Raw genomic sequence first — 57,292 nt, 5'->3', positions numbered from 1 at the left:
TGCCACCCACGCTCATGCCGACCTCCGGCGGCTGCCTGTTGTACGCCTGTGGTGAGTCCTGGGACGCCATCCGCGTGCCTCGCAGTGTCGGGCTCACGGCGGTGGGCAATCTCGGACCTCGGTGCGGAGCCGTGGCCGAGGATCCGGCCGGCCTGGTCGTGTACTTCTTCACCCGCTGCGGCACCGCACTGACCTGGTGCGTCGAGAACACGCGAGGGCTCGGGCCGGGTGCGACCGTGACCATCCCTCCTCGGAGACGGACGAGTGGTCCTGGGCCGCACTGGAGGATCTGTCCCGGTGACGCGGGCTGGCTCACAGACGCTGACGCCCTTCATGCGGCTCTCTTGGACGCCTTCGGAAAGCCGTCCGAGATCGGCCTGACTACCGCCCCGCTGGCAGAGCCCGCCATCACGAGCTGACGAACCACAGGCTTCACGGCCGAGCCCGCCTCCTGCGGGCGGAGGCCGGGAGGACCGATGACGCAGGCAAGGCGGAGCTGCTGCCGAGTCCGGCGCCGTCGGTAAGCACAAGTTCCCAACCCACCGATCACCACGGGAGTGGACATGACGCGTTCCTTCGAACCCGGCACGACGCAGGTGCACGACCAGAGCACGTCCGACGGCTTCGACCTGGACGTCGCGCTGCTGGAGGTCTCCGACCCCGCCGGCCTGACGAACCTGACCGACGACGGGTGCGGCTCGACCTGCGGCGCCTGCACCACCAACGTCGCCTGACGGCTGCCGTCTCCGTGTCCCGGGCTGGTGCCGGCGCCGTGCTTCGTCGCGCGGCGGCGGCACCAGCCTCCTGGTCCGTTTCATCCCTTGGGAGGTTCCGGTGGCTGCGTCGCCGTTGGTGTTCCGTGCCGGATCGTCTGCACTCGTGCGTGCCGTCGCCCGACCGTCGCTCCCGGTGCCGGTCCTGCCGGATCTGGAGGACGCCTCACCCCGTGGAACGGCGGAGCGGTTGGCCTGGTTGAGGCGTGTCTGGCGAGACGAGGACATCGCCGAGGCCCTCGATCACGCCAGCCCGGTGCTTGCGGCACAGGTACGCACTCTCGTCTCCACGCAAGGCGCCTCGGAACGAGACGTCCGGCGCGCTGCGCTGTCGGTGGCCCGTTACCTGTTACGTGCCCAGCACCGGCCGACGCCGTTCGGGCTGTTCGCCGGTGTAGCCGCGGCCAGGTTCGGGTCACCGGCTGCGGACGAGTGGCGTGACGGTGGAACGGTCGTCGCGAGGGCCGGCGCCGAGTGGCTGGCTGCAGTGATCCGGGAACTGGAGGTGAACACCGACCTCCTGGCCCTGCTGCCGGTGGTCGCGAACAACACGATGACGGTCCGCGGGGACCGGCTGATCGTGCCCTTCCAGGCCGGTGGTTCCCAGGAAGCGCAGGCTGTCGAGACTTCCCTCGCCTGGTCAAGTCCGCTGCGGACGGTCATCGACGCTGCTCAGGCCCCGATCACCGTGAGTGCGCTCGCGGAGAAGCTGCAGGCGGAGTATCCGGAGGTAGCGCCCGAGCGGATGTGGCAGATGGTTCAGGAGCTGGTCCGCCGACGAGTACTGCTCACAAGTCTTGCCGCGCCGAGCACTGAGCCGGACGCCCTTGGTCACCTCATCCACCAGTTGGCTGCCGTCAAGGTGGACGAGGTATCGGCCCTGGCCTCCGCCCTGCGGGAACTGCGGGAGGTCAAGGCTGAGCTGGACGCCTGCGGTACCCGGGACGGCCGGAGGCGTCTGGCGGCGCGGATGCGCGGCCTGGTGCCGGGTCTGCGGAAGCACCCGTTGGCTCTCGATCTCCGGCTGGACGCGCGTCCGAGCTTGCCGTCTGCCGTGGCCTTGGAGGCCGAACGGGCTGCCCTGGTGCTGGCCCGTGTGTGCGCGTGGCCGTTCGGAACGCCGGCCTGGGGTGCGTTCCACCAGCGGTTCTACGAGCGGTACGGGATCGGCAGCCTGGTGCCGGTACAGGAGGTCGTGGGGGACAGCGGCACCGGTTACCCGGAGGGTTACCCGGGCGCTGCGTCCGGACCGAACCGGCCGCGGTTGTCGGAACGGGACGACGTGCTGGTGAGACTCGCGCAGACGGCGGCCTTGGAGGGGCGCGACGAGGTGATCCTCACCGACAAGCTCGTTGAGGAGCTGGATCGCGGTCCGGAAGAGCCCCGTCTGCCGCCGCACTTGGAGGTTGGCGTGCGCGTCTACGCCGCTGACCGCGAAGAGTTGTGGCGGGGACGGTTCCGCCTGGAGGTCGTGAGCGTGTCCCGGGGCGCCGGGGTGATGACGGGCCGGTTCCTGAGCGTGCTGACTCCCGAGGACCGGTACGCCCTGCTGACAGACCTCGCCGATTCACCGACGGCCGACGAACACACCGTGCCTGCGCAGGTGTCGTTCCCTCCCCTGCTGCCGGAGAGCGCCCATGTCACGCGGGCGCCCCAAGTGCTGCCCACAGTGATCAGCGTGCAGGAGCACCGCACACAGGCCACCGACGTCCTGATGCCGAAGGACCTGGCCGTGGGGTGTGACGGCCGCCGCCTCTACCTGGCCTCCCCGGAACGTGGTCACCGGGTTGAGGCGGTCGGCATGCACGCGCTGAACCTGCAGGCCCACACCCCGCCCCTGGTCCGCTTCATGACAGAGCTGTCCCGTGCCCAGTGCGCGCAGGTCACCGCCTTCGACTGGGGTGCGGCAAGCTCCATGCCCTTCCTTCCACGCGTCCGATACGGGCGGACCGTGCTCTCCCCCGCCCGGTGGCGGCTGAACGCCGACGACCTGGCAGGTCGCGCCAGGCCCCGCATCGAGTGGGAGTCCTGGTTTCAGGCGCTGCGGCTCCAGCGTCGGATTCCTGAGCGGGTGCAGTTGGTCGAAGGCGACCAACTGCTGTTTCTCGACCTGGGGCACGTCGGCCACCGTGCGCTGCTTCGGCGGCATCTCGACCGTGCGGGGGCTGCGGTGCTGGTCGAGGCTCCACCGGAGGACGCATTCGGATGGTGCCAGGGGCGTGCGCATGAAGTGGTTGTGCCGCTGAAGGCAAGCCGTCCCCCGGCATGGCCGGCAGTTCCCCGACCGACTCCGGCCCGGGCCTTCTCACCTGCGCAGACCCAGACACCGGGTGTGTCCGATGTCGTGCTGGCCGCCCTGTATGGGGACATCCGCCGCCAGGACGAGCTGCTCACCCGGCACCTGCCGGTCCTTCTGGCGCGGCTTGGCGGTCCGGAGTGGTGGTTCATCCGATTCCGTGACCCCGACCCGCATCTGAGGCTGCGGATCGCGCTCCCTGCAGCAGAGGCGTTCGGCGAGGTCGTGAGAGCCATCAGTGCCTGGGCCGACGAGCTGCGGTGGGCGGGGCTGGTTTCTGATCTGCGGTACCCGACCTCCTTCCGCGAAATGGGACGCTGGGGCTCCGGTGCCGCGTGGGAGGCTGCGGAGAAGGTCTTCAAGGCCGACTCCCGCGCCGTTCTCGCACAGCTCTCACAGACGAAACAGCCCCGACGGCGCTCGCTGGTCGCGGCGCACATCATCGCGATCGCCAGCGCGTTCCTCGGCGACACGAGGGCCGCCATGCAGTGGCTGATCGAACACATTCCGGCGGGCGCTCCCACACCAGTGCCTCGGCCGGAGTTCACCGAGGCTGTCCGGCTCGCCGACCCGTCCCATGGCTGGGCTGCCCTGCATGCGACCCCCGGTGGCACGTCGGCCATCGCGGCCTGGGCCGAGCGGAACGCCGCCCTGGCGGCCTACCGCACCCTTCTGCCCGGGCCAGAGACGCAAGGCGTGAACGTCGATGACGTGCTGACCTCGCTCCTGCACGTTCACTTCGTACGCCACGTCGCGGTGAACTTTCCGGAGGAAGAGATCTGCCTGTACCTCACCCGTGCCGCAGCCCTCGCCTGGACGGCCCAGCACTCCGGAGGCCGCCAGTGATCCAGCACCCGGTACTCGACCTGACGGACGCCATCGCTGCCCGGCTGGCTCGCCCCGATGACTTCCCTGATCTCCAAGTGGCGGGCCTCCATTGGCAGTCGCTCGCCTACGGCGCTCCTGGCATCGCACTGCTTCACATCGAGCGTGCGGCGGTCGGTCGTGGGCCGTGGGAGCGTGCGCACGCGTGGTTGGCCGCGGCCGCCCAGCAGCCCTTCACCAGCGGGCCGGACAGCCATCCTTTCCACGGTGCGCCGGCATTCGGACACGCCTTGGCCTGCGCGACCAGGCACCTCCCGGGCTCGTACCGGCGGGCGCTGAAGGTCCTGGACGAGCAGATCGATGCCGATGTCACCCGTCGTCTGGGCGCGGCACACCACCGCATCGACGCCGGGCAACTCCCCCAGTTGCGCGAGTTCGACACCCTTCGCGGACTCACGGGCTACGGCGCCTACATCCTGCACCGCGACCCGGCCAGTCCCACCTTGCGGGCCGTTCTCGAGTACCTGGTCCGCCTGGTGCAGCCGATCGTCCAGGACGAGCAGGAACTGCCGGGTTGGTGGACTCCCACCGGCCCTTCCGGGCGTCTCGACAACCGGTTCCCCGGTGGCCACGCCAATCACGGCGTGGCACACGGCATCGGAGGTGTTCTCGCCCTGCTCGCACTGGCCGCCCACGAAGGCACAACGGTTCCCGGCCAGTACGAAGCCCTGCGGGCGATTCTCTCGTGGCTGGACAGTTGGCGACACGACAGCGGCACCAGCGCCAGCCCCGTGTGGCCGTACTGGGTGACCCTCAGCGACGTGCGCGAGCCCGGCGCTCTTCGTGTCGGCCCGCAGCGGCCTTCCTGGTGTTATGGCACTGCGGGTCTGGCGCGTGCCCAGCAGCTCGCCGCCCTCGTTCTCCAGGATGTCGAGCGGCAGATCGCGGTGGAGGAGGCTCTCATCGGGTCCCTCACCGATCCGTCGCAGCTCGCGGCCACCCGCGATCCGGCGCTCTGCCACGGCTTTGCCGGTCTGGCGCACGTCGCCGCGCGCGTCGCCGAGGACGCTCACCCTTCCACCGTCGGAAGACTTCGTGCGGTGATCCCGGCGCTCCTCGCCGCCGTCCATCCGCCCGACGCCGATCCGGTCATGGCTGTCGATCACCTGCTGGCGGATCCCGACTGCGGGCCCGGCCTGCTGGAGGGTGCCGCCGGCATCGCGCTCGCCCTCCTCGCACCAGTAACGGGTGCACCGCCCGCCACGCACTGGGACTCATGCCTACTGCTCGTCTGACCCCCGACCGACCGGAGGACGCCCCGACCATGCCACCGGACCACTGGCACCAGCACAACATCGACTTCGCCGACCACGAGACGCGCCAGCACGTACTCCGTGAACGGCTCGGCCCTGCCCTGCGATCCGCCGAGGAGAACGGAGAGCTCACCGACTGGTGGTTCATGAACAAGAAGCCACTTCCCCTGCGTTACCGCGCTGCTCACCCCGCTCCCTCGGTCGAGAGACTGCTGAGCGACCTGGTCGGTGAGGGGCTCGTGGTCTCGTGGCTGCCCGCCGTCTACGAACCTGAGACGGAAGCCTTCGGCGGTCCGCACGCCATGGAGATAGCCCATCGGCTGTTCCACGCCGACAGCCAGCACCTCGTCACCTACCGGCCAGGACCCGGACGCCTGCGCAGCAGGGAATGCAGCGTGCTGCTGCTCAGCGCCATGCTCCGATCCGCAGGCCTTGACTGGTTCGAGCAGGGTGACGTGTGGGCCAAGGCAGCTGCGCTCCGCCCCACTGGCGCTGCCCTTCCGCCCAGTCGGACGTCATCGCTGCTCACGGCCATGCAGAAGCTGCTGACGACCGAGACGCGAGGCCTGTGCCGACCGGGCCAGCCGTTGGAAGGCCAGCTTCCCTGGGTCGCCTCCTTCCAGTCAGCAGGGGCAAGCCTTGCTCATCTCGCCGCCCATGGCGGTCTCACCCGTGGTCTGCGCGCCGTGCTGGCCCACCACGTGATCTTCCACGCCAACCGCGCCGGCCTTCCCTGGAACGACCAGCGCCACCTGTTCCACATCGCACGAGAGGTAGTCATGGGTACGACCGACAACACCGCAACTCCGGCCCCGCACTCCGAGGACGAGTCCACCTCCGCAGAAGCCACCCAGCTCCGAAACGCCCTGGTCGATCGACTCCAAGAAGCTGGCAGCGTCTCCACAGCCCGCGTGGAGCAGGCTCTCCGCTCCACGCCCCGCCACCTCTTCGTGCCCGACGCGCCTCTCAGCGAGGCCTACGCCGACTCCCCCGTCAACATCAAGTACGACACCGACGGCGCCGCGATCTCCTGCGCCTCGCAGCCCGGCGTCGTCGCCATGATGCTCAACCAGCTCGACGTCCGCCCCGGGCAGCGCGTCCTCGAAATCGGTGCCGGCACCGGCTACAACGCCGCCCTCCTCGCCCACCTCACTGGCGATCAGGGCCACGTCACCACGATCGATGTCGACGACGACCTGGTCGAAGGCGCCCGCGCACATCTCGCCTCGGCGGGCATCACCAATGTCGACGTGCTCCTGCGGGACGGAGCCGTCGGCCACGCCGAGGGCGGCTCCTACGACCGGATCATCGCCACCGTCGGTGCCCACGGCATCCCACACGCCTGGATGCAACAGCTCGCGCTCGGAGGCCGGCTCCTCGTGCCCCAGCGACTGAAGGGTAGCGTCTCCCGGTCCATCGCCTACGAGCAGCACGAGGGCCGATGGGTCTCGTTGAACAGCCGGATGAACACCTTCATGCCGCTGCGCCGCGGCATCGCCGACGACGAGCGCAGCATCGTCCCGCTCAGCGCCGACGGCACCGTGCGCCTGCAGACGCACGCTGGCCAAGACATCGACGCCGCAGCCCTGGCCGGTGTCCTCGACCAGCCGCGGACCGAGGAATGGACCGGCATGACCGTCCAGGCCATGGAGTCCCCGGAATGGATGGAACTCTTCGTGGCCTGCTCCCTACCCACCGGCCTCAATCGGATGCTCTTCCCCGCCACAGCCAAGGGGGAGCTCCTGACGGAGGACCCCTACCCCTCCTCGACCGCCGCCGTGGAGAAGGGCGCCCTGACCTACCTGGCCCGCCGCCGGCTGGAGCGCACCACTCCTGAGGGCGGCAGCCTGTGGGAGTTCGGCGTCATCGGCCACGGGCCCGGAAGCGACGAACTCGCCGCGAAGGTCGCCGACGCGATCCGCACCTGGGACCGCGAATACCGCGATCGCCAAGCCACGTTCGAGATCCAGCCCCTCGACGCACCGGCCGTGGAGCCGCTCCCTGGGCTCTTCACGATCGAGACCCCCCTCAACCGGATCATCGTCGACTGGCAGTAACCCCCGCACAGCACCGGTGCTCGCCCACCTGGCCCCCGACAGGCGGGCGAGCACCGGCACTCCCTCGGCACTGCACGACTTCGGCCTGGAGGCAGTTCATGAATCCCGCACTGCGCCGCTTCCCACTCGTCGCCCGCTTCCGTCCCGCCTGCCTCCCACTCCCCCAGCGCGTCCAGGCGCTCACCGATCTGGCCGAGACCGCCCGCGCCTCCTCGGACCAGGGCACCGCCTCGGCCGTGTTCAACCAGGCCGCCCTCATCGCCTCGGACGTCGGCCTCCCGCGCCTTGCCGCCGCCTGGTGCCACCAGCACGCTCACGGATACCTGCACGCCTGCCCGCTACCTGGCATGACTGCCATCCGTGCTCTGGAGCCGGTCGTCAACCTCGCCCGCCTGCAGATCCGGGCAGGTCTCCCCGACAGCGGCCGACAGCGCCTCCTTGCCCTGTACAAAGTCGTCGACACAGGCACCGACGGCCACTTCGACGACATCACTGTCCCGGCCCATCTCACGTCCAGCCCGGAAGACCGACGGGAGGTGCGGGCCTGGCTGTGGCGCGTGCTTCTCGCCGACGGCACCCGAACCCTCACCGCCTCCGGTCGCTGGGCCGAGGCACTCGCCCACATCGAGACTCACCGCGGCATCGGCCGGCACATGCTCGACGGCCGCCAGGTCGCCGTCCTGGCCTCCATCGCGTCCGGCGAAACCGAACGCGTCCAACAGCTCCTCGCAGAAACCGAGCCCGGAGACCCGTGGGAGCAACTCGTCACCGCCTGCCTCGCCGAGCTGGCCCGTCGCGGCCTGGGCCAAACCATCCCGCCGCCCATGACAGATCTCGCGACCGCCTACCTCGAGCACCCGGACGGACATGGCCTGACAGTCTTCGACATCCGTATGGGGCTAACAGCCCTCGACATCATCGGCACCAGGTCGGCCGCCGCGCGGCGGATCGTTCACGACCTGCACCGGCGCACCGCGGAGGCTTGGGACGGCTACGCCGCCCGGGAGATACTCGCGCACCCGGTCTTCACCGCGCTCGCTTCCGACCAGCAATTGCAGGACTGCCACTCCCTCGTGGCCGAATGCGGGCTCGAAGCAGGCCGCCTCCCTAACGACCTTCGCCGGCAACTGATATCCGCTCTGGTGGTCAGCGACGGAGTGATTCGCGACAGTCTTCAACGGGCTGCGACGTAGTACGCCCGGCCGGGAAAGAGCCCATCCACTTGCCACGTCAGCCTCATGAGAGCGCCTTCCGTTCAACCCGCTCCACCCACCCCGGTCCTGCGCCACACCGCTGCGTAGCAAGGAGGCAATTCAGACGGCGAGAAGCATCCGAACCTCGACGTAAATCCTGGCGAATCCACACAAGGCCGCCTTGTCCTGCTGGATCATGCACTCACTCGTCGGAGCTGACCGTCTCTCCCTTCACGTGGCCACGGCCGTGCGGCCACCAGACCCCGTTGGAGGTCCTCGTGGATCCTTCCCCCGCCTCCGCCCATGGCAGAAAGCAACACAGGGAGCCGACCCACGCCTCGGCCTTGATCTACAACGGCCACGGCGAGTACCTGCTGCACCTGCGGGACGACATCCCCGGCATCCGTGAGCCCGGCTGCTGGTCGCTGCTCGGTGGCGGACGGGAGCCGGGAGATCCCTGTCTGGAGGACACCGTTCGACGGGAACTACGGGAGGAGGCCGGCCTGCGTCTGCCGTTCCTGGAGCCCTTCGTCGTCGCAGACGCATCCGAGGCCGACGGCTCCCTTCTGCCGGTCCAGATCTATGCGGGCCGCTGGGACGGCGACCCTGCACAGCTCCCGCTCGCCGAGGGAGTGATGCTCCACTGGTTCCGCCCGGACGACATGACCCGTCTGCGCATACTCCCCTCCACCCTCGACCTGGTGCGCCGGCACGCGGCCACCCGGCAGCCGCCCCCGACGACTCCGGTCCGCCATGGTGCCGGAACCGTCCCCAACGTCATCGGCGTGCACCTCTACCTCGAGGACCCTGGCGGTCGCATCCTGCTCGGCCTGCGGCACCCCGACGCCGCCTACGCGCCGAACACCTGGCACTTCCTCGCCGGCCATTGCGAGCAGGAGAGCGCCGTCACCTGCCTGCTCCGGGAAGCCGAGGAGGAAGCGGGTCTCCGGATCCGTGCGGAGGATGTCGAGTTCGCGCACGCGGTGCATCAGTTCCCCGGCCCGGGCCGGCGGCCACGACTTCAGCTGGTCTTCCGGGCCCGGGCCTGGGCCGGAGAGCCGGAGGTGCGCGAGCCGGACAAGTGCCTCGCATGGCAGTGGTGGGAGCCGGACGCTCTGCCGGACCGACTCGTCCCGTACACACGGGAGGCCATCGCTCATATCCGTGCCGGACACGCCTACTCGGAAACGGGGTGGGCATGACTGTCGAGCACCGGCCGCCAGCTCGCTGAACCCACCAGCTCCCACTGAAGCGCGAGACCTCCTGCGCCAACTACCGCCGACCGACCGTACGGAGACCGCATGAGCGGAACCTGGCTCCCGCCCGAGGAGTACATCGCCACCCTGCCCAAGGCCACCGTCTACGCCTGCTTCTACGTGACCGACCTGGACGACCGGCCCCTCCAGCTCCGCGCGACCCGCGACCCGTCCCTCTGGCAGTGGCCCGGAGGGAACATGGATCCGGGCGAAACACCCTGGCAGTGCGCGGTCCGCGAGTGCGTGGAGGAGACGGGCCTGCGCCTCGGTGACCGTCCGCGTCTGCTGGCCATGCACTTCATGCCGCCCACGGGCACGTGGACGACCAACAAGGTGGGCTTCGTCTTCGACGGCGGACGGCTCGCCCAGGACCAGATCGACGCCATCGTCCTGGACCCGGACGAGCACACCGAGCTCTCCGTCCGCTCCCTCGAGGAGTGGCAGAAGGACCTGTCCGCCGCCGCCTTCCACCGTCTCGCCGCCGTCGCCCAGGCCCGGAGCGCCAGCACGGTGTGCTACCTCGAGCACTGACTCCCGGCGCGCCGCACTCGTAGCGCGCGTCCACGCGCCCCTTTTCCTCCCTACCCGTCCCCGCCGTCCGGCCGTGAGGCCGCTGTGCGGCCGGCACGCCCACTTCGACCGGAGGAGCACGATGTCCCCGCTGCACGACGACGCCGCTCCCGGCAAGCTGCCGCCTCACGCCGGTGGTGTGTCCGCGGCCGAGCAGGAACTGTTCGGCGGACGCCTGCGCTACAACCAGGCCTACGTCCACCACGAGGGCGCGCTGACGCGGATGACGTTCGGTCGGATGGCCTCGGCGCTGCCCCGGATGGTCGCCGTGGTGCTGCGGGCCGGGTGGGCCGTGGACCGCCGCGCCCTGTCCGGACTGGTGATCTCCCAGGTCGGGCAGGGGGTGACGGCGGCGTGGGGGCTGGTGGCGGTCAACCGGGTGCTGACCGAACTGTTCGCGGACGGCCCGACCGCGGACAAGCTGCGCCAGTCGCTGCCCGCCCTGGTCGTCCTCGCGGTGGTCTCGGTCGGCACGGCGCTGCTCGCCGCCTCGACGACGGCCATGTCCGGGCGGCTGGAGCCGCAGGTCGAGCGGGCCGTCGCCCCCGACTACTACCGCGCCGTCACCGGTGTCGAGGTCGCTGCCACCGAACAGCCCGAGGTCCAACGCATCCTGGAGGCGGGAAAGTTCGGCACGGACTCGGCGCGGCGCATGCTGGGGCTGTCGGTGAGTGTGGCGGGCGTGCTGATCAGCATGGTGGCCTCGGCGGTCGTGCTGGCCTCGCTGCACTGGGCGTTGCTGCCGATGCTGCTGGCGATCGCGCTGCCCAAGGGATGGGGCGCGGTGCGCTCCGCCCGGCGCGAGTACCTCTCGCGCCGTCACTGGATCGACCACCGGCGGGCGGTCGCCACCCTCCTGCAGTACCTGACGCTCCCCCACGCGGCGGGCGAGATCCGCGCCCGTTCGGCCGGCACGCTGCTGCTGCGCGGCTACGAGGAGATGTCCTCCCTGATGGAGACCGAGCAGCGCCGGCTGGCCCGCGCCCAGGCCCACACCGACCTCGTCGCCGGCGCGTTCTCCGGCATCGCGTCCCTCGGCTGCTACGGGGTGCTGTGGTGGCTGCTGACCAGCGGTGGCCTGCCCCTCGCGGTGGGCGGCACCGCCGTGGTCGCCATCCAGACCTCCACCGCCCGTCTGCGCTCCCTCGTCCAGCAGGTCAACCGCATGTACGAGGAGATGCTGCACCTCGGCGACACCGAGGAAGCCACCCAGCTCGCCGCCCGGCACGCCATCCCCGCCACCGGCACGCCCCTGCCCGAGCCCGTCCGGGCGGTCGCCGTCGAGAAGGTGTCCTTCACCTACCCCGGCGCCACCGCCCCGTCCCTCCACCACGTGAGCCTGCGGGTGGAGCGCGGGCAGGTGACGGCACTCGTCGGCGCGAACGGCTCCGGCAAGACCACCCTCGCCAAGACCTCGCCGGCCTCCTCCTGCCCACCGACGGCAACGTCTGGTGGGAAGGCCCCGACGGCGAACGCGTCGAGGCCCGCGAGGCCGACCGGGCGGGCATCTTCCGCTCCGTCGGACTCCTCGCCCAGGACTACCCCCAGTGGCAGATGACCGCCGCCACCAACATCACCATCGGCGCCGGCGACCGCCCCCGCGACATGACCCGCGTCGAGGAGGCCGCCCAGGCCGCCGACATCCGCAAACTCGTCGAAGGCCTCCCCCACGGCTGGGACTCCATCGTCTTCAAGGGCTACGACCGCGGCGTCCAACTCTCCGGCGGCCAATGGCAGAAGCTCGCCAACGCCCGCAGCCGCTACCGCGACGCCCCCGTCCTCCTCGTCGACGAACCCACCTCCGCCCTCGACCCCCACGCCGAGATCGAAGCCTTCGAACGCCTGCGCACCCTCGCCGACAGCGGCACCGACGTCATCCTCATCACCCACCGCCTCGCCGCGACCGCCACCGCCGACCACATCTACGTCCTCGACCACGGACACATCGCCGAACACGGCGACCACGATCACCTCATGGTCCGAACGGACGGCCTTTACCACGCCATGTTCCAGGCACAGGCCGCCCAGTACGGACTCACCACATCTGCAGGCAGCGACCTGCCGCACGCCAAGTCCAGCACGGACACCACAAGGACGTCCCAGTGAGCACCGTGGCGCCGACCATCACGTGATCATGCCCCGGTAGACCCCGGAGCCGAGGTAAGGGAAGCGCGGCCGAGGCGAAAACGCCGGTGAGGGCGTAGGTGCACCTCCACGGCCGCCATGTAGCGTTCGCGTGGTGCAGCGAGCCCATTGAGATCGACGACCGATGACGGGATGACCATGGACGGATCTGTTTCCGCCCCGGTCCCCAGCCACGCGTCCTTGATGCTTCGGCCTGCGACCTGTCGCGTCAGCCTGACAAGGTCGGCGTATACGTTCCCCACGTCCGGTGACTCGAATCTGACCCACGCCTCGTACCTCGCGAGCTTGATCTGAATCTCGCGCAGTTGCTCCGAAAGACGTATTCGCTCCTCTGCGGCCGCATCCGTGCGGCGGCGCCGTACTGCATAGGCCATCTCGGCGTACTCAATGCAGGCCTCATAAGCGGCGGCGAAAATTTCCTGCTTCCTGTCTTGCTGTTGAGCACGACGGCCGGCTCGCCACTGGAGTATGACCACTAGGCCTGTGACGAGCGCAGCGAGGACTGTCGCGTACGGGGCGAAGGTCTTGAACGCCTCAGCCAACGATGTTGTCCCTTTCATCAAGTCCGGGAGAGACATAGCCGTGCGGCGCCTCGAAACCGGGCCATGAGCCGGTGCGCTGATATTCGACCTCCCAGCGCAAGTGGCGAACGATGATGGCCAGCAACTGCACACCGCTGTCACCAGGGCACCAACGGCGGGCAGCGGAATCCTTCGGGTACCAGAGACACAAAGAACCGTCCGGATTGCGGTGAGCGGGACAGTCGGGTCCCTTGGCATGGACGCACGGCATCTCGGGGTCCTCCGGCGAGAAGGCAATGCGCACGCTGTGGCTTGGCAGGATTCGGATGTGCGGATACACCAGCAGGCTGAGACCTTGTTCGAAGGCCACTGGCTTCTCAACCTCATGAACATCGAGCCCGGTCGACCGCATCTCGTCAAGGATTCTGGTGCGGGCCAGGGGGCGCGCGAACCAAGGCCTATGGGCACTCTGCAGACTACCCATGACCTACGACAGCCTCCAGGACCGGCTCTTCGCGATGACCTGGCTCGGACCTGCGAAGCCGAGCTGATTGGTGGTGCGAATCGGGAGAGCCGCGGAGAAGCGATCTGCTGCCTCGCTCATGGTCTTCGGGAAGAGCTTTTCGAGGACCTGCTGAACAACTTCGGCGTCATCGGGGTCCGCCATCGCCGCCCCAAGGTCCCGGGCGGCGATCCTCAGACGCCGCTCTGCATCCTCCTGAGGGATCAGCGGCTTGATGTCGGGGGACACCCCGCGAGGATCCCTCGTGGGTTCGTTCTCCTGAAGCCGCTTCGAAGCCTGCTCGAGAACATCGTGGACTGCAGCAACGAGTCCGCTGCCCTCCTTGATGAACTCGTAGGCCCACACGGACAGATTGTGAGAGGAGAACCCAGGCTTCCACGCCTGAGCGTTCCACGCCTTCAGGAGGCGGATTGCCCTCCTCCGGGTACGGCGAAGGGACTCGGCGCCCGAGCCCAGCAGTTCCACGTGACCGATGGGATCACTTTTGCTCCACGCGCTCTTGGATCCGGTCGGCTTGTCAAGGTCGGGTATCCACAAGCCGATTCCCTCGCGCCGCTGCAGAGCCACGATGAGATCGACCGTGACATCAACGCCCTTGACCGGCGAACGAAAGTAGATCTTGAGGCCACGACGCGACTTGCAGACGCGCGCCTGGTGGTGTTCTTCCCGAATCTTCGGGCCGATGAAGTCTACGAGCTCGTCAGTGATCGCGTGGGGCGCCTCCCCATCGCCGTCAGGACCGAGAGCGGGATGCTTCACCCGGTCCAGGATGATGCCTCCGTCTCCGTCACTGACGGAACCCGAGTGTGGCTGTATGTGGGTATGGGCGGGGATGGAGCCCGAACAATACGACCTCCGCCCTTCAGGATGCTTCTCCGCAATCTTTCTGGCCAGCGCGAGCCGCTCGCGGGTGGCTGACAGTACGTCAACATCGACGTTGATGAGCTGGAGCAGTTCATCGAACTGCTTGTGCAGGTATGCCATGTCGTCCTTGCTGCGGGAGGGCAGGGTGAAACTGGCGGGTGCCGTGCTCCAAGTCTGGCGTATGCCACTGACAATGCTTGCGCAGCGAGGTGGCGGTGCCGTGTGTGGCTAAGGAAGAGCTGGCTTCTCACCTGCGCGGCGCCCCGCAACGAGGAGTAAACGGAATCGGAAGCCACAGTTCCGATTGGTGCAGGTGCAGGTCGGTGACCGTGCCCCAGCCTCGTGAATAGGCGTTAAAAGCCCGTAGTCCAATAGCAGATGATTCCGGCCAAACCAAACCGTCCGTTCTTCTTAATCTCGTCCTGTCACTGCACAACGACAGGAGCATCGCCATGACGCAGACCAAACAAGCTCCCGAGACCGCGTTCCTGAACCTCCCCCAGGCCGCCGAGTACCTCGGCCTCTCTCCCAACACGCTCTACGTCTGGCGCCATCGCCGCCAGGGGCCGCCCAGCTTCCGCATGGGGCGTCGCGTCATGTACCGCATCGCCGCTCTCAACGAATGGGTGCATACCCAGGAGCAGGCAGACTCGCGTTCCAACCCGGCGATCAGTCCTCTGGCGCGTTCGGTACGAAGCCGATCCCGGGCTGACTGGTAACCCTCCCCGCTCACAGCTCACTTCGGGCTCCTACTGCCGGTCCAGTCATGGGCCGCCAAGAAGCGCCCCGCTCAGCACCAATGCACAGGAGACAACGCCACAGTGGCCGGGTACATAGAAGATCGCTGGCTGAAGAAGCGGGTTGACCCCAGAACGGGGAAGCGGGAGCGCACCGCGCAGTATGGGAAAGGTCTGCGCTATCGCGTAAAGGGAGTCCCCGGGGTCGGGGACCGCTCCTTCGCCACCAGTCAGGATGCCAAGCAGTGGCTCGCTACGGTGAGAACCGACTCCCTGCGGGGAGACTTCGTCGACCCGCGGAACGGCCAGATCACCTTGGGCGATTACATCATCGACCACTGGTGGCCCTCTCGAAGCGACGAGCCCTCGACCGCCGCCCCCATGCAGAGCCGGATCCGCAACCACATCCTCCCCCTCCTGGGAGACCTCCCCCTCGCAGCGATCGACGCATCCGTCCTGCGCTCCTACAGCGCCGCGCTCCTCAGCCGGGTCGAGAGTTCGACGGCTGAAGTGGTCTGGAGCCACCTGTCATCCATCCTCACCAGCGCGGTCGACGACAAGCGCCTGCCGCACAACCCGATCAAGACCTCCCGCAGCGTCAAGCCGCCGCGAGCGGGGAAGCGGAAGGCCGGCGCCTGGACCCGTAGCACGGTGGAAGCTGTCCGGGAGCACCTTCCCGAGCGCTACCAACTCGCCTTGGACCTGGGGCTCGGGCTCGGCCTCCGCCAAGGGGAAGTCTTCGGTTTGGGCGAGGAGGACATCGATTTCGCGGCGGGTCTCGTGCACATACGCCGGCAGGTCAGGTGGAACGGCAAGGGCCGCCCCTACTTCAGCCTGCCCAAGGGCAACAAGATGCGCGAGGTTCCGCTCTCCCCCGGCCTCGCCGCCCGGGTACAGAATCACCTCCGGCGCTTCCCTGCTGCCCCGGTCACCCTTCCGTGGCGGAATCCCGAGCCGCCCGCCACCCCGCTCGAAGCCCGTCAACGCAAGCCGATCACCGTCCGCCTGGTCCTCACGACACAGAACGGCAACCGGGTCTACTACCAGGCGTTCAACAACCGGTGCTGGAAACCGGCGCTCGCTGCGGCCGGCGTCATCGAACCGGTTGGCGAGCGGGCCACGAAGGATCGCAGCGGCCGTACTCGACGGCAGACTCTCTACGCCGTGCCGCGCGAGCACATGTTCCACGTACTGCGCCACACCTACGCGAGCGTGCAGCTGGAGGCCGGCGAGTCGGTGGTGAGCCTCGCGGCCTGGCTGGGCCACTCGTCGTCAAAGGTCACCCTGGACCACTACGCTCACTTCATGCCCGGTGCAGGGCGTCGGGGACAGTCGGTCATGGACGCCTGGCTCGGCGCCGACCAGCCTTCCGCAGAAAGTCCCTGAGATGTCCCTGGGACAACCGACGGACACAGTTCGCGTCCCGAAACCGCAGGTCAGACCACATGCCGCATCACCGGACCACATGTCCGAGGAGTACAAGGAGCCCCTGTACGCCGCTCCGCCGCTGCTCCAGCGCATGGTCGACGCGGGCCGCCTGGGCCGGAAGACGGGGTCGGGCTTCTACAGCTACGACTGACCGAGCTACGACTGACCGTGCGAACGTCGTCTCATCCGCGGGTCCCTGGCCGGTCGTCCGGCCCGGGGCCCGTCGTGTTCGCGCCGAACGCCCGTCGGCAGTGGGTGAGCAGGGCGCGCAGCGCCGGGTTGCGGGCGGGGCGCCGGACCAGGGCGAGCAGGGCCGGGACGTGTGCGTCGGCGATGACGTGGGCGGTGAGGCGGTCGCGGTAGGCGTCCGCCATCGAGTCGCTGAGGACGGCGACGCCCAGGCCGCGCGCGGCGAGGCCGGCGACGGCGTCGGCGGCGCTCGCCTCCAGCGCGACGGCCGGTCCAACGCCCCGCGCGCCGCACGCCTGGTACAGGACCGCGCGCAGCCCGGATCCCGGCGGGCTGCACACGACCGGGTACGCGGCCACGTCGCGCAGGGTGACCCGGCGCCGCTTCTCCAGCGGGTTCGTCGAGCGGTCCAACGCCGGTGACGCCGCCGGGGTCGCGGCGCTCTACGCGGAGGACGCGGTGCTGGCCCATCCGCCCGGCAGGGTGACGGCCGGGCGGGAGGCGATCCGCGCGCTGTGGGAGAAGGTGCTGGCCAACTCCCCTCGGTTCGAGCCGGAGCCGCCCCTGCCGACGCTGGTCGGCGGGGACATCGCGCTGACGTCGACGCCGCCGGGGGACGGGGCGGGCGCGCGGGCGCAGGTGGTCCGGCGGCAGCCCGACGGGAGCTGGCTGCGGGTGCTGGACCAGCCGGAGTTCGTGCGGCCCGCTTCCTAGAGGCGCAGGTGGTGCAGGAGGAGTAGGGCGGCTGCCATGTTGGCCGCCGGGACCTCGCCCCGGGTGATCAGGTCCGGGACGACCTTGAGGGGAACCCACTCGCGGCGGTCCGACTCGAAGGCGTCGACCGGGTCGCCGACGTACTCGCCCTCGTCGGACCAGTAGATGTGGTGGCGGGCGTCGGTGAGACCGTTGGACGGTTCCACGCTCATCAGGTGGTGCAGGGCGCCCGGGCGCCAGCCGGTCTCCTCCTCCAGTTCACGGGCCGCCGCGGCGGCGACGTCCTCGCCGTCCTCCACCACGCCCGCGGCGAGTTCCCAGCCCCAGCTGTCGGTGATGAAGCGGTGCCGCCACAGCAGCAGGACCTCGTTGGCGTCGTTGACGACCGTGGCCACCGCGACGGGCCTCAGCCGTATGAGGAAGTGGTCGAGGTGCCGGCCGTCGGGGAGTTCGACATCCGCGAGATTGACGCTGAACCAGCGGTTTGAGTACACAGGCTGTTCGTTTTGTTTCGTCCACTGCATGGTTCTGCCGCCTTCCGATGGGTAAGGGGCAATATCGCAGCAGTGGCGGTCGTACAGCAGGCGCACGGAGGGCCGCCCGTGACGCATGGGGCGGCGCGGTGAGGCACGCGCCGGGCGCGGCGAGGTCATGGCCTCCCCTCGTACGCCGGAGGCGGCCCGCCGCCGTCTACAGCGGCACCCGCAGCGCCCCGTCGATGAGTTCGGCCGCCTCGCCGGTGCCCGCGCAGCCGCTGCGGATCAGATGCTCGCGCACCTCGCGCAGCCGGTCGCGCAGCCGCTGCGACTCCATGCCGCGGGCCTGTTCGGCCATCTGCACGGCGACGGCCACCGCCCGGTCGGCGTTGCCCTGGCGCAGTTCGACGGTGCAGAGCATGGCCAGCCGGTGCACCCGGCCCCGGTCGTGCGCCGGGGTGTCCACGGCCGCCGCCGCGTGCTCACCCGCCGCCGCCAGCTCGCCGAGGCTCAGCAGCGCCTCCGCCACCTGCACATTGACAAGGCCCGGCTGGACATAGCCGGTCTCGTCCGGCTCGTGGCCGCGGTGGATGCGCCCGGCGGACTCCTCGGCCCGCCGGATGCAGGTCAACGCGCCCGCCGCGTCTCCGAGATGGGCGTACGCCTTCGCCTGCATCGCGTACAGGTCCGAGGCGAGCGCCGGCGTGATGCGGTGGCCCGCGGCGCGCAGCGCGGCCTCGGCGAAGGCGACGGCCTGTCTGAACTCCCGCATGCACAGGGACTGGTTGACGAGCAGCGCGATGACGTACGCGCCGAGGCCCCGGTCGCCGCTGGCCTTGGCGAGCCGCAGCGCCTGGTGGAAGTAGCGCTGGGCGAGGCCGTGGGCGTCGGAATCGTAGGCGCAGATGCCGGCGATCGCCACCAATCCGCCTGTGGCACGGTGGAGTTGGCGGCCGGTGGCGTCGGTGTAGCTGCCACGCAGCAGGGGGGCCGCCTCGGCGTTGAGGAAGCCGACGATGCGGGCGCGGGTCGCCATGCCGCCTGCCTTGCGGTACATCTGCTCGTAGTGGGCGCGGGCGGCGCGCAGCATCTCCAGGTCGCCGGGGGTGACCCGGTGCGGGCCGCCGCGGGAGACGTCCACGTCCTCCGGCGGGTTCTCCCACTCCCATACGGGCATCACGGCCGGGGTGCCGGTGACGGCGGGGGCGCCGAGCAGGTGGGGGCGGCCCTGCTGGTCGGAGCGCCACAGTGCGGTGGCCCGCTCGACGAACCCGGAGAGCGAACCGGCGTGCGGGACGGCCGGTTCCCCGGGGACGCCCAGGCCGATGTCGTCGAGGGTGACGGGGCGGCGCAGCCGGACGGCGAGCACCTCGCAGATCAGGTCGGGCACCTGGCCCCGGGGGCGCTGTCCTTTCAGCCACCGGGCCACGGCGGTGTGTTCGTAGCGCAGCGTCAGACCGCGCGCCCGCCCGGCCTGGTTGACGTGTGCGGCCAGCCCCGCGTGGGAGATGCCGGCCTCGTCGAGGATCGCGTCCAGCAGAGTGTTGGGCTGCATGTCGGGCCCCCCGGTGGCTCGGTGCGGACAGGGTAGTGGCTGCGCGTTCACACGGGGTGTGAACGGAGTGCCCGCATCCGCAGTGTGCACGCGCTGTCGCGGAGCGTGCCCGGCCGGTTGACTGAATTGCCTCGAAAGAGGCCGGCCGGGCCGCCGGCTCCCCCTCGTACAGCGGCGGCCCGTATGTTCGCCGTCCGCCCGGCCGCCTGCCCGACACTCCGTGGCGGGGCGGACGGCCGCCGGCCCCGCGCGGTGCGGGCGTACGGCGTCACCGGTCGGCCGTGGCCGAGCGGGGGACGCCGCAGGTCTGCCGCGTGGGCGGGGAGCAGCGTTCGTTCCCGAGGATCAGCAGGGCCACGTCGTCCTTCGGCGGGCCGACGCTGTGGTCGAGCAGGGCGGTGAGGACCGTCCGCAGGACGGCCTGGGGCGTCTGCGGGCGGTCGCGGGCCGCCTCGGTGAGGACGTCGCCGAGCGGGAAGAAGCGGCCGCCGGCGTCGCGGGCCTCCTCCGCGCCGTCGGTGTGCAGGACGAGGATGTCGCCGGGGAGCAGCCGGCCGCACGCGGTGGCGGGCAGCTCGCCGGGCAGCGGGAACAGGCCGAGCGGCGGGAGGGGATCGGCGCGGGCCAGCGGCTCGGCGCCCGCGCCGGTCAGCCGGTAGGGCCAGGGGTGGCCGCAGTTGAGGGCGTGCACCTCGCCGTCCGGGAGGATCTCGAGCAGCAGGACGGTGACGAACTCCTCGGCGGCGGGGGCGGCGTCCTCGGCGAGGCGGTCACCGTGCGTCTGGTCGCGCAGATGCCGGTCCATGGCACGCTCCAGGCGGCGCAGCACCCCGGCGAGGGTCTTCTCGTCGTGGGCGGCCTCGCGGAAACTGCCGAGGACGGCGGCGCCGGTACGGACGGCGCCGAGGCCGTGGCCCCGCACGTCGCCGATGACGGCCCGTACGCCGTGCTCGGTGGCCGTCACCTCGTAGAGGTCGCCGCCGATGCGGGCGCCCCGGTCGGCGGAGAGGTGGACGGCGGCGACGGCCAGGCCCTCGACGCGTGGCGGCGGGGGCCGTAACAGCACGCTCTGGGCGGCCTCGGCGATCCGGCGGGCATGCCGGACCTCGCGGAGCATGCGGCGCCGGAAGTGCAGGACGATGCCGGTGCCTACGGCGCACAGCACGGCGCTGCTGACCAGGCGCGCGCCGATGGCGTCGTCCCGGGCCAGCGGGCAGGTCAGCCGGTAGGCCACCGCGACGGCGCCCCACGCCGTGGGCACCGCGAGGGAGCGCAGCCGTGACAGGAACCGGGGTGGGCCCCCGCGGGGAGCCCCAGGGTTGAAGCGGATCATGCCATGGCCCCCCAAATAGGCCCGGACAGCGCAGACCGGCCTCAAGAGGCCGGTCCGATTCTGTCGACCGCGGCCCCGATTCCGGCCGCATCACCCGGCTCAGTCACCCGAATGAGTGAGTAACCGGCGGGACGCCGCAGTTCCGCTCACTGACCAGCACTGACATGCCCGCGCCCGCACCCGCATATGCCCGAACCGGAACCCACCCTCCGCCCCTCCGGGGTGCCTCTGTCCCACGGTTCCGTGGGCTGGGGTACGGCCGCGTCGAAGCCGCGAGGTGGCGCGCGCGGGCGCCCGCCCTGTTGCTGCTCAGGCACCACGGGCCGGTGCCAAGGCGTCCTGCCCTGGAACCGGCCCGTGTGTGGGACAGCGTGCGGTGTCAGCCGCGGAGTACCGCTCCGGTGCGGTCCGCCGCCAGGGCGACCGCCGCCTCCCGCGCCGCCGACGCCTCGTCGACCGTCAGGGTGCGGTCGTCCGCGCGGAAGCGCAGGGCGTAGGCCAGGGACTTGCGGCCCTCGCCCAGCTGCTCGGCGTTCTCGTAGACGTCGAACAGGCGGATGGACTCCAGGAGTTCACCGGCACCCTCGCGCAGCGCGGCCTCCACCTCGGCCGCGGGCACGTAGGCGTCGACGACGAGGGCGACGTCCTGCGTGGCGACCGGGAAGGTGGAGATGGACGGCGCCTGCGGGACGGTGTTGCCCACCTGCTCCAGGACGTCCAGGTCCAGCTCCATCGCGCAGGCGCGCGCGGGCAGGCCCAGCGCCTTCAGGACGCGCGGGTGCAGCTCACCGGCGTGGCCGACGACGCGCTCGGCGCCGTCGACGGTGACGGTCAGCTCGGCGCAGCGACCGGGGTGCCAGGGCCCGTACTGCCCCTTGCGGACGCCCAGTTCGGCGCCGGCCTCGCGGGCGACGGTCCGGGCGGCCTCGACCGCGTCGGCCCATTCGGCCGGGCGGCCCTTGCCCCACCAGCCGGCCTGCTCGCGGGCGCCGGCCAGGACCACGGCGACGTGCCGCGGCTGGTCGGGCAGCGCGGCGTTGAGCGCGGCGATGTCGTCGGGGCTGGGACGCCGGTCGACGGGCAGGTTCGCGGCGACCTTGGCGGCGTCGCGCGGCTGGAAGACCAGGCCGGTCTCGAACAGCGCGAGGTCGTGCGAGCCTCGGCCGTCGTTGCGGCGCAGGGCGGCGAGCAGCCCCGGCAGCAGGGAGGTCCGCAGCGCGGGCTCCTCGTCGCTGAGCGGGTTCACCAGCTTGACGACGCGGCGCGCCGGGTCGTCGGCCTCCAGGCCGAGCTGGTCGAAGACCTGCTCACTGACGAACGGGTAGTTCAGCGCCTCCACGTACCCGGCGCCGGCGAGCGCCCGGCCGACACGGCGGTGCAGCCGCTGGCGGGCGGTCAGGCCCCGGCCGGCGGGCGGCCTGGGCAGGGTGGAGGGCAGGTTCTCGTAGCCCTCCAGCCGGATGACCTCCTCGGCGAGGTCGTTCGGGTCCGTGAGGTCGGGCCGCCACGACGGCACCGTGACGATCAGCTCGTCCTGCCCGTAGACGTCGCAGCCGACCTCCTGGAGGCGGCGTACGACGGTCTCCCGGCCGTAGGTCACACCGGCGACCTTGTCCGGGTGGTCGGCGGCCACGGTGATGGTGTGCGGCGCGCTCGGGGTGATCACCTCGGTGACGCCGGCCTCGGCGGTGCCGCCGGCGAGCAGCACCAGCAGGTCGACGGTGCGCTGCGCGGCGGCGGACGCGGCCTGCGGGTCCACACCGCGCTCGAAGCGGCGGGAGGCCTCGGAGGACAGCTTGTGGCGGCGGGCCGTGCGGGCCACCGACACCTGGTCGAAGTGGGCCGCCTCGATGATCACGTCGGTCGTCGCCCCGGCGCCCTCCTCGGAGGGGTCGTGGTCGGCGATCTCGGTGTCGGCGCCGCCCATGACGCCGGCCAGGCCGATCGGGCCGCGGTCGTCGGTGATGACGAGGTCCTCGGCGTGCAGCTTCCGCTCGACGCCGTCGAGGGTGACGATCTTCTCGCCCTCCTGCGCGCGGCGCACGCCGATGGCGCCCTGGACCTGGTTGCGGTCGTAGGCGTGCAGCGGCTGGCCGAGCTCCATCATCACGTAGTTGGTGACGTCGACGGCGAGCGAGATCGGGCGCATGCCGACCTTCTGCAGCCGGCGCTGGAGCCAGATCGGGGAGCGCGCCTCGGGGCTGAGGCCGGTCACCGTGCGGGCGGTGAAGCGGTCGCAGCCCATGGGGTCGGAGACCTTCACCGGGTAGCCGAACTCGTTCGGCCCGGGCACGTCGATCAGTGCCGGGTCGCGCAGCGGCAGACCGTAGGCGATGGCGGTCTCGCGGGCGACGCCGCGGATGGACAGGCAGTCGCCGCGGTTGGCGGTGACGGCGATGTCCAGGACCTCGTCGACGAGTTCGAGCAGCTCGACGGCGTCCTTGCCGACCTCGGTCTCCGGCGGCAGCACGATGATGCCGTGGGTGCCGTCGTCGCCCATGCCGAGCTCGTCGCTGGAGCAGATCATGCCGTGCGAGACCTTGCCGTAGGTCTTGCGGGCGCTGATGGAGAAGCCGCCGGGCAGGGTGGCGCCGGGCAGGACCACGACGACCTTGTCCCCGACGGAGAAGTTGCGGGCGCCGCAGACGATCTCCTGGGGCTCACCCGTGCCGTTGGCCTGGCCGACGTCGACCGTGCAGAAGCGGATCGGCTTCTTGAAGCCCTCCAGCTCCTCGATGGTCAGCACCTGGCCGACGACCAGGGGGCCCTTGAGGTCGGCGCCGAGGTGCTCGACGGTCTCGACCTCCAGGCCGGCCGAAATCAGCTTGGCCTGCACGTCGCGGCCGGTCTCGGTGGCCGGCAGGTCGACGTACTCCCGCAGCCAAGAAAGCGGGACCCGCATCAGATCTCCATCCCGAACGGCCGGGTGAACCGGACGTCACCCTCGACCATGTCTCGCATGTCCTCGACGTTGTGGCGGAACATCAGCATCCGCTCGATGCCGAACCCGAAGGCGAAGCCGCTGTACCTCTCCGGGTCGACGCCGCAGGCGGTGAGCACCCGCGGGTTGACCATGCCGCAGCCGCCCAGCTCGATCCAGCCCTCGCTGGAGCAGGTGCGGCAGGGCCGGTCGGGGTTGCCGACGGACGCGCCCTTGCACACGTAGCAGAGCATGTCCATCTCGGCGCTGGGCTCGGTGAAGGGGAAGAAGTTCGGCCGCAGCCGGGTCTTCATCTCCTCGCCGAACAGCGACTGGACCATGTGGTCCAGGGTGCCCTTGAGGTCCGCCATGGTCAGGCCCTCGTCGACGGCGAGCAGCTCGACCTGGTGGAAGACGGGGGTGTGCGTGGCGTCCAGCTCGTCGGTGCGGTACACCCGGCCGGGGCAGATCACGTAGACCGGCAGCTCGCGGTCGAGCAGGGAGCGGATCTGCACGGGCGAGGTGTGCGTGCGCAGCACGACGCCGGACTCGGTGCCGCCCTCGGGGCCCTGCACGAAGAACGTGTCGGCCTCGCCGCGCGCCGGGTGGTCCGGGCCGATGTTGAGCGCGTCGAAGTTGAACCACTCGGCCTCGACCTCGGGGCCCTCGGCGACCTCGTAGCCCATGGCCACGAAGATGTCCTCGATGCGCTCGGAGAGCGTGGTGAGGGGGTGGCGGGCGCCGGCCGGGACGCGGTCGTAGGGCAGCGTGACGTCCACGGACTCCTCGACGAGGACGCGGGCGTCGCGCTCGGCCTCCAGCTCCGCCTGGCGGGCGGCGAGCGCCTTGTTCACGGCGCCGCGCGCCTGGCCGACGCGCTTGCCGGCCTCGGCCTTGGCGTGCGGGGGCAGCGCGCCGATCTCGCGGTTGGCCAGGGCCAGCGGGGACGCGCCGCCGGTGTGGGCGACCTTCGCCTCCTGGAGCGCGTCGAGGGAGTCCGCGGCGGCGAAGGCGGCGAGCGCCTCGTCCCGCATGCGCTCGATCTCTTCCGGTTTCAACGCCTCGACCTCGACAGGGTCGTACGACTTATTCGGTGCCGACATCTCTTCCCGTGCTTCCGTTGGCTGGCTGATGGTCCCCGTCATCGACTCGTGGACGAACGGTCCGGCGCGCGTCTGCTCGGCGTCGCGGCTTCCGTCCTCGGGACGCAAAGGTGCCAAAGGCCGAGTCTAACGGGGTGGGGACAGGCGAAAGCGCCCGTGGGGGCCGCAGGCGTCTCAGGTGAGATACGCGGGGGCCGCCACGGGCAGCGTAAATCGGAACTCCGCGCCGCCGCCGGGGGCGCGTCCGACCGTGATGGCGCCGCCGTGGGCCTCGACGATGCCCTTGACGATGTACAGCCCGAGGCCCGTGCCGCCGCGCTTGCTGCCCCGCCAGAAGCGGGTGAAGACGCGGTTCATGGACTCCTCCGGGATGCCGGGCCCCTCGTCGCTCACGGTGACCGACGTGGCCGCTGGTTCGGCGTGCTCACGCTCGCGCGGGGACGCCGAGGGTGTGATGTCGATGGTGACGGTTCCCTCGCCGTGGCGCACGGCATTTTCCAGCAGGTTGCTCAGCACCTGGTCGATCTTGTCGGGGTCGGCCCACAGCGCGGGCAGCGGGTGCTGCACCCGCAGCAGGAACCGGTCGGCGGGCTGCCCCGCCGCGACGTGCGCCTGGATGTGCCGGCCGACGGCGGCCCCGATGTCGACGGGCTGGCGGCGCACCTCGAGACGCCCGGAGTCGATGCGGGATATGTCGAGCAGCTCGGCGATGAGCCGGGTGACGCGGTCGGCGTCGGCGTCGACGGTCTCCAGCATCAGCCGCTTCTGGTCGTCGGTGAAGCGTTCCCACTTGGCGAGCAGGGTGGCGGTGAAGCCTTTGACCGAGGTGAGCGGGGAGCGCAGTTCGTGCGCGACGGTCGCGATCAGCTCGGCGTGGCTGCGCTCGGTGCGACGCCGCGCCTCGGTGTCGCGGAGGGTGACGACGACCCGGCGGACGGGCCCGGTGGGGCGGGTGCGTACGTAGCGGGCGGAGACGAGGACCTCCCGGCCGCCGGGCAGCAGGAGGTTGCGCTCGGGCTGGCCGACCCGGATGGCGAGGCCGCCGTAGGGGTCGGTGAGCTGCCACCAGCGGCGCCCCTCCAGGTCCTCTAACGGCAGCGCGGTCTCCAGTGACCGGCCGAGGGCCCGCTCGGCGGGGACGGCGGTGATGCGTACGGCGGCGGCGTTGAAGCAGACGACCCGGCCGTGCTCGTCGGCGACGACGAGTCCGTCGGGGAGCTGGTCGGGGTCGATGCCGAGGTCGGCGAGGTCACCGGGCCGGGGCGCGGGCGGGCGCGCCGTGCGCTCTGCTCCCGGTGCGCTGCTCGTGCCGACGCTCATCCCCGTACCCCACCTCTCGGAACGTCCTCGGGGCGCCCCGGTCCCGGGCCCCGGCCGAGAGCTTGGGGAGGTCCCCGAGCTGGTCAGCCTACTAGCTCTCGGTGACGGAGCGGGACCCTCCGGCGGCGCGCTGTGCACGTGCCGACGCGTAGAGACATACGGCGGCGGCGGTGGCGAGGTTCAGGCTCTCCGCCTTTCCGTGGATGGGGACGCGGACGACGGCGTCGGCGAGGGCGCGGGTCTCCTCGGGCAGGCCCCAGGCCTCGTTGCCGAAGATCCAGGCGGTGGGGCCGCCCATGGTGCCCTTGTCGAGCTCCTCGTCGAGGTCGCGGTCGCCGGCCCCGTCGGCGGCGAGCAGCCGTACGCCGGCGTCGCGCAGCCCGCTGACGGCGCGTTCGACGGGTACGCCCACGGCGACGGGCAGATGGAAGTGGGAGCCGACGGAGGCGCGGACGGCCTTGGGGTTGTACAGGTCGACGGAGGCGTCGGTGAGGACGACGGCGTCGGCCCCGGCGGCGTCGGCGCAGCGCAGCACGGTGCCGGCGTTCCCGGGGTCGCGGACGTGCGCGAGGACGGCGACGAGGCGGGGACGGGCGGCGAGGATCTCCTCGAACGGCGTGTCCAGGAAGCGGCAGACGCCGACGAGGCCCTGCGGGGTGACGGTGGTGGAGATGTCGGCGACGACCTCGTCGGACGCGAGATGCACACGGGCGCCCGCGGCCCGGGCGGCCCCGACGATGTCGGCGTACCGCTCGGCGGCCTCGGGGGTGATGAACAGCTCGACAAGGGTGGCGGTGTCCCCGGTGCGGTGCGCGGCGGCCTCTCGGACGGCCTGCGGCCCCTCGGCGAGGAACAGCCGCTCCTTCCCCCGGAAGTTCCGCCTGGCAAGCCGCCGCGCGGCAGTCACCCGGGCGGACCGAGGAGAAATCAGCTCAGGACCGACGGACACCATTCAAGTCACCTTCAGCAAAGTCAGCCAGGGGCGCGGGGAACTGCGCGACCAGCCACGAACCACCCGCACCCGCGAACCGGCCGTCGGACAACGACACAGCACGGGACCCGCAGGCCGAAGCCTGCGGGTCCCGGAGAATAGAACGTCGGCCAAGGCCGACGAACTCACGCAGCCTTGGGCGCGTTCACGTCCGCCGGCAGCGCCTTCTGCGCGACCTCGACGAGCGCGGCGAAGGCGGTGGCGTCGTTGACAGCCAGCTCGGCCAGGATCTTGCGGTCCACCTCGACGTTGGCGGCCTTCAGACCCTGGATGAAGCGGTTGTACGTGATGCCGTTGGCGCGGGCAGCGGCGTTGATGCGCTGGATCCACAGCTGACGGAAGTCGCCCTTGCGCTTCTTGCGGTCGTTGTAGTTGTAGACCAGCGAGTGGGTGACCTGCTCCTTGGCCTTGCGGTACAGGCGCGAGCGCTGACCGCGGTAGCCGGAGGCCTGCTCGAGGATCGCCCGGCGCTTCTTGTGGGCGTTGACTGCCCGCTTGACGCGTGCCACTTGTTAACTCCTTGTAGCGGGGCCGTGGTGGTCCTCACACGGCCCGGTATCGAATGGGTCCCGGTCTGACGTACGTACGGCGCTCACGCGCCGGGGCGTCACTTGCCGAGAAGCTTCTTGATCTTCGCGGCGTCGCCCGGGGCCATCTCGGCGTTGCCGGTGAGGCGACGCGTCACACGGGACGACTTGTGCTCGAGCAGGTGGCGCTTGCCGGCACGCTCGCGGAGCACCTTGCCGGAGCCGGTGATCTTGAAGCGCTTGCTGGCACCGCTGTGCGACTTGTTCTTCGGCATAGCGCCGTTCTCTCCTCGTCGGTGGCGCTCCTGTGCCCGGTCGTGAAACCGGGCACTGTGGAGCGTCGTACTTGTGTCGGGTTGCTTCCTGGGACTCACGCCCCGGGGAGTCACGCCTCGGCCGGCTCCTCGGCCGCCTGGGCGCTGTCCGCGTCCGCGGCGTTCTGCGACTTGCCGGGGTTGGCCTTCGCTTCCGCCTTGCGGGCTTCCTGCGCCTGGCGGGCCTCGGCCATCGCCTCGGTCTTCTTCTTGTGCGGACCGAGGACCATGATCATGTTGCGGCCGTCCTGCTTCGGGTTCGACTCCACGAACCCGAGGTCGGCCACGTCCTCCGCAAGCCGCTGCAGGAGCCGGTAACCGAGCTCCGGCCGGGACTGCTCGCGACCACGGAACATGATCGTGATCTTGACCTTGTCGCCCTGCTTGAGGAACCGGACGACGTGACCCTTCTTGGTGTCGTAGTCGTGCGGGTCGATCTTCGGCCGGAGCTTCATCTCCTTGATGACCGTGTGCGCCTGGTTCTTGCGCGCCTCACGGGCCTTCATGGCCGACTCGTACTTGAACTTCCCGTAGTCCATGAGCTTGCACACGGGCGGACGGGCGTTCGCCGCGACCTCCACGAGGTCGAGGTCGTACTCCTGCGCAAGCTCCAGGGCCTTGGCAAGCGGGACAATCCCGACCTGCTCGCCGCTGGGACCGACAAGTCGCACCTCGGGAACGCGAATCCGGTCGTTGATGCGGGGCTCGGCGCTGATGGATCCTCCTCGGTAGCACCACGCGACGGTCTGGCGGACAGCCGCGTAACGTCTGTGTTCGTTAGACCTAACCGCGCCGAGACACGAAAAATGCCCCGGACGATCACAGGCGGGGCTCCTCGAACTACCGGAGCACCGCCACGGAGACCGCGGGGCGCGCTTTCGGGCCGATCGCCGACTCGGGGACGGGATCTGCCTGACCGGTGACCCGCCGCCCGGAGGGCGGCCAGGTGGGAGTTCGAAAGCCTCCACTTGTGGGCCGGGCTCGCGTGCCGTGAGACATACGGGTCCGACCGGTCGTTACACAAGGTTAGCAGCTCCCGGAGACCGGTACCAACCGGCCGTCCGCCCGGCTCCTGGCGTCGGGAGCGCTCCGGGCTGCGCCTATCGTGTGGGGCATGAGTGAGACCTCCCCCTCGGACACCCCCGAGACCCCCGGCAACCCCGACTTCGACGCCATGGCCCGCGACATCGCGGAGGTCCCGGCGGTCGAGGTGATCGTGACGGTCGCCGTCAACCTGATGAGCGCCGCCGCCGTGAAGCTCGGTCTGACCGAGGAGGGCGACCAGCACAAGGACCTGGACGAGGCCCGCAAGCTGGTGCACGCGCTGGCCGGTCTGCTGGACGCCTCGGCGACCGAGATCAGCTCGTTCCACGCGGCGCCGCTGCGGGACGGCCTGAAGTCGCTGCAGCTCGCCTTCCGCGAGGCCTCCCTGGTCCCGGACGAGCCGGGCAAGGGGCCGGGCGAGAAGTACACGGGCGCGGTCTACGGCTGACGGCTCGTCTTCGTCACCGACGTACGTACAAGGGCTCGCCGGGAGGCGTCGCCTCGGCCGGCAGGACTGCCAGGTCGAGGCCGCGCACCAGGCGGGCCCTCAGCGTCTCGTCGGCGGCGATCCGCCGGGCGACGGCGCGGGCGGCCTCGGCGACCGGCGCGGCCGGGTCGAGGACCAGGGCGAGGGTGCCGTCGGCCTGTCCCGGCCCGAGGTGGGCGCGGACCACGGCGGGCTCGGCGGCGACGGCGTTCCGTACGGCCTCGACGACGGCGGGGTCCTTCAGCGGGTCGGTGCTGGTGCGGCCCTCGGCGAGGGCGAGCAGCGTGGGCCCGGTCAGTTCGAACGGCACGGGGCCCGCCAGGTCGAGCACGACCGTGTCGGCCTTCTCGTGCGCGGCGGCCTGGAGGGCCTGGTGCAGCGGTACGGCGACGGGGCGGGCCGCCGGGTCCCAGCGGGTGAGGGCGTCGGTGGAGGTGAAGGCGGGCAGCGCCTTGCGGCCTCCGGCCTTCAGGGTGGGTACGGCCATGTCGCTGGTCTTCTCGCGGCGCAGCCCGCCCTCCCGTCGCCCGCCGCCACCCTTCCGAAGAGCTTCGCGCCCCTCTTCTTCGTCCTCCTCCAGCTCTCCGAGGACGGCCACCACGGGGACGAGCAGACGGGCGTCCTTGAGGGCTTCCAGGACCGGGCCGACGGCGTTGCCGTCCTCCGCCCAGGCGGCGAGCGCGGCGCTCAGCCGGGGGTCGGCGGAGCCGTCGTCGTCGCGGAAGGGGGAGTCGGGAATGTTCTTGTTCGCCACGGTCACCGACCTTAGCGGCCGTGTACGGGACGCCCTGACGCGGGCGGGAGGGAGCGCGTGGTGACGGACGGGCCGAGGGTGTCGGCGGCGGCGCTGGATCTGGCGAGCGGGGAGACGTACGTCTCGGGCGAGGGGGTCTTCGTCACGGCGAGCGTGGTGAAGGTGGACATCCTGGCCGCGCTGCTGCTGACCGCGCGGGACGCGGACCGCGCACTCACCGCCTCCGAGCGGGCGCACGCGGAGGCGATGATCGTCCGCAGCGACAACGACGCGGCGACGGCGCTGTGGCAGGTGGTGGGGCGTGCGGCGGGCCTGGACGCGGCGAACGCGCGCCTGGGTTTAGGCCACACCGCGGCCGACGCGCGCTGGGGGCTGACCCGGACGACGGCGGCGGACCGGGTGAGGCTGCTGCGGCGGATGGTCACGCCGGACGGCATGGCGTACGCACGGGAGCTGATGGAGCGGGTCGTGCCGGAACAGGCCTGGGGCGTGCCGGCCCTGGCCGACCCGGGCACACGGTGGGCCGTCAAGAACGGCTGGCTGCCGAGGGACGCGACGGGCCTGTGGGTGGTGAACAGCACGGGGTGCGTGACGGTGGGCGGTCGCGTGTACGCGGTGGCGGTCCTGTCGGACGGACACGCGTCGATGACGGAGGGGGTGGCCCGGGTGGAACGCGCGGCGGGGGAGGCGGTGCGGCGCGCTTTCCGGCGCCGCGGCGGAAGCACCCCTTAGGGGCGCGGGGAACTGCGCGACCAGCCACCCGACCCGCACCCGGCGTTGGCGGGATGCCGCTGCGCCCACCCGTCCCGCCCTGGGGGTACCTCCCAGACCCTCAAGGCACTGGGGGAGGCACGACTGCCCGCAGCTGCGGAGGCGCCCCTCAGGGGCGCGGGAAACTGCGCGACCAGCCACAAACCACCCGCACCCGGCGTCGCAGCGCCAACCCCTCACGGCACGCCGACGTGAACCAACAGGCGCCAGGCGCAATCAGAACGTGTCGCTCTCCCGGCGCCCCCGCCACAGAACAACCGCCGCGACCAGGAGCACGCCGCCGGCGCCACCGGCCAAGGGGGCTGCCCAGTCGGCGGTGTCGTCGCCGGGGGCGTCGGCGGCCGGCCCCGGCCCGAAGTACTCGTCGCCGTACGCCGCCGCCTTCAGCCCCTCCGGCTTCAGACGGCCCGCGGCCTCGATCGCGGCGGCCGGGTCGATGAACCCGAAGCCGCGCGAGTCGTCGCGTCCGGAGGCGGGCGCATTGCGGGCGGTGACCTCGAGCAGCCGCTTGATCTGCGCCGGGGTCAGGTCCGGATGGGCCGCCTTCAGCAGGGCAACGGCGCCGGACACGAACGCCGCCGCGGCGCTGGTGCCCCAGCCCTCGTAGTACTTGTGGTCCGGATCGGCGATGATCACGTCGACCCCGGGCGCGCTGACCGTCGCGTACCAACGGCGGGTGGAGAAGGGCGCGCGGGTGCCGTAGCGGTCGACGGCGGTGGCGGCGATGACCCCCGGATAGGCCGCCGGGTAGGAGATCCGGTCGCCCTTCTCACCGCCGTTCCCGGCGGAGGCGACGACGACCACGCCCTTGCGCAGCGCGTACTGGATCGCCTCGTCCTCGCCCTCCTCCGGGTGCGCGGAGGCGGAGTCGTCGCCGAGGGAGAGGTTGATGACGTCGGCACCGTGGTCGGCGGCCCAGCGAATGCCTTCGGCGAGGGCGTTGCCCCGGGTGCTGCGGGCCTTGGCGCGGGCCGGGTCCTTGTCCTCGAGGATGACGCGGACGGGAAGGATCTTCGCCTCGGGGGCGACGCCCAGGACGCCGTCGCCGTTGCCCGGGCCGTGCCCGTGACCGGCGATGATGCCGGCCATGGCGGTTCCGTGGCGGGCCCATGCCTCGTCGCCCTCGCGCGCGCCGAAGCCGACGAGGTCCTTGCCCTCCAGGACGTTGCCGTCGAGGTCGGGGTGGTCGGCCTCGACGCCGGTGTCCAGGACGGCGACCGTGATGCCGGCGCCGCGCGTGGTGGGCCACACCTGGTCGGCGTGCAGGGCGTCCAGGGCCCACTGCCGGTCGCGGATGGTGTCGGCGTGCGCGGTGGTCGCGGGGACCAGGACGAGGGCCGCGGCGAGCAGGCCGCCGAGGGCGGCGGGGCGCTTCCTCATGACGGACGCTCCGTGGGAGTGCCGGCCCGCTGGCGCAGGGCGCGTTCGAAGCGGTCGGCGAGACCGCGGGCCTCGTGGCCCAGGCCCGCCTGGGCGGGGGCCTCGGTGGCGCCCGACCGCATGGCGTCCTCGGCGGGCTGCGGCTCGTCTACGCCGCGGGCGTCGGCCCAGCCGGAGACGGCGTAGACGACGACGGGTGCGTCGGTGAGGACGGAGATCGCCCAGGAGGCGCGCTGCTCGGGGCCGAAGCCCTCGGCCGCGGTGTCCTTCGCCGCGTACGGCAGGGGCATCAGGTCGCTGCGGCGGTCAAGGCGTTCCCGGTCGAAGCGGCGGGCGAGAGCCTCCATGCCGGCCGCGTCGGCCTCGGTGAACAGCAGGCCGACGGTGGTGACATGGCTCTGCGTGGCGTCGGTGTACGTGGCCCGCAGCAGGCGCTCGCAGCCGACGGGGGCGAGGGCGCGGGTGAGCAGGGCGTCGAAGGCGCCCTTGCAGCCGCTGTCGGGGGCGACGGCGATCCGCGTCCAGACGCGGTCGGCCTCCCCGGGGCCCGCGCCCCGGCCCTGCACGGTGGGCGGGAACAACTGGTCGACGGGCACCTCGTGCCACAGGTCGCCGGCGACCGCGAAGGCGTGCCGGGTGCCGGGGCCCTCGGGTCCGTCGGCGAGCCAGGCGCCGGTGACCGCGCCGCCGATCAGCCCCGTGCCGAGCACGAGACAGACGGCCGCGGCGACGACCTGACCGCGGGTACGGCGGGCGAACGGGCGGGGCCGGCTGTCCGGTTCCCCGAACGTGACGGCGGGCCGCCCCGCGCCGGGGACGCCGCCCGGCGACATGGGCGCGCTCCAGGACAGCGCGGGGTCAGGCTCGGCGGGGACGGGGCGGAGCCGGGTGGTCGTCTCGGAGGAGGTCTCGGCGGGGGCCTCCGTACGGGGCCGGTGCGCGGGGCGCGGCGGCACGGAGGGCGCGGGCGGCGCGACGGAGGCGCGCTGCCCGGCGCCGGGGGACGTGGACACGCCGGGCCCACTGTCGGGCGTCACGGACACGCCGCGCCCGACGGTGGGCGGCGCGTCGGGGAAGCGGGCGGAGGCCTGCGGGGGTGGGGGCGCGGTGCGGTCGGGGGTGTCGGCGCCGATGCGGGGGAAGCGGGGGGCTGCGACCTTGCGGTCGGGGATGTCGTCGCCGGTCGGGCGGTACGTGGGTTCGGCTGGGACCGCGCCTGTACGGCGCGCGTCGGACGCGGCGGGACCATCGCCGGTCGGGCGGTACGGCTGCTCGGCGGTGCCGTCGGTCGGGCGGTACGCCGTCTCCTCTGCAGCCGCACGGCGCGCGTCCGACGCGGGCGGGCGGTGCGCCGGCTCGGCGGGAGCCGTGCCACGGGACTCACCATCGGGCGCGGAGCGCTGGGCGCCCACCGTGCCGTTACCGGCCGGGCGGAACGCCGTCTCCCCGGCACCCACGCCCCGCGCGTCCGACGCGGCAGGCGTCGCCGGGCGGTGCGCCGGCTCGGCGGGAGCCGTGCCACGGGACTCGCCGTCGAGCGCGGGACGCTGGGTGCCGACGGTGCCGTTGCCGGGCGGGCGGTGCGCCGGCTCGGCGGGAACCGCACCACGGGGGTCGCCGTCACGCCGGGCGTCGGGCGCGGAGCGCTGGGCGCCCACCGTGCCGTGGCCGGCCGGGCGGAACGCCGTCTCCTCCGTACCCGCGCCGGACGCCTCCCGTCCCTCGGACTCCGGGGGCCGGGCGGTCACCCGCTCCGTGTCCTCGGAGCCGGGCCGGTCCAGTGGGGTCCGGGGGTCGAACGGTCCCGGGTTGCCCGCGGTGCGGGGGGCCTGGGGCGGGCGCGGGGGGAGGGAGGCGCGGCGCGCTTCCGTGCTCATGCACCCCCCGTTTCCTCGTGCCCGGGCCGGTCCTCGTCGTCCGCGGCCGGTGTGTCGCTGCCAGGTGGCCCGGCGCGGACGCGTCCCGGGCACAGATACCCGCACGACCGGCGCGTCATCCCGCCCGGACGTCCGGGCCGGCCCCGTACCGCCGTGCGTGCGCGTCACTCTACGGCGTGCGGCGCGCCGAACGGGAACCAGTCCACAGGCCCGCGGCATCTGCCCGGAACGTCCCCCTACCCTGCGGTAATCCGGTCTGGCAGGCTGCGGTCATGACTGCGCGCGCCGCCGACCGGGCCCGTTACGACCGGGCCACCGCCCAGCTCGACGCCCCCGTCGCGATCGTGGATCTGGACGCCTTCGACGCCAACGCGGACGATCTGGTCCGCCGTGCCGGGGGCAAGCCGATCCGGGTCGCCAGCAAGTCCGTGCGCTGCCGGGCGCTGCTCGAACGCGCCCTGGCCCGCGAGGGTTTCGCGGGGATCATGTCGTTCACGCTCGCCGAGTCGCTGTGGCTGGCCCGCTCCGGTTTCGACGACGTCCTCCTCGCCTATCCGTCCGCCGACCGCGCCGGGTACGCCGAACTCGCCGCCGATCCCAAGCTCGCCGCCGCCGTCACCGTGATGGTGGACGATCCGGCCCAGCTGGACCTGATCGACGCGGCGCGGGCGGGCGGCAGCGAAGTGGTGCGGGTGTGCCTGGAGTTGGACACCGCGCTGAAGCTGCTCGGCGGGCGGGTGCGGATCGGCGCCCGCCGCTCCCCGCTGCACTCCCCCGCCCAGGTCGCCGAGGTGGCCCGCGCGGTGGCCCGTCGGCCGGGGTTCAAGGTCGTCGGGATCATGGCGTACGAGGGGCATGTGGCCGGGGTAGGTGACGCGGTGGCCGGGCGGCCGCTGCGGTCCCGCGCGGTGCGGCTGATGCAGGCGGCCGCGCGCCGTGAACTCGCCGAGCGGCGGGCCGCGGTGGTGCGGGCGGTCCGGGAGGCCGTGCCGGACCTGGAGTTCGTCAACGGCGGCGGCACCGGCAGTGTGCAGCACACCGCGGCCGAGGACGCGGTGACCGAGATCGCGGCCGGTTCGGGGCTGTACGTGCCGCGGCTGTTCGACAACTACACGTCGTTCAGGGGCCGTCCGGCCGCGCTGTTCGCCCTGCCGGTGGTGCGGCGGCCCGGGGTCGGCGTGGTGACGGTGCTGGGCGGCGGCTACCCGGCGTCCGGCGCGCCCGGCGCGGACCGGCTGCCGGTGCCGTATCTGCCGGAGGGGCTGCGCTACGACCCTCAGGAGGGCGCCGGCGAGGTGCAGACGCCGCTGCTGGGGCCGGTCGCGGACGATCTGCTGATCGGCGACAAGGTGTGGTTCCGGCACGCCAAGGCGGGCGAGCTGTGCGAGCGGTTCGACACGCTGCACCTGGTGGAGGGGGACGCGGTCACGGCCACGGTGCCGACGTACCGGGGTGAGGGCCAGACCTTCCTGTAACCCCCGCGCCCGCTCGGCCGGTCGGGCCGATGCTGCTGCCTACGCCGCCGCCTGACGCCTGGTCGGCGGTCGAGCGGATGCCCTTGGTGATGCGGTCCATGTCGGCCACGGGAGGTCCGTCCGGGCCCGCCTCGAAGAGGAAGCGGACGAGGACCGGGGACTCGGTGCCGACGCTGGACGGGAAGACGAGGGACTGGACGTAGCCGCCGGGGCCCTTGGCGGTGGTCACCCGCCAGCGGACCAGGTAGCCGGCGCGGCCCGCCACCGCGACCGGGCCCGCCCTGACGACCTGGTGGGACGTCATGCCGCCGTAGGGGCGGTTGCCGAGGGTGTCCTCGTCGAAGGCCTCCTCGGCGGCCTCGGTGATGTCCGCCTCGGCGAGGGCGCGGGGCGAGGTCTCGTCGGTGGCGGTGACCGTACGGGAGATGACCATGCCGCCGCGGCAGAGGGTGCCCTCGCCGGGGCAGTCGTGGGTGCCGTCGGTGGTCATGACGGCGTCCTTCTCGACGACGTGCCGCGGACGGACCCAGCCGTCGAGGAGCGGGAAGGTGACACCGTTCAGCTCGTCCACGACCACGCCCTCGTCCTCCGGGGCGGGCTGGGAGGTGGAGGGCGACGGTGACGGCTGCGTGGACTGTGTCGTGGGCGCGGGCGCGGTCGGGCTCGGCCCGGTGCGGACCTCCGGGTCCCCGTCGTCACGGGTGAGCGCCACCGCCCCGGCGACGACGGCGGCGACCAGCACGGCCCCGGCGGCGGTCAGGGCGACGGCCTTGACCCCGCCGCCCGAGCCGCCTGACCCGCCCGAGCGGCCGGACCCGCCGGTACTGCCACCACCGGACGCGGCGACCGGAGGACCGAAGCCTCCCGGAGCCCCGTACGGACCTGGCGTACCCGGCGCGCTCGGGACGCCCGGCGGCCCGAAGCCACCCGCCCCCGCCCCGGACGCAGCCGCCGGCCCGGACCCGGCCCCCGGCGTCCGCCGGTGCTCGGTCCAGCCCGTGCCGTCCCACCAGCGGTCCAGATGCGGGGCGTGCGGGTCGGCGTACCAGCCGGGCGGGGGCGTCATGCTCATCCGGGCACTGTAACGACGGGCGCCTCCGCCCCGTGCCGCCCGCTACAGCGGTGTGACGTACGCCCCCGAGATGCCGCCGTCGACGAGGAAGTCGGTGGCGTTGACGAAGGACGAGTCGTCGCTGGCCAGGAAGGCGACGGCGGCGGCGATCTCCTCGGCCTCGGCGAACCGGCCGAGCGGGATGTGCACCAGCCGGCGCGCGGCCCGCTCCGGATCCTTGGCGAACAGCTCCTGGAGCAGCGGGGTGTTGACCGGTCCGGGGCACAGCGCGTTGACCCGGATGCCCTCACGGGCGAACTGCACGCCCAGCTCACGGGACATCGCGAGGACGCCGCCCTTGGAGGCGGTGTAAGAGATCTGGGAGGTCGCCGCACCCATGCGGGCCACGAAGGACGCGGTGTTGATGATGGAGCCCCTGCGCTGCTCGCGCATGTAGGGGATGGCGGCCTTGCAGCACAGGTAGACGGAGGTGAGGTTGACCTCCTGGACCCGCCTCCACGCCTGAAGGCCCGTCTCCAGGATGGAGTCGTCGTCGGGCGGCGAGATGCCCGCGTTGTTGAAGGCGACGTCCACGCTGCCGTACGTCTCGTACGCGGTGCGGAACAGCGCCTCGACCTGCTCGGCGTCGGTGACGTCCGTCTTGACGAAGATGCCGCCGCTCTCCTCGGCTGCGGCCTTGCCGCGGACCTCGTCGACGTCCGCGCAGACCACGTTCGCCCCCTCGGAGGCGAGGCGGCGCGCGGAGGCGAGCCCGATGCCGCTGCCGGCTCCGGTGACGACGGCGGTGCGGCCGGTCAGGCGGCGGCAGATGATGTCCTCGCTCATGTGCGGTCAGGCCTCCGTGCTGATGAAGACGTTCTTGGTTTCGGTGAAGGCGGTCAGGGCGTCCGGGCCCAGCTCGCGGCCCACGCCGGACTGCTTGAACCCGCCGAAGGGGGTCCAGTAGCGCACGCTCCCATGGGAGTTGACGGACAGGTTCCCGGCGCGTACGGCGCGGGAGACGCGCAGGGCGCGGCCGACGTCCCGGGTCCACAGCGAGCCGGCGAGTCCGTAGTCGGTGGCGTTGGCGAGGCGGACGGCGTCGGCCTCGTCGTCGAAGGGGAGGACGACGGCGACGGGTCCGAAGACCTCCTCGACGGCGACCCGGTCGCCGGGGTCCACGCCGGTCAGGACGGTGGGCGGGAACCAGTAGCCGGGGCCCTCGGGGGCCTTGCCGCGGATGCCGTCGAGGGTGTCGGGGACGTAGGAGCGGACGCGGTCGAGCTGGGTGCGGGAGATCAGCGGGCCCATGTCGACGTCCTCGTCGCCGCCGGGGTCGCCGACGCGGACGGCCTCGATCGCGGGGGCGAGCAGCTCCAGGAAGCGGTCGTACGCGGTCCGTTCGACGAGCACACGGGTGCGGGCGCAGCAGTCCTGTCCGGCGTTGTCCAGGAAGGACATGGGTGCGGCGGCCGCGGCGGCCTCCAGGTCGGCGTCGGCGAAGACGATGTTGGGGCTTTTGCCGCCGAGTTCGAGGGTGACCCGCTTGAGGTGGGCGGCGCCCTTGGCCCACACCTGTTTGCCGACGGCCGTCGACCCGGTGAACACGATCTTGGCGACGCCGGGGTGTTCGACGAGGGCGTTCCCGGCGACCGCGCCGTGTCCGGGCAGCACCTGGAACAGGCCCGCGGGGAGCCCGGCCTCCAGGGCGAGTTCGGCGAGGCGCAGGGCGGTGAGGGGGGTCGTCTCGGCGGGCTTGAGGAGGACGGCGTTGCCGGCGGCGAGGGCGGGTGCGGTGCCCCAGGCCGCGATGGGCATGGGGAAGTTCCAGGGCGCGATGACGCCGACGACGCCGAGGGGTTCGAGGAAGGTGACGTCGACGCCGCCCGGGACCGGGATCTGGCGGCCGGTGAGGCGTTCCACTCCCCCGGCCGCGTAGTCGAGCAGGTCGCGGACGTTGCCCGCCTCCCAGCGGGCGTTGCCCAGGGTGTGGCCGGCCTCGCGGACCTCCAGCCGGGCGAGTTCCTCGACGTGGTCGTCGACGGCGGCGGCGAACCGCCGCAGCAGACGGGCTCGTTCGCCGGGCGCGAGGGCGGCCCAGACGGTCTGGGCGCGGGCCGCGCGGGCGACGGCGGCGTCCACGTCGGCGGGGCTCGCGGCCGGGACGGTGGCGATGACCTCCTCGGTGGCGGGGTTGCGCACCTGGAGCTCGGCGGACTGGTCGGACACTCGGGGCCTCACATGCGTTCGAAGGAGCGGCGCAGCTCCCAGTCGGTGACCGCGGCGTCGAAGGCGTCGATCTCGACGCGCGCCATGTTGCGGTAGTGGGCGACGACCTCCTCGCCGAAGGCCGCCTTGGCGATCTCGCTGCGCTCCCACAGCTCGGCGGCCTCGCGCAGCGTGGTGGGGACGTGCTCGTAGCCGGCGGTGTAGGCGTTGCCCGCGCATGCCTCGGGGAGTTCGAGGCGCTGCTCGATGCCGTGCAGGCCCGCGGCGACCATGCCGGCCACGGCCAGGTAGGGGTTGACGTCGCCGCCGGGCAGCCGGTTCTCGAAGCGCAGGGAGCGGCCGTGGCCGACGACGCGCAGCGCGCAGGTGCGGTTGTCGTGGCCCCAGGCGACGGCTGTCGGGGCGAAGGAACCCGGCTGGAACCGCTTGTAGCTGTTGATGTGCGGGGCGTGGAGCAGGGAGAACTCGCGGAGCGCGGCGAGCTGTCCGGCGAGGAAGTGCCGCATCACCTCGGACATGCTGTCCGGGTCCTCCGCCGACTCCGGCATGGCGCTCTCCCCGCCGAGGTCGGCGAGGGAGAGGTGGATGTGGCAGGAGTTGCCCTCGCGTTCGTTGTACTTGGCCATGAAGGTGATCGAGACGCCCTCCTGGGCGGCGATCTCCTTGGCTCCGGTCTTGTAGATCACGTGCTGGTCGCAGGTGACCAGGGCCTCGTCGTAGCGGAAGGCGATCTCGTGCTGGCCGGGGTTGCACTCGCCCTTGGCGGACTCGACGGTGAGTCCGGCGCCGGACATCTCGTTGCGGATGCGGCGCAGCAGGGGCTCGATGCGGCCGGTGCCGAGCACCGAGTAGTCGATGTTGTACTGGTTGGCCGGGGTGAGGCCCCGGTAGCCGGCGTCCCATGCCTGTTCGTAGGTGTCCTTGAAGACGATGAACTCCAGCTCGGTGCCGACCTGGGCGGTGTAGCCGAGGGCGGCGAGCCGGTCGAGCTGCCGGCGCAGTATCTGGCGGGGCGCGGCGGCCACCGGGGAGCCGTCGGCCCAGGCGAGGTCGGCGGTGACCATCGCGGTGCCCTCGTTCCAGGGGACGCGGCGCAGGGTGTCCAGGTCCGGGTACATGGCGAAGTCGCCGTAGCCGGTCTCCCAGGACGACATGGCGTAGCCGTCGACGGTGTTCATGTCGGCGTCCACGGCGAGCAGGTAGTTGCAGCCCTCGGTGCCGTGGTGGAGGACCTCGTCGAGGAAGAAGCGGGCCGCGAACCGCTTGCCCTGGAGGCGGCCTTGCATGTCGGGGAAGGCCAGGACGACAGTGTCGATCTCGCCGCCCGCGACGAGGGCGTGCAGCTCCTCGACGGGAAGCGGGGGTGTGCGGTCTGCCACGGGAGGGCCTCCTCGGGCTTCTTCGGTCAGCCGGGAGCCATAAGGTATTGCCGGGAACCATTGCTTGGGAAGGGGGCACGACCAGATGCCGGAGGATGCGGTCGGCGCGGTCGGGGACCGGCTGGCGCCGGTGCTGCGGCAGGTCCGTGCGGGCAACGGCTTCGAGGAGGCGCTGGAGCAGATCCTCCAGGTGGTGCGCCTTGGCCTGGTGGCGGGCGGGGAGCGGCTGCCGGCGGAGCGGGAGCTGGCGGAGCGGCTGGGGATCAGCCGGGTGACGCTGCGCGAGGTGCTGAAGGTGCTCCAGGACCAGGGCCTGGTGGAGTCGCGGCGCGGGCGCTACGGCGGGACGTTCGTGCTGCCCCGGCCGACGGACACCGGCGAGGAGGAGCTGCGACGGCGGATCGCCGAGGTCGACATCGAGGACGTGCTGCGCTTCCGGGAGGTGCTGGAGGTCGGCGCGGCCGGGCTGTGCGCGGCGCACGGGCTGACCCGGGAGCGGGCGGGGCGGCTGCGGGAGGCGCTGGCGGGCACGCAGGAGGCGCCGCTGGCCGACTACCGGCGGGCGGACACCCTGTTCCACCTCACCGTGGCGGAGCTGTCCGGCTCGCCCACGCTGACCGCGCAGTACGCGGCCGTGCGGGCGACGGTGAACGACCTGCTGGACTGCATCCCGCTGCTGGTGCGCAACCTCGAGCACTCGCAGCGGCAGCACGGGGCGCTGGTGGAGGCGGTCCTGGAGGGGGACGCGGACGGGGCGCGCGAGGTGATGCGGGAGCACTGTGCGGGTACGGCGGCGCTGCTGCGGGGGTTCCTCGCCTGACGGTGTGGCGCGCGGCGGGTGCGGGCAGGGTTTACCGCGGCTTAACGCACGGGGGTTGCGCTCACGTCCGGTACGCCACGAAGGTATGGGCCCACAAAGGTCTGGATCCGTTCCATTACCACCTTCCGCGCCACACCGCCTCCTGGGGAGCCGTGCCGTGAGCCTTCCATCCGCATCCCGTGAACCCGCCGGTGAGCCCGACGACTACCTGGAGCGCCGGAAACTGCGCCGGGGCAGCGCCGGCTGGCTGCTGCTGACCGGCCTCGGCGTCGCCTACGTCGTCTCCGGCGACTACTCCGGCTGGAACTTCGGCCTGGCCGAGGGCGGCTTCGGGGGCCTGGCGGTCGCCATGGTCCTGATGGGCGCCATGTACACCTGCATGGTGTTCGCGCTCGCCGAGCTGTCGTCGATCCTGCCCACGGCGGGCGGCGGCTACGGCTTCGCCCGCCGGGCGCTCGGCCCGTGGGGCGGCTTCCTCACCGGCACGGCCATCCTCATCGAGTACGTCCTCGCACCGGCCGCGATCTCCATCTTCATCGGCGACTACGTCGAGTCGCTCGGCCTGTTCGGCCTGGAGTCCGGCTGGCCCGTGTACCTGGCCTGCTTCGTCGTCTTCATCGGCATCCACCTGTGGGGCGTCGGCGAGGCCCTGCGCTTCAGCTTCGTCGTCACCGGCATCGCGGTGGCCGCGCTGGTGGTGTTCGCGCTGGCGGCGCTGCCCGAGTTCGACGCGTCGTCGCTGGACGACATCCCGGTGGACTCCTCGGCGCTGGGCGCGAGTTCCTGGCTGCCGATGGGGCTGCTCGGCATCTGGGCGGCGTTCCCGTTCGGCATGTGGTTCTTCCTGGGCGTGGAGGGCGTGCCGCTGGCCGCCGAGGAGACCCGGGAGCCGGCCCGTACGCTGCCGCGCGCGATCCGCTGGTCGATGGGCATCCTGGTGGTGCTGGCCCTGATGACGTTCTTCACGGCGGCCGGCGCGCGCGGCTCGTCCGCGATCCAGGACGCGGGCAACCCGCTGGTCGAGGCGCTCCAGCCGGACGGCGAGGCGACCGTGCTGAGCAGGATCGTGAACTACGCGGGACTCGCGGGGCTCGTCGCCTCGTTCTTCTCCCTGATCTACGCCGGCTCCCGGCAGCTGTTCGCCCTGTCCCGGGCGGGCTACCTGCCCCGCTTCCTGTCCCTGACCAGCAGCCGGCGCGCCCCGTACCTCGGTCTTGTGGTGCCGGGCGCGATCGGGTTCGCACTGGCCGCGAGCACGGGCAACGGGGCGCGGATGCTGAACATCGCCGTGTTCGGTGCGACGATCTCCTACGCGCTGATGTCGCTGTCGCACATCGTGCTGCGGCGCCGCGAGCCGGAGCTGCCGCGGCCGTACCGGACGCCGGGCGGGGTGCTGACCTCGTCGGTGGCGCTGGTGCTGGCCTGCGCGGCGCTGGTGGCGACGTTCCTGGTGGACGTGACGGCGGCGTTCATCGCGCTGGCGGTGTACATCGTGGCGCTGGCCTACTTCGGGCTGTACAGCCGCAGGCATCTGGTGGCGAAGGCGCCGGAGGAGGAGTTCGCGGCACTGGCTGCGGCCGAGGCGGAGCTGGCGCGGGACTGAGGAAGAGGAGGTGCCCGGGTGTCGGGCAGGCCACTGATCGGCATCAGTACGTACGCGGAGTCGGGCGTGCGGTGGGGCGTGTGGCAGCTGGACGCCGCGCTGCTGCCGGCCGGGTATCCGCGGCTGGTGCAGCGGGCGGGCGGACTCGCGGCGATGCTTCCGCCGGACGCGCCGGAGCACGCGGCGGCGGCCGTGGCCCGGCTGGACGGCCTGGTCATCGCGGGCGGCCCGGACGTGGAACCCGTCCACTACGGCGCCGAGCCCGACCCGCGCACGGGGCCTCCGGCCCGGGCCCGGGACGCCTGGGAACTGGCGCTGATCCGCGCCGCCCTGGAGCGGGGCGTGCCCCTGCTCGGCATCTGCCGGGGCATGCAGCTGCTGAACGTCGCCCTGGGCGGCACCCTGGTCCAGCACATCGACGGCCACGCGGAGGTCCCGGGCGTCTTCGGCCACCACCCCGTCGAGCCGGTCCCGGGAACGCGGTACGCGGAGGCGGTCCCCGAGGGAACGTCGGTCCCGACCTACCACCACCAGGCGGTCGACCGCCTGGGTGCCGGCCTGCTCCCGTCCGCGTACGCGGAGGACGGCACGGTGGAGGCGGTCGAACGGCCGGACGGCCCTTGGGTGGTGGGGGTGCAGTGGCATCCGGAGATGGGGGAGGACGAGCGGGTGGTGCGGGCGCTGATCAGGGCGGCGGGGGGCTGAAGGGGGGCGGGCCTCCGGCGGCAGCGCGGGGTGCCGATGCAGCGCCCTTGGGACACGAGCGCCCTGCCGGGGGCCGGACCGGGCTCGCGTCGGGCCCGGCACCCAAGGCACCGGCCTCATGCGGTACGGAGCCATGGCCCATGGCAGACGGGAACCCGCCCCGCCCCCGGCCACCCCGGCGCGCCGGGCCTCTCGGGCCGTGCGCCTGCCCGTCGCCGGGAGCGGACTTCCGGACCCTGCGCGGCGACCTCGAGAGTGGCCGCGGACATGCGCTCACCCCGAGGGCGCCGAGGCACAAAGGCCGGCGCGCCCAGCCGCCGTCGAGCCCGGACCCCGGCTCACGGGCTTCCGCCGGACGCCGAAGACGGGTTGAAGCCCCGCAGGGCCGTGCCGTCCCGCCGGGACGACACTCCCGTCGACCATCCCCCGGCCCCGGGGGGGGTGCGGCGGGCGACTCCGAGGACCGCGGCCCTCCTCAGCGGGCGCGAACCCCAGGCGTCAGCTGCGCGTCAGCGACAGCAGGTCCCGGGCCGGGCCCGTCGGGCGGTGACCTGTGGGCCAGACCGCTCGGAGGTCACGGGCCAGGGCGACCGACTGGACCGGGATGCGGACCAGGCGGCGCATCCCCAGCTCCTCCCCCACCGCCAGTTCGCTCAGCACCGCGGGTCCCGCGCCGCCGACCGCCGCCGCCTTGACCGCCGTCGTCGAGGACAGCTCGATCAGCGGGCGGGCCAGCCCGCCGAGCGCCGCGTCCAGCACCTGCCGGGTGCCCGAACCCTCCTCGCGCAGGACCAGCGGGGTGGCCGCCAGTTCCTCCGCCGCGAGGGGGCGCCTGCGGCGGGCCCAGGGATGCGTGGGGGCCGTGACGACGACCAGGCGGTCGTGGGCGATCACCGCGGAGTCCAGTCCGGCCGGCACCGTCAGCCCTTCCACGAACCCGAGGTCCGCCTCCCCCGCCAGCAGCCGTTCCGCGACGGCCGTCGAGTTGCCGGCGAGGAGGGACACCGCCGTGTCGGGCCGCTGCGCGCGCAGCGCGACGAGCCACCCAGGCAGCAGGTACTCGGCGATCGTCATGCTCGCCGCGACCCTCAGCCGTGAGTCCCTGCGGTCCCGCAGCGCCTGCGCGCCCGCGTCGAACGCCTCGGCCGCCTCGACGATGCGCCGGGCCCAGTCGGTGACGAGGGCGCCCGCGTCGGTGAGCCGGGAGCCGCGGGGCGAGCGGTCGACGAGGGCGACGCCGAGCTGCCGTTCCATCGACCGGATCCGGCTGCTCGCGGCGGGCTGGGTGATGCCCAGCTCCCGCGCGGCCCGGCCCAGACTCCCCACCCGCGCCACGGCGAGCAGCAGCTCGAGCGCCCCGAGATCGGGCACCCGGTGCGCGAGCGAACCGCCGTTGCCGGGCCGTTCGCCGCCGTGGTCTTCCGTCCTGCTCATAAGCCCAGCTTATGCAACGCGGGGCGCGGGCCCGGACGAGCGGCGTCCGGGCCCGCGTCCCCGCCTGGCGGAACACACCGCACGCCCCGGGCAGGCGCCCTCCCCGCCCGCTCGCGGACCCGTGGTCCCGTCCGAGGGAACACGCGGCGTGCCATGCACGCTACCGGCCGGCACGGTGCGCCCGGGGTGCAGGCGCCCGCCTCTGCCACTTCCCGCCGCTCCGGCCCGCTCAGGCGGGTTCCGCGCAGCCGCGCACGGTCATCGGCCGTAACGCACCGTCCGCTCGCCCTACCCCGGGCGGCGCCCCATGCATGCCCGCCCACAGCTGCCCGCGCCCCGCGCAGCCCACCCACGCGGCGCGTACCGCTCAGGCGACGGCCTTCCTCAACTCCCGCCCCAGCACCCCCGGCGCCTCCGCCAACGACGGCCCGTACCACGTGAGATGGCGTCCGCCCACCAGCGCGCACGGCACCTCGGGGAACGCTTCCGGGCCGTCGTCCGCCGTGAAGCGGTACGGCTCGTCGGGGAGGACCACCAGATCCGGGCGCGCCGCGCGCAGGGCGTCGAGCGGGACGCGCGGGTAGCGGTCGGCGTGGTCGGCGTACAGCGTGTGTACGCCGAGGCGGGCGAGCACGTCGCCCGCGAAGGTGTCGCGGCCGAGCACCATCCACGGGCGGCGCCAGATCGGGACGACCGCCGTGCGCGGCTCCTCGAAGGCGGGCGGTGTCTCCCACGCCGTCTCCGCCGCGTCCAGCCAGCCGGGACGGCTCCGCACCCCGCACGCGGCCAGGACGCGGTCCAGTTCGGCGAAGGCCTGCGGCAGGGTCCGTACGTGGGTGACCACCACGTCGACACCGGCCGCGCGCAGGGCGTCCAGGTCACCCGGCCGGTTCTCCTCCTCGTTGGCGATCACCAGGTCGGGCGCGAGCTCGGTGATGCGGTCCACCGCCGGGTTCTTGGTGCCGCCCACGCGGGCCACGTCGAGCCCGGCAGGGTGCGTGCACCAGTCGGTCGCCGCGACCAGCGCACCGGGCGCCGACACCGCCACCGCCTCGGTGAGCGAGGGGACGAGGGACACCACGCGCGGGGTGCTCATCGGCGCGGCTTGGTGTCCCGCAGCGCCTCGATGTGCTCGGCGACGGCGACGACCAGCAGCCGGGTCTCCGGCACCGTGGCCCGCCAGCGGTGCCGTACGCCCCCGGTGAGGTACAGGGTGTCGCCGCGCCCGAGCCGGTAGGCGCGCCCCTCGGCCTCGATCTCCACGGCGCCTTCCGCGACGTACATCAACTGGTCGTTCCGGAACTGCAGTTCACGCCCGGCGTCATGGTCGCCGGTGAACTCCTGTGCGTGCATCTGGTGGTGGCCGCGGACCAGGGACCGCACCCGCGGCTCCTCCCACTCCTCCATGCCCTCGGCGCGCACGACGTCCACGCTGCACGCCGGGTCGGCGGCGGCGAGCAGTTCGACCGCGGTGGTGCGCAGCGCGTCCGCGAGCTTCTCCAGGGAGCTCTGGCTGGGACGTGCGCGCTCGTTCTCGATCTGGCTGAGGAACGGGACCGACAGACCGCTGCGCTCGGCCACGACGGCGAGGGTGAGGTCCAGCGCGCGGCGTCGCCGCCGCACGGCCGCGCCCACCCGCAAAGGCTGTTCTTTGTGGTCGCCCATCGCTCCGGCTCCCTCCTTCGCCGCTCGTCGCACCCGACCGCCGGGGTTCCGGCGCTCTTCCCTTGCTGAGTTGTCTGCACCCTACGCATGTTCGGCAAACCGTTTCAGGCGCCTGTCACGTCGCCGTCACGCGCGGCCGGTGCGGACCTCACAGTTCACGCCAGCCGCCCGCCGGTCCCCTCGGCACCCCCCGGATGCGAAAAGGGGTGTTCCCGCCATTGTTCACCGTGTTCGCCGGAAGGTCACGAGGAGGTCGGGGGAGGTTCGGGCAGGGGTTCACGCTCTGCGGTTGTCCGGATTCCTACGGTGGCGGGGGGCAGCTCCGGACGGCGCGAGGGGCGGGTCCGGGCGCCCCTCGGGGACGCTCCGGGACCCGCCCCTCGCAGGACGTGACCGGTACGGCGACGGCTACCGCGGCGTCATCCGCTCCACCATGTCCGGGTGCTCCTCGAGCCAGGCGGCGACGGCCTCCTCCTCGTGCCCCTGGCCGCGGTTCTTGATCTCCGCCTCCAGGGTGCCGAGCTCGTCCTCACTCATGCGCCAGTTCTTGATCCACTCGGTGAGCTGCGGGTACTGCTCGGGGAACTTCTTGCTCGCGATCGTGCGGATCGTGTTCCCCTCGCCGAAGGCCTTCTTGGGGTCCTTCAGCTTGGTCAGCTCGTACTCGCTGTAGGCCCAGTGCGGCGACCACAGGGTGACCGCGACGGGCTTCTTCTGCGCCAGGGCGCGCTTGAGTTCGGCCAGCATCGCGGGCGTGGAGCCGTCGACGACCTTGTACTCGTCCTCCAGGCCGTAGCCGGGCAGCACCTCGTTCTTGAGGAGCTGCATCTCGCCGGTGCCGGGCTCGATACCGATGATCTTCCCGTCGAAGAGGCCGGCCTTCCCCTTGAGGTCGGCGAGCGACTTCACGTCCTTGACGTACGACGGGACGGCGATCTCCAGCGAGGTCGGCTCGTACCAGGTACCGAGGTCGGTGAGCTTGTCCTTGCTCTTGTCCCAGTAGTTCTTCTGCGCGTACGGCAGCCACGCGTCGAAGTTGAGGTCGAGGTCGCCGGAGGCGAGACCGGTGTACACCGGGCCGACCTCCATCTGCTTCAGGTTCAGCTTGTAGCCGCGCCGTTCCAGGACGTTCTTCCACAGGTAGGTGACGGCGATGTCCTCGTCCCAGGGGAACCAGGCGACGTCCAGCGGCCGCTTGGCCTCGGCGGGTGTGCCACCGCCCTGGGAGTCCACGGGGGCCAGCTTGTCGACGACGTCCGGGTTGGACTTCAGCCAGGCGCGCACGGCGTCCTGCTGCCTGCCCTTGCCGGCCTTGTTGATCTCGGCCTCCAGGCTGGTGAGTTGCTCCTCGGTCATCGAGAAGTTCTTCAGCCAGTCGCCGACCGTGGGGTTGTCGTCGGCGAAGCCCTTGCGGGACAGCGTGTGCACGCCGTCGCCCTCGCCCCAGGCGCCCTTGGGGTCCTTGAGCTTCTTCAGGTCGAGGTCGTTGTACGCCCAGTGCGGGGACCAGAGCGTGACGACGATCGGTTCCTTCTTGCTCATGGCGCGCTTCAGCTCGGCCAGCATCGCGGGCGTGGAGCTGTCGACGACCTGGTACTCGCCGTCGAGGCCGTACTCCTTGAGGACCTTGCTCTTCAGCAGGGCCATCTCGCCGGCGCTGGACTCGATGCCGGTGATCTTCCCCTTGAACTGCCCGGCCTTGCCCTTGAGGTCCGCGAGCGAGTTCACGTCCTTCATGTAGGCGGGGACGGTCAGTTCCAGGGACGTCTCGTCGTACCAGGAACCCAGGTCGTCGAGGCGGGAGCCGTACTTCTTCCAGTACTGCTCGTGCGTGGTCGGCAGCCAGGAGTTGGTGACGACGTCGATGTCGCCCTGCGCGAGGGAGGTGTAGAGCGGCCCGGCGTCGAACTGCTTGGCCTCCACCTCGTATCCGCGCTGTTCGAGGATCTCCTTCCAGAGGAACGTGGAGGCGATGCCCTCGTCCCACGGCACATAGCCGAGGGAGACCTTCTCGCCCTTGCCGACCTTGCCGTCGCCGGCGGTGTCGGAGGAGGAGCCGCCCGAGCCGCCGAACAGGCCCATGCCGCCGGCCACCAGGGCCAGGACGACGACGCCGATCACGGCGACCTGCGGATGCGGCCGGTACGACCAGATCTTCATGCGGCCCGCGGCGCGGGCGCGGGCGGCGGCCCGCCGGCCCAGCGGGGACACCTGGGTGCCCAGGGCGCTGGTCATACGGTCCAGGTAGATCGCCAGGATGACGATGGCGACACCGGCCTCGGAGCCGAGGCCCACGTTGAGCTGGCCGATGGCCTCGTTGACGTCGCCGCCGAGGCCGCCGGTGCCGACCATGCCGGCGATCGCGGCCATGGACAGGCCCAGCATGATCACCTGGTTGACGCCCGCCATCACCGTGGGCAGCGCCAGCGGGAGCTGGACGCGCAGCAGGGTGTTGCGGGGCGTGGTGCCGAACGCCTCGGCGGCCTCGACGAGTTCCTTGTCGACCTGCCGGATGCCCAGCTCGGTCATGCGGACGCCGGGGGCGAGCGCGAAGATCAGGGTGGCGACGATGCCGGCGGAGGCGCCCGTGCCGAAGAACAGGATCGCCGGGATGAGGTAGATCATCGCGGGCAGCGTCTGCATGAAGTCCAGCACCGGCCGCACCAGTGAGCTGACGCGGTCGGAGCGGGCCGCCCAGATGCCGACCGGCACCGCGACGACCAGCGCTATCAGCGTGGCGACCAGCACCAGCGACAGTGTGATCATCGCGTTCTCCCACAGCTCCATCGACACGATGAACGCGAAGCCGAGGAAGGTGAGGACACCGGCGAGCGCGCCGCGCAGCCAGAAGGCGATCACCGCGAAGATCGCGACGAGCAGCAGCGGCTCGGGCGCCTGGAGGACGGCGTTGATGCCGTCGTAGGTGCCGGTGAAGACGGTCTTGAAGAAGTCGAACAGCCAGCTGACGTGGGCGAGGAGCCAGTCGACGGCGTCGTTGACCCAGTCGCCGAGCGGAATCCTAGGCATGGGCCATCACCTTGCCGCCCTGGTCCTTGGGGCTGTCGCAGACGCCGGGGTCCGCCTCCTCGTCGCCGAGGAAGCCGATCAGGCGCTGCCGGGGCACGACGCCGACGAGGTCGCCGTCGTCGACCACGGCCACCGGGTGCGGGACGCGCGCGCTGATGGCGCACAGGTCGGTGAAGGACGTGCCGGGCGTGGCGGTCTCGCAGGCGCAGTCGGCCTCGTCGCCGCGCACCTCGGGGTCCATGACCGCCTGGGCGGTGAGCACACGGGAGCGGTCGACGTCCTGGGTGAAGGAGGCCACGTAGTCGTTGGCCGGCCGGATCAGGATGTCCTGCGCGGTGCCGATCTGCACGATACGGCCGTCCCGCATGACGGCGATGCGGTCACCGAGGCGCATGGCCTCGTTGAGGTCGTGGGTGATGAAGACGATGGTCTTCTTCAGCTTCTTCTGCAGCTCGATCAGCTGGTCCTGCATTTCGCGGCGGATCAGCGGGTCGAGGGCGCTGAAGGACTCGTCCATCAGCAGCAGGTCGGCGTCGGTGGCGAGCGCGCGGGCGAGGCCGACGCGCTGCTGCATGCCGCCGGACAGCTCGTCGGGCCACGAGTCCTCCCAGCCGGCCAGGCCGCACAGGGCGAGCGCCTCGTCGGCGCGGCGTTCGCGCTCGGCGCGGGGCACGCCCTGCACTTCAAGACCGTAGGCAGCGTTGTCACGGACGCTGCGGTGCGGGAAGAGCGCGAAGTGCTGGAAGACCATGCTGATCTTCCGGGACCTGACGTCCCGCAGCTCGCGGTCGGGCAGGGCGGTGAGGTCCTGCCCGTCGAAGCGGACGTGTCCGGCGGTCGGTTCCAGCAGACCGTTCAGCATCCGCAGCAGGGTCGACTTGCCGGAGCCCGAGAGGCCCATGACGACGAAGATCTCGCCCGGCTCCACGGAGAAGGAGGCGTCGATGACGGCGGCGGTGACGCCGTCGGCCCGCAGCTCCTCGCGGTCCGCCGTGTTGCTGCGCAGCCGTTCGACTGCCTGGTCCGGTCGTCTGCCGAACACCTTGAACAGGTGCTCGGCCTCAAGCCTTGATGACACACGTACCTCTCGTCTCGGCGACAGATGCCGGAACGATGCGGCGGACCGAACGGCCCGCGACAGGTTGAAACAGAAACCGGCATCGTTCCGCCGCCGCGCCTCCCCGGATTCGAACGGCGCAAACGTTTCGTGTGCTGCCTCACAGATGTCGCGCAGGACGCAACACGTCGCACGGCGGACCACGCGGGCGCGCCGAGGGGCCGGTGGTGTCGGTGGGGTGCGGCATGATGCGGGACGTGACCGGACTGATGCTTCTCGACACCGCCTCCCTCTACTTCCGCGCCTACTTCGGCGTCCCGGAGTCCGTCAAGGCGCCGGACGGCACGCCGGTGAACGCCGTGCGCGGGCTGCTGGACTTCATCGACCGCCTGGTCAAGGACCACCGGCCGGATCGCCTGGTGGCCTGCATGGACGCCGACTGGCGCCCGCAGTGGCGGGTGGAGCTGATCCCCTCCTACAAGGCGCACCGCGTCGCCGAGGAGCAGGAGACGGGGCCGGACGTGGAGGAGGTGCCGGACACGCTGTCGCCGCAGGTGCCGGTGATCGAGGAGGTGCTCGACGCGCTGGGCATCGCGCGGGTGGGCGTCGCCGGGTACGAGGCGGACGACGTGATCGGCACGTTCACCGCGCGGGCGGACGGACCGGTCGACATCGTCACCGGCGACCGCGACCTGTACCAGCTGGTGGACGACAAGCGCGGGGTGCGCGTGCTGTACCCGGTGAAGGGCGTCGGCACGCTGCAGGTCACCGACGAGGCGGCGCTGCGCGCGAAGTATGGGGTGGACGGCAGGGGGTACGCGGACCTGGCGCTGCTGCGCGGCGACCCGAGCGACGGTCTGCCGGGCGTACCCGGCATCGGGGAGAAGACGGCGGCCAAGCTGCTGGCCGAGTTCGCGGACCTGGCCGGGATCCTGGCTGCCGTGGACGACCCGCGGTCGAAGCTCACGCCGACGCAGCGCAGGCGTCTGGACGAGGCGCGGCCGTATCTCGCGGTGGCGCCGAAGGTCGTCCGGGTGGCGGACGACGTACCGGTCCCGGACGTCGACACGGCTCTGCCGCGCGCCCCGCGCGACCCGGCCGCCGTGGAGGCACTGGCCGCGCGCTGGGGTCTCGGAGGCTCGGTCACCCGCCTGTTGGCGACTCTCGCGGAGCGGTAGGTGCTAACTTAGGCATACCTAACTGCGACTGGGAGGCCCTCATGCCAGAGCGACCGGCACGCGCGCCGCGCACCCCGCACACCGGCGTGGTCGTCCGCACCGAGCGGCTGACCCCCCACATGCAGCGCGTGGTGCTGGGCGGCGAGGGTCTCGCACGCGTCTCGGCGGACACCTGCACCGACCACTACGTCAAGCTCCTCTTCCCGGCGCCGGGCGCGGTCTACCCCGAGCCGTTCGACCTGGAGCGGATCCGCGCCGAGTTCCCGCGCGAGCAGTGGCCGGTGACGCGGACGTACACGATCCGCCACTGGGACGCCGAACACCGTGAGATGACCCTCGACTTCGTGATCCACGGCGACGAGGGTCTGGCCGGCCCCTGGGCGATCAACGCCCGCCCCGGCGACGTGGTCCGTTTCCTCGGCCCCGGCGGCGCCTACGCCCCGGACCCGACCGCCGACTGGCACCTCCTGGCCGGCGACGAGAGCGCGCTGCCGGCGATCGCCCGCGCCCTGGAGTCGCTCCCGCAGGGCGCCCGCGCGGTCGCGTTCCTGGAGATCGCGGGCCCGGAGGAGGAGCAGAAGATCGACTCCGACGTGGAGATCCGCTGGCTGCACCGCGGCGACCGCAAGGTCGGCGAGGCCCTGGTGGAGGCGGTCCGCGCCCTGGACCGGCCGGAGGGCCGCGTCCACGCCTTCGTCCACGGCGAGGCGCACTTCGTCAAGGAACTCCGCCGCCTCCTCCGCGTGGACCGAGCGATCCCCCGAGAGGACCTCTCCATCTCCGGCTACTGGCGTCTGGGCCACAACGAGGACGGCTGGCAGGCGTCGAAGAAGGAATGGAACGCCCGCATCGAGGCGGAGCAGGAACACACGTCCACTTCATAGGCTCCCGTCAGCGCCGACACGCCCTAGGTGTGTTGTCCGGGGACGTTGGTGACACGCGTGCTGGGTTCTTGAACGGGTGAGGGCCTCCGGGTTCGGTGTGGATTGCGACATCTGCACCGATCCGAGGAGGCCCTCGTGCCCCACCGTAATGCCCCGCTGACCGAGACCGGGCGTCTTCGCCTGGCCCGCTGTGTCGTCGACGACGGCTGGCCGCTGCGCCGGGCTGCCGAGCGTTTCCAGGTCAGCCACACCACCGCCGCCCGCTGGGCCACCCGCTACCGGCAGCTCGGCGTCGCCGGAATGAACGACCGCTCCAGCCGGCCCCACCACCAGCCCCGCAGGACGCCGGCCGAGATCGAGATGGAAGTCCTCCGGCTCCGGCGCGAACACCGCATCGGCCCGCTGCGGCTGGCCGTCCGGTGCCACATCGCGGCCTCCACCGCCCACCGCATCCTCCAGCGGCACGGCCAGCCGCCTCTGAGGGCCCTGGACCGGGCCACCGGCGAACCCGTCCGCCGCTACGAACGCGCCCGACCCGGCGAACTGGTCCACATCGACGTCAAGAAGCTCGGCAGGATCCCCGACGGCGGCGGCCACAAGACCCTCGGCCGGGCCGACGGCCACCGCAGCCGGACCAACGGCGCCGGCTGGGCCTACCTGCATACCGCCCTCGACGACCACAGCCGGATCGCCTACACCGAGGACCTGCCCGACGAGACCGCCCCGACCTGCGCAGCTTTCCTCGTCCGGGCCACGGCCTACTTCGCATCGCTGGGCATCCGCATCGAGCGGGTCCTGACCGACAACGCCTGGGCCTACAGCAAGAACACCTGGCGTGACACCTGCCGCGACCTGGGCATCAGCCCCCGCTGGACCAGGCCTTGGCGGCCCCAGACCAACGGCAAGGTCGAACGCTTCCACCGCACCCTGCTCGACGAATGGGCCTACCAGCGGCCCTACACCTCAGACCACGAGCGCAGGGAAGCGTTCACCGACTGGCTGCACTGGTACAACTACCACCGCCCCCACACCGGCATCGGCGGCCACCCACCAGCCAGCCGCGTCACCAACCTGCCCGGTCAGCACACCTAGGGGCGCGGGGAACTGCGCGCTCAACCCCCACCGGTCGCACCTTCCTCAGGGGCGCGGGGAACTGCGCGCTCAACCCCCACCGGCCCGCACCTTCCTCAGGGGCGCGGGGAACTGCGCGCTCAACCCCCACCGGCCCGCACCCTGCGCACGCGGGACACCCCCACCCCCTCAGAGGCGCGGGGAACTGCGCGACCAGCCCCCACCGACCCGCACCCGACAGCCACCCCCGGCCCCCCCGTACCCTTTCCCCACGTGAGACGCCGCCGACCCCCCACCCCTCCCCCGCCCCTCCCACAACGGGACGGCGTGGACCCGGTCCGCGTACGTCTCCCCGCAGGCGGCCCAGGCGCAACAGTCCGCGACCACCTCGTGTCGCGCCTGGCCGCCCCGCCCGCCCACATCGACGCCCTCTTCACCGCGGGCGACATCGTCGGCGCCGACGGCCGCCCCGTCCCCCCGGACACCCCCTGCACCCCCGGCCTCACGGTGTGGTTCCACCGCGAGATGCCCCCGGAACCCCCCGTCCCCTTCCCCGTGCACGTCGTGCATCAGGACGACCACATCGTCGTCGCGGACAAACCCCACTTCCTGGCCACCACCCCCCGCGGCAGCCACGTGCGCCAGACGGCCCTGGCCCGCCTCCGCCACGACCTCGGCCTGCCGCGACTCACGGCCGCACACCGCCTGGACCGCCTCACCGCGGGCCTCGTGCTGTTCACCGTGCGCGCCGAGGAACGCGGCGCGTACCAGACCTTGTTCCGCGACCGCAGGGTGCACAAGGAATACGAAGCCATCGCCCCGTACGACCCGGCCCTCGCCCTCCCGCGCACCGTCCACAGCCGGATCGTCAAGGAACGCGGCGAGCTGACCGCACGCGAGGTCGAGGGCGACCCGAACGCGGAAACCCGGGTAGAGCTACTCACGCATCGCGAGGACGGCCTGGCCCGGTACCGGCTGACCCCTGGCACCGGCCAGACCCATCAACTCCGCGTGCACATGAGCGCCCTGGGCGTGCCGATCCTCGGCGACCCTCTCTACCCCGAGGTGACCGCCCCGGTCCCGCCCGGCGACTTCCGCCGCCCCCTCCAACTGCTGGCCCGGGAACTGGCGTTCACGGACCCGGTCACGGGCACGGAACGCCGGTTCACCAGCAGCCGGACGCTGGAGGCCTGGACCTCGTACGACATCTGGGCGGCAGATGAGTGACGCGGCGGATCAGTAGCCGCGCCACCACCGCAGGAACCGCTGCCAGGCGCCCTTGGGCGGCTCGGGCTGCGCGGCCGGAGGCGGCACGGGCACCGCGGCCGGAACCGGCCCGGCGTCCGGCAACCCGCCGACACCGGCACCCGCGTCCCCACCCGTACCGCCCACAGCGGCGCCCACCGCGGCAGGCGCCGGCGCCGCGGCCTGCCGCGGCACTCCCCCGATCTGCCAGTCGTACGCCGCAGGCGCCTTCGTGTCGACCTCAGGGCTCGGCACCTGCGTGATCTCCTGCTGAGGCCGCGGCGTGAAGTGCACCGGCAGCGACACCAGATGGCGCGAGGCGATCGACTCGGTGAAGGTCAGCTCCTCCTCGTCGCAGCTCAGCTCCACGTCCGGCAGCCGCATCAGCAGGGCGTCGACGCCGACCTCGGCGATGACACGGCCGATGTCCTGGCCGGGGCACTCGTGGGTGCCGCCGCCGAAGGCGAGGTGCGAGCGGTTGCCCTGCATGTCGGCGGTCGGGTCGGGGCGGACGCGGGGGTCGACGTTGGCCGGCGCGGGCGCGAACAGCAGTCCGTCGCCCTTGCGGATGCGCTGCCCGCCCAGCTCGGTGTCCTGCTTGGCGTAGTAGGCGAAGATGGTGCTGAACGGCGGTTCGTCCCACAGGAGTTGCTCCACCGCCTGGGGCACGGTCATCTGGCCGCCGTTGAGCTGGGACCGGAAGCGCGGGTCGATCAGCACCTGGCGCAGCACGTTGGCGAGGAGGTTCGCCGTGGCCTCGTAGGCGGCGATCAGCACCACCCGCAGATGCTGGCTGACCTCCTCGTCGGACAGTCCGGCAGGGTGGCTGACGAGGTGGCCGGTGAAGTCGTCCTGCGGTTCCTCGCGGCGGCGGGCGGTGAGGCGGTTCAGCGCCTCCATCACGTAGGCGTTGCTCGCGATGGCGGTCTCGGTGCCGCGGATCATGTCGCGGGCGGCCTGCACCATGCGGTCGTCGTACTCGTCGGGCATGCCGAGGACGTGGCACATCACGGCCATCGGCAGGTGCTCGGCGTACTGGCTGACCAGGTCCGCCTCGCCGACCTCGCAGAACCGGTTGACGACCCGCTGCACGCTGCGGTTGACGTACCGGCGCAGGGAGCGGAAGTCGGTGGCGGCGACGGCGGTGTCGATGGCGCCGCGCCAGCGGTGGTGGTTCTCGCCCTCGGTGTGGGCGCACATCGGCTGCCAGGCGATGTGCGGCATCAGCGGGTGGTCGGGCTTGACCAGGCCGTCGCGGAGCGGGGACCAGATACGGCTGTCCTTGGTGAACTGCGCGGGGCTGCGCACCAGTTGCTGGCTCTCGGCGTGGCCGAGCACGATCCACAGCGGCAGGTCGTCGTGGACGAGTACGGGCGCCACCGGGCCGTGCTTCTCGCGCAGCTGCTCGTAGAGGCCCTTGAGGTCGTCCGACTCGTGGAGCCGGGCGAGTCCGCCGGGGCCCAGGCCGTGCGCGGGGCATCCGGGGGGCGGTCCGGGCCGGGCGTCGTCGTCACCGGCCGGGCGGTCCGGCGTCTGGGAGTGGGATTCAGGCGTCACTGTGGTCGCTCCGGGAAGGGGGAAGGCCTAAAAGGTTCCGTGGGAGGGGAAGAAGGTCCCGCGCGTCAGGCGAGCGAGCCCGTCATGGCGAGCGAGTGCAGGAAGCGCATCAGGGTCATCAGCACGTCGCGGCTGGAGGCGCGGCGCCGCACGTCGCACTCCACGATGGGGATCATCTCGGACAGGTCGAGCGCGGTCCGCAGGTCGGCGAGGGGGTAACGGGGCGCGTCCGGGAAGGAGTTGACGGCGACGACGAACGGCACGCCGCGTTCCTCCAGCCGCCCCATGACGTCGAAGCTGACCTCGAGGCGGCGGGTGTCGACCAGCACCACCGCGCCGAGCGCGCCCTCGAACAGGCCGTTCCACAGGAACCAGAAGCGTTCCTGGCCCGGCGTGCCGAACAGGTAGAGCACCAGCTCGTCGGTGATCCTGATGCGGCCGAAGTCCATGGCGACGGTGGTGGCCGTCTTGGACGCGGAGCCGTAGTTGTCGTCGACCCCGATGCCGGCCTGCGTCATGGTCTCCTCGGTGGTCAGCGGTTTGATCTCGCTGACCGAGCCGACCATGGTGGTCTTGCCGACCCCGAACCCGCCGACAATCACGATCTTCACCGCGGACTGCGCCGTGTGGGGCAGCTGGTCCTCGGCGCGTGGGCC

General features: G+C 72.0%; 48 protein-coding genes and 2 pseudogenes (1 of these 50 only partly in view). 22 read left to right on the top strand and 28 right to left on the bottom strand.

Going from position 1 to position 57,292, the window contains the following annotated elements; all coding sequences use genetic code 11:
* The first annotated feature begins 563 nt into the window (after window positions 1-563).
* From ACQY0Z_RS17610 to ACQY0Z_RS17575, 8 genes and pseudogenes are all read left to right on the top strand, one after another.
* Window positions 564-734, top strand: coding sequence for an FxLD family lanthipeptide (locus tag ACQY0Z_RS17610; RefSeq protein WP_189905828.1), 171 nt, complete (start codon window positions 564-566; stop codon window positions 732-734).
* Window positions 735-963: 229 nt separating this feature from the next.
* A complete protein-coding gene (locus ACQY0Z_RS17605; protein ID WP_189905901.1) occupies window positions 964-3,915 on the top strand; it encodes a lantibiotic dehydratase in 2,952 nt (983 codons plus the stop codon).
* A complete protein-coding gene (locus tag ACQY0Z_RS17600) occupies window positions 3,912-5,189 on the top strand; it encodes a lanthionine synthetase C family protein (RefSeq protein WP_189905830.1) in 1,278 nt (425 codons plus the stop codon). Before ACQY0Z_RS17605 ends, ACQY0Z_RS17600 begins: the two co-directional genes overlap by 4 nt.
* A 29-nt stretch (window positions 5,190-5,218) precedes the next feature.
* Entirely contained in the window at window positions 5,219-7,264 is a 2,046-nt protein-coding gene (gene fxlM, locus ACQY0Z_RS17595) for a methyltransferase, FxLD system (RefSeq protein WP_189905832.1), read from the top strand.
* Between the two features lie 98 nt (window positions 7,265-7,362).
* A complete protein-coding gene (locus ACQY0Z_RS17590) occupies window positions 7,363-8,457 on the top strand; it encodes a hypothetical protein (protein WP_189905834.1) in 1,095 nt (364 codons plus the stop codon).
* A 344-nt stretch (window positions 8,458-8,801) separates the two neighbouring features.
* Window positions 8,802-9,659 (top strand): NUDIX hydrolase, encoded by an 858-nt coding sequence (locus tag ACQY0Z_RS17585; RefSeq protein WP_439812509.1) that lies wholly within the window; start codon window positions 8,802-8,804, stop codon window positions 9,657-9,659.
* Between the two features lie 99 nt (window positions 9,660-9,758).
* Window positions 9,759-10,244 (top strand): NUDIX domain-containing protein, encoded by a 486-nt coding sequence (locus ACQY0Z_RS17580; RefSeq protein WP_189905836.1) that lies wholly within the window; start codon window positions 9,759-9,761, stop codon window positions 10,242-10,244.
* 121 nt (window positions 10,245-10,365) lie between these two features.
* Window positions 10,366-12,389 (top strand): annotated as a pseudogene (locus ACQY0Z_RS17575) (ATP-binding cassette domain-containing protein).
* 26 nt (window positions 12,390-12,415) lie between these two features.
* On the opposite strand, the gene ACQY0Z_RS17570 reads toward ACQY0Z_RS17575, so the two are convergent.
* The 3 genes from ACQY0Z_RS17570 to ACQY0Z_RS17560 form a co-directional block, all read right to left on the bottom strand.
* The gene (locus ACQY0Z_RS17570; RefSeq protein WP_439812508.1) at window positions 12,416-12,970 is read right to left on the bottom strand and encodes a hypothetical protein; all 555 of its coding nucleotides are present in this window, start codon (window positions 12,968-12,970) and stop codon (window positions 12,416-12,418) included.
* Complete coding sequence (locus tag ACQY0Z_RS17565) at window positions 12,963-13,361, bottom strand: hypothetical protein (RefSeq protein ID WP_189905838.1); 399 nt, start codon at window positions 13,359-13,361, stop codon at window positions 12,963-12,965. Before ACQY0Z_RS17565 ends, ACQY0Z_RS17570 begins: the two co-directional genes overlap by 8 nt.
* Before the next feature lie 75 nt (window positions 13,362-13,436).
* On the bottom strand, window positions 13,437-14,456 hold the full coding sequence (locus ACQY0Z_RS17560) for a hypothetical protein (RefSeq protein ID WP_189905839.1): 1,020 nt from the start codon (window positions 14,454-14,456) through the stop codon (window positions 13,437-13,439).
* 332 nt (window positions 14,457-14,788) lie between these two features.
* On the opposite strand from ACQY0Z_RS17560, the gene ACQY0Z_RS17555 reads away from it, so the two are divergent.
* The 3 genes and pseudogenes from ACQY0Z_RS17555 to ACQY0Z_RS17545 form a co-directional block, all read left to right on the top strand.
* The gene (locus ACQY0Z_RS17555; RefSeq protein WP_189905841.1) at window positions 14,789-15,055 is read left to right on the top strand and encodes a helix-turn-helix transcriptional regulator; all 267 of its coding nucleotides are present in this window, start codon (window positions 14,789-14,791) and stop codon (window positions 15,053-15,055) included.
* Window positions 15,056-15,157: 102 nt separating this feature from the next.
* Window positions 15,158-16,459 carry a tyrosine-type recombinase/integrase gene (locus tag ACQY0Z_RS17550; RefSeq protein ID WP_439812507.1) on the top strand — a complete coding sequence of 434 codons (1,302 nt, stop codon included), beginning with the start codon at window positions 15,158-15,160 and terminating at the stop codon, window positions 16,457-16,459.
* Window positions 16,460-16,538: 79 nt separating this feature from the next.
* Window positions 16,539-16,652 (top strand): annotated as a pseudogene (locus ACQY0Z_RS17545) (3-hydroxyacyl-CoA dehydrogenase family protein); the annotation flags it as partial.
* 31 nt (window positions 16,653-16,683) lie between these two features.
* Here ACQY0Z_RS17545 and ACQY0Z_RS17540 read toward each other — a convergent pair.
* Window positions 16,684-17,049 (bottom strand): LysR substrate-binding domain-containing protein, encoded by a 366-nt coding sequence (locus ACQY0Z_RS17540; RefSeq protein WP_337662767.1) that lies wholly within the window; start codon window positions 17,047-17,049, stop codon window positions 16,684-16,686.
* Window positions 17,050-17,059: 10 nt separating this feature from the next.
* On the opposite strand from ACQY0Z_RS17540, the gene ACQY0Z_RS17535 reads away from it, so the two are divergent.
* Window positions 17,060-17,404 carry a YybH family protein gene (locus tag ACQY0Z_RS17535; RefSeq protein ID WP_381728347.1) on the top strand — a complete coding sequence of 115 codons (345 nt, stop codon included), beginning with the start codon at window positions 17,060-17,062 and terminating at the stop codon, window positions 17,402-17,404.
* Here the strand turns inward: ACQY0Z_RS17535 and ACQY0Z_RS17530 are convergent.
* The 10 genes from ACQY0Z_RS17530 to infC all read right to left on the bottom strand — a co-directional run bounded on the left by ACQY0Z_RS17530 (window position 17,401) and on the right by infC (window position 28,659).
* Window positions 17,401-17,928 (bottom strand): NUDIX domain-containing protein, encoded by a 528-nt coding sequence (locus ACQY0Z_RS17530; protein WP_189905856.1) that lies wholly within the window; start codon window positions 17,926-17,928, stop codon window positions 17,401-17,403. The genes ACQY0Z_RS17535 and ACQY0Z_RS17530 overlap by 4 nt on opposite strands.
* Window positions 17,929-18,094: 166 nt before the next feature.
* Complete coding sequence (locus tag ACQY0Z_RS17525; protein WP_254586068.1) at window positions 18,095-19,435, bottom strand: transcriptional regulator; 1,341 nt, start codon at window positions 19,433-19,435, stop codon at window positions 18,095-18,097.
* Window positions 19,436-19,703: 268 nt separating this feature from the next.
* Window positions 19,704-20,768 (bottom strand): PP2C family protein-serine/threonine phosphatase, encoded by a 1,065-nt coding sequence (locus ACQY0Z_RS17520; RefSeq protein ID WP_275980787.1) that lies wholly within the window; start codon window positions 20,766-20,768, stop codon window positions 19,704-19,706.
* 379 nt (window positions 20,769-21,147) lie between these two features.
* Window positions 21,148-23,670: a phenylalanine--tRNA ligase subunit beta gene (pheT, locus tag ACQY0Z_RS17515; protein ID WP_189905860.1), complete on the bottom strand. Its 2,523-nt coding sequence runs from the start codon at window positions 23,668-23,670 to the stop codon at window positions 21,148-21,150.
* Window positions 23,670-24,791 (bottom strand): phenylalanine--tRNA ligase subunit alpha, encoded by a 1,122-nt coding sequence (gene pheS, locus ACQY0Z_RS17510; protein ID WP_254586070.1) that lies wholly within the window; start codon window positions 24,789-24,791, stop codon window positions 23,670-23,672. The genes pheT and pheS overlap by 1 nt, the downstream gene beginning before the upstream one ends.
* 174 nt (window positions 24,792-24,965) lie before the next feature.
* A complete protein-coding gene (locus ACQY0Z_RS17505) occupies window positions 24,966-26,111 on the bottom strand; it encodes a sensor histidine kinase (protein WP_189905862.1) in 1,146 nt (381 codons plus the stop codon).
* Window positions 26,112-26,202: 91 nt separating this feature from the next.
* Window positions 26,203-27,063, bottom strand: coding sequence for a TrmH family RNA methyltransferase (locus tag ACQY0Z_RS17500; protein WP_254586071.1), 861 nt, complete (start codon window positions 27,061-27,063; stop codon window positions 26,203-26,205).
* A 164-nt stretch (window positions 27,064-27,227) separates the two neighbouring features.
* Window positions 27,228-27,611, bottom strand: coding sequence for a 50S ribosomal protein L20 (rplT, locus tag ACQY0Z_RS17495; RefSeq protein ID WP_004933571.1), 384 nt, complete (start codon window positions 27,609-27,611; stop codon window positions 27,228-27,230).
* A 98-nt stretch (window positions 27,612-27,709) separates the two neighbouring features.
* Window positions 27,710-27,904, bottom strand: coding sequence for a 50S ribosomal protein L35 (gene rpmI, locus ACQY0Z_RS17490; protein ID WP_003977225.1), 195 nt, complete (start codon window positions 27,902-27,904; stop codon window positions 27,710-27,712).
* A gap of 110 nt (window positions 27,905-28,014) precedes the next feature.
* Window positions 28,015-28,659: a translation initiation factor IF-3 gene (gene infC, locus ACQY0Z_RS17485; protein ID WP_189905907.1), complete on the bottom strand. Its 645-nt coding sequence runs from the start codon at window positions 28,657-28,659 to the stop codon at window positions 28,015-28,017.
* Between the two features lie 398 nt (window positions 28,660-29,057).
* Here infC and ACQY0Z_RS17480 point away from each other — a divergent pair, with 398 nt between their 5' ends.
* On the top strand, window positions 29,058-29,435 hold the full coding sequence (locus ACQY0Z_RS17480; RefSeq protein WP_019526178.1) for a DUF1844 domain-containing protein: 378 nt from the start codon (window positions 29,058-29,060) through the stop codon (window positions 29,433-29,435).
* Window positions 29,436-29,448: 13 nt separating this feature from the next.
* On the opposite strand, the gene ACQY0Z_RS17475 is transcribed toward ACQY0Z_RS17480, so the two are convergent.
* A complete protein-coding gene (locus tag ACQY0Z_RS17475; RefSeq protein WP_347225983.1) occupies window positions 29,449-30,228 on the bottom strand; it encodes an SseB family protein in 780 nt (259 codons plus the stop codon).
* A 60-nt stretch (window positions 30,229-30,288) separates the two neighbouring features.
* Here ACQY0Z_RS17475 and ACQY0Z_RS17470 point away from each other — a divergent pair, with 60 nt between their 5' ends.
* Entirely contained in the window at window positions 30,289-30,960 is a 672-nt protein-coding gene (locus tag ACQY0Z_RS17470; protein ID WP_347225982.1) for a serine hydrolase, read from the top strand.
* Window positions 30,961-31,215: 255 nt separating this feature from the next.
* Here ACQY0Z_RS17470 and mycP read toward each other — a convergent pair whose 3' ends face one another.
* Window positions 31,216-32,379 (bottom strand): type VII secretion-associated serine protease mycosin, encoded by a 1,164-nt coding sequence (gene mycP, locus ACQY0Z_RS17465; protein WP_254586074.1) that lies wholly within the window; start codon window positions 32,377-32,379, stop codon window positions 31,216-31,218.
* Window positions 32,376-34,256 carry a hypothetical protein gene (locus ACQY0Z_RS17460; RefSeq protein ID WP_439812506.1) on the bottom strand — a complete coding sequence of 627 codons (1,881 nt, stop codon included), beginning with the start codon at window positions 34,254-34,256 and terminating at the stop codon, window positions 32,376-32,378. Before ACQY0Z_RS17460 ends, mycP begins: the two co-directional genes overlap by 4 nt.
* A 272-nt stretch (window positions 34,257-34,528) precedes the next feature.
* Between ACQY0Z_RS17460 and ACQY0Z_RS17455 the strand changes: the two genes are divergently transcribed.
* Complete coding sequence (locus ACQY0Z_RS17455; RefSeq protein ID WP_189905874.1) at window positions 34,529-35,731, top strand: amino acid deaminase/aldolase; 1,203 nt, start codon at window positions 34,529-34,531, stop codon at window positions 35,729-35,731.
* Here the strand turns inward: ACQY0Z_RS17455 and ACQY0Z_RS17450 are convergent.
* Genes ACQY0Z_RS17450 through ACQY0Z_RS17435 form a run of 4 tightly spaced genes read right to left on the bottom strand, consistent with a single transcriptional unit; the run spans window position 35,682 to window position 40,390 of the window.
* Window positions 35,682-36,797 (bottom strand): DUF2510 domain-containing protein, encoded by a 1,116-nt coding sequence (locus ACQY0Z_RS17450; protein ID WP_439813367.1) that lies wholly within the window; start codon window positions 36,795-36,797, stop codon window positions 35,682-35,684. The genes ACQY0Z_RS17455 and ACQY0Z_RS17450 overlap by 50 nt on opposite strands.
* Window positions 36,798-36,845: 48 nt before the next feature.
* Complete coding sequence (locus tag ACQY0Z_RS17445) at window positions 36,846-37,628, bottom strand: 3-oxoacyl-ACP reductase (RefSeq protein WP_439812505.1); 783 nt, start codon at window positions 37,626-37,628, stop codon at window positions 36,846-36,848.
* A 6-nt stretch (window positions 37,629-37,634) separates the two neighbouring features.
* Window positions 37,635-39,011 (bottom strand): aldehyde dehydrogenase family protein, encoded by a 1,377-nt coding sequence (locus ACQY0Z_RS17440; RefSeq protein WP_439812504.1) that lies wholly within the window; start codon window positions 39,009-39,011, stop codon window positions 37,635-37,637.
* An 8-nt stretch (window positions 39,012-39,019) separates the two neighbouring features.
* Window positions 39,020-40,390, bottom strand: coding sequence for a glutamine synthetase family protein (locus ACQY0Z_RS17435; RefSeq protein ID WP_439812503.1), 1,371 nt, complete (start codon window positions 40,388-40,390; stop codon window positions 39,020-39,022).
* Window positions 40,391-40,475: 85 nt separating this feature from the next.
* On the opposite strand from ACQY0Z_RS17435, the gene ACQY0Z_RS17430 reads away from it, so the two are divergent.
* From ACQY0Z_RS17430 to ACQY0Z_RS17420, 3 genes are all read left to right on the top strand, one after another.
* Window positions 40,476-41,210 (top strand): FadR/GntR family transcriptional regulator, encoded by a 735-nt coding sequence (locus ACQY0Z_RS17430; RefSeq protein ID WP_189905882.1) that lies wholly within the window; start codon window positions 40,476-40,478, stop codon window positions 41,208-41,210.
* Between the two features lie 85 nt (window positions 41,211-41,295).
* Entirely contained in the window at window positions 41,296-42,813 is a 1,518-nt protein-coding gene (eat, locus tag ACQY0Z_RS17425) for an ethanolamine permease (RefSeq protein WP_381730113.1), read from the top strand.
* An 18-nt stretch (window positions 42,814-42,831) separates the two neighbouring features.
* Window positions 42,832-43,518 carry a gamma-glutamyl-gamma-aminobutyrate hydrolase family protein gene (locus ACQY0Z_RS17420; RefSeq protein WP_439812502.1) on the top strand — a complete coding sequence of 229 codons (687 nt, stop codon included), beginning with the start codon at window positions 42,832-42,834 and terminating at the stop codon, window positions 43,516-43,518.
* Between the two features lie 498 nt (window positions 43,519-44,016).
* Here ACQY0Z_RS17420 and ACQY0Z_RS17415 read toward each other — a convergent pair whose 3' ends face one another.
* The 5 genes from ACQY0Z_RS17415 to ACQY0Z_RS17395 form a co-directional block, all read right to left on the bottom strand.
* Complete coding sequence (locus ACQY0Z_RS17415; RefSeq protein ID WP_189905888.1) at window positions 44,017-44,952, bottom strand: LysR family transcriptional regulator; 936 nt, start codon at window positions 44,950-44,952, stop codon at window positions 44,017-44,019.
* Between the two features lie 367 nt (window positions 44,953-45,319).
* Window positions 45,320-46,048, bottom strand: coding sequence for a helical backbone metal receptor (locus tag ACQY0Z_RS17410; protein ID WP_439812501.1), 729 nt, complete (start codon window positions 46,046-46,048; stop codon window positions 45,320-45,322).
* Complete coding sequence (locus ACQY0Z_RS17405; RefSeq protein ID WP_189905892.1) at window positions 46,045-46,617, bottom strand: helix-turn-helix domain-containing protein; 573 nt, start codon at window positions 46,615-46,617, stop codon at window positions 46,045-46,047. Before ACQY0Z_RS17405 ends, ACQY0Z_RS17410 begins: the two co-directional genes overlap by 4 nt.
* Window positions 46,618-47,025: 408 nt before the next feature.
* Entirely contained in the window at window positions 47,026-49,644 is a 2,619-nt protein-coding gene (locus ACQY0Z_RS17400) for an ABC transporter permease/substrate binding protein (protein ID WP_254588376.1), read from the bottom strand.
* On the bottom strand, window positions 49,637-50,722 hold the full coding sequence (locus ACQY0Z_RS17395) for a quaternary amine ABC transporter ATP-binding protein (RefSeq protein ID WP_439812500.1): 1,086 nt from the start codon (window positions 50,720-50,722) through the stop codon (window positions 49,637-49,639). The genes ACQY0Z_RS17400 and ACQY0Z_RS17395 overlap by 8 nt, the downstream gene beginning before the upstream one ends.
* 227 nt (window positions 50,723-50,949) lie before the next feature.
* Between ACQY0Z_RS17395 and ACQY0Z_RS17390 the strand changes: the two genes are divergently transcribed.
* From ACQY0Z_RS17390 to ACQY0Z_RS17375, 4 genes are all read left to right on the top strand, one after another.
* Window positions 50,950-51,879, top strand: a complete 930-nt coding sequence (locus tag ACQY0Z_RS17390; protein WP_254588378.1) for a 5'-3' exonuclease — start codon at window positions 50,950-50,952, stop codon at window positions 51,877-51,879.
* A gap of 41 nt (window positions 51,880-51,920) precedes the next feature.
* The gene (locus ACQY0Z_RS17385; RefSeq protein ID WP_381727390.1) at window positions 51,921-52,763 is read left to right on the top strand and encodes a siderophore-interacting protein; all 843 of its coding nucleotides are present in this window, start codon (window positions 51,921-51,923) and stop codon (window positions 52,761-52,763) included.
* Window positions 52,764-52,898: 135 nt separating this feature from the next.
* Window positions 52,899-53,855: an IS481 family transposase gene (locus tag ACQY0Z_RS17380; protein ID WP_439812081.1), complete on the top strand. Its 957-nt coding sequence runs from the start codon at window positions 52,899-52,901 to the stop codon at window positions 53,853-53,855.
* Window positions 53,856-54,107: 252 nt separating this feature from the next.
* Complete coding sequence (locus tag ACQY0Z_RS17375; protein ID WP_189902658.1) at window positions 54,108-55,061, top strand: pseudouridine synthase; 954 nt, start codon at window positions 54,108-54,110, stop codon at window positions 55,059-55,061.
* Window positions 55,062-55,070: 9 nt separating this feature from the next.
* Here ACQY0Z_RS17375 and ACQY0Z_RS17370 read toward each other — a convergent pair whose 3' ends face one another.
* Together ACQY0Z_RS17370 and ACQY0Z_RS17365 are read right to left on the bottom strand one after the other, a co-directional pair.
* On the bottom strand, window positions 55,071-56,636 hold the full coding sequence (locus ACQY0Z_RS17370; protein WP_254588671.1) for a cytochrome P450: 1,566 nt from the start codon (window positions 56,634-56,636) through the stop codon (window positions 55,071-55,073).
* 65 nt (window positions 56,637-56,701) lie between these two features.
* Window positions 56,702-57,292 carry the 3' portion of a GTP-binding protein gene (locus ACQY0Z_RS17365; RefSeq protein ID WP_189902654.1) on the bottom strand. Its footprint extends 30 nt past the window's final position, so only the last 591 of its 621 coding nucleotides appear in the window; the start codon falls outside the window, past its right edge; its stop codon occupies window positions 56,702-56,704.

It is taken from the genome of Streptomyces sp. P9-2, assembly GCF_051903975.1.
In the GTDB taxonomy this organism is placed as follows: Bacteria; Actinomycetota; Actinomycetes; order Streptomycetales; family Streptomycetaceae; genus Streptomyces; species Streptomyces cellulosae.
The sequence above is the reverse complement of the archived record's forward strand: the minus strand, read 5'-3'. Positions and strand labels throughout refer to the sequence as shown.

Bases quoted from the DNA above. Each gene is read 5' to 3' on its own strand.
- ACQY0Z_RS17610 (WP_189905828.1), top strand. From the start codon at position 564: ATGACGCGTTCCTTCGAACCCGGCACGACGCAGGTGCACGACCAGAGC.
- fxlM (WP_189905832.1), top strand. From the start codon at position 5,219: ATGCCACCGGACCACTGGCACCAGCACAACATCGACTTCGCCGACCAC.
- ACQY0Z_RS17590 (WP_189905834.1), top strand. From the start codon at position 7,363: ATGAATCCCGCACTGCGCCGCTTCCCACTCGTCGCCCGCTTCCGTCCC.
- ACQY0Z_RS17580 (WP_189905836.1), top strand. From the start codon at position 9,759: ATGAGCGGAACCTGGCTCCCGCCCGAGGAGTACATCGCCACCCTGCCC.
- ACQY0Z_RS17565 (WP_189905838.1), bottom strand. From the start codon at position 13,361: ATGCGGTCGACCGGGCTCGATGTTCATGAGGTTGAGAAGCCAGTGGCC.
- ACQY0Z_RS17560 (WP_189905839.1), bottom strand. From the start codon at position 14,456: ATGGCATACCTGCACAAGCAGTTCGATGAACTGCTCCAGCTCATCAAC.
- ACQY0Z_RS17555 (WP_189905841.1), top strand. From the start codon at position 14,789: ATGACGCAGACCAAACAAGCTCCCGAGACCGCGTTCCTGAACCTCCCC.
- ACQY0Z_RS17530 (WP_189905856.1), bottom strand. From the start codon at position 17,928: ATGCAGTGGACGAAACAAAACGAACAGCCTGTGTACTCAAACCGCTGG.
- ACQY0Z_RS17525 (WP_254586068.1), bottom strand. From the start codon at position 19,435: ATGCAGCCCAACACTCTGCTGGACGCGATCCTCGACGAGGCCGGCATC.
- ACQY0Z_RS17520 (WP_275980787.1), bottom strand. From the start codon at position 20,768: ATGATCCGCTTCAACCCTGGGGCTCCCCGCGGGGGCCCACCCCGGTTC.
- pheT (WP_189905860.1), bottom strand. From the start codon at position 23,670: ATGCGGGTCCCGCTTTCTTGGCTGCGGGAGTACGTCGACCTGCCGGCC.
- pheS (WP_254586070.1), bottom strand. From the start codon at position 24,791: ATGTCGGCACCGAATAAGTCGTACGACCCTGTCGAGGTCGAGGCGTTG.
- ACQY0Z_RS17505 (WP_189905862.1), bottom strand. From the start codon at position 26,111: ATGAGCGTCGGCACGAGCAGCGCACCGGGAGCAGAGCGCACGGCGCGC.
- ACQY0Z_RS17500 (WP_254586071.1), bottom strand. From the start codon at position 27,063: ATGGTGTCCGTCGGTCCTGAGCTGATTTCTCCTCGGTCCGCCCGGGTG.
- rpmI (WP_003977225.1), bottom strand. From the start codon at position 27,904: ATGCCGAAGAACAAGTCGCACAGCGGTGCCAGCAAGCGCTTCAAGATC.
- ACQY0Z_RS17480 (WP_019526178.1), top strand. From the start codon at position 29,058: ATGAGTGAGACCTCCCCCTCGGACACCCCCGAGACCCCCGGCAACCCC.
- mycP (WP_254586074.1), bottom strand. From the start codon at position 32,379: ATGAGGAAGCGCCCCGCCGCCCTCGGCGGCCTGCTCGCCGCGGCCCTC.
- ACQY0Z_RS17460 (WP_439812506.1), bottom strand. From the start codon at position 34,256: ATGAGCACGGAAGCGCGCCGCGCCTCCCTCCCCCCGCGCCCGCCCCAG.
- ACQY0Z_RS17455 (WP_189905874.1), top strand. From the start codon at position 34,529: ATGACTGCGCGCGCCGCCGACCGGGCCCGTTACGACCGGGCCACCGCC.
- ACQY0Z_RS17450 (WP_439813367.1), bottom strand. From the start codon at position 36,797: ATGACGCCCCCGCCCGGCTGGTACGCCGACCCGCACGCCCCGCATCTG.
- ACQY0Z_RS17445 (WP_439812505.1), bottom strand. From the start codon at position 37,628: ATGAGCGAGGACATCATCTGCCGCCGCCTGACCGGCCGCACCGCCGTC.
- ACQY0Z_RS17430 (WP_189905882.1), top strand. From the start codon at position 40,476: ATGCCGGAGGATGCGGTCGGCGCGGTCGGGGACCGGCTGGCGCCGGTG.
- eat (WP_381730113.1), top strand. From the start codon at position 41,296: ATGGGCCCACAAAGGTCTGGATCCGTTCCATTACCACCTTCCGCGCCA.
- ACQY0Z_RS17415 (WP_189905888.1), bottom strand. From the start codon at position 44,952: ATGAGCAGGACGGAAGACCACGGCGGCGAACGGCCCGGCAACGGCGGT.
- ACQY0Z_RS17410 (WP_439812501.1), bottom strand. From the start codon at position 46,048: ATGAGCACCCCGCGCGTGGTGTCCCTCGTCCCCTCGCTCACCGAGGCG.
- ACQY0Z_RS17405 (WP_189905892.1), bottom strand. From the start codon at position 46,617: ATGGGCGACCACAAAGAACAGCCTTTGCGGGTGGGCGCGGCCGTGCGG.
- ACQY0Z_RS17400 (WP_254588376.1), bottom strand. From the start codon at position 49,644: ATGCCTAGGATTCCGCTCGGCGACTGGGTCAACGACGCCGTCGACTGG.
- ACQY0Z_RS17390 (WP_254588378.1), top strand. From the start codon at position 50,950: ATGCGGGACGTGACCGGACTGATGCTTCTCGACACCGCCTCCCTCTAC.
- ACQY0Z_RS17385 (WP_381727390.1), top strand. From the start codon at position 51,921: ATGCCAGAGCGACCGGCACGCGCGCCGCGCACCCCGCACACCGGCGTG.